Here is a 57,671-nt window from a genome sequence, read left to right on the forward strand (position 1 = left end):
CCGGGGCGCGGGCGCCCCCCCCCCCCCGGGGGGGGGGGGGCCCCCCCCCCCCCCCGGGGGGGGGGCCCCCCCGGGGGGGGGGCCCCCCCCCGCCGGGGGGGGGGCCCCCCCCACGCGGGGGGCGTTCAGCCGGCCAGGAGCCGCTGCTTCTGCGCCGCGAACTCCTCGTTGGTGAGGACTCCCTGGTCCCTCAGCTGCGCCAGCTGCTGCAGCTGCGAGATCTTGTCGTCCATGCTCGCCGCAGGGGGCGCCGGAGGCGCCGCGGGAGCGGCGGGTGCCGCGGCCGGTGGGGGCGGAGCGGGCTCGGCCGCCATGTCCTGCTGGGCCCAACGACCCGCCTGACGGCGGGAGACCCGGTTGGACACGGCGGTCGCCGTTCCGGCGACGACGGCGGTGCGCGCCATACCGCGCAGCAGTCCAGGCATGACTCGTCTCTCCTCTCGGTGGCGTCACTCGGTGGCGGACGGCCGGGTCGCGGGGTCGTCGGACGCGTCCTCGACGTCGTCCAGCTCGTCCAGGGAGCGCAGCAGGTCCGCCATGGGCACCCGGCCGCTGGCGACCACCCGGGCGCCGCCCCGGCGCAGCGCCGTGGCGAACGGAGCGGCCCAGGTGTTCTCGTAGATGAGCACCCCGGCCGAGTTCCCGGGCTCGATGGCCCCGGCGGCCTCGCCCAGGTCGTCGTCGTCGAGCAGCCCCGACCCGGAGCCCTCGAAGACGGCCAGGTCCAGCAGACCGTCACCGTCGAAGTCGGCGATCTCCATCCCGGTGACGGTGCCGTCGCTGTCCTTGCGTACGAACGCGAAGTCCAGGATGCGGATCACACCCCGGTCCACCAGGTCGATCAACAGCGGAAGCCCCTCCCCGGTCATGCGGTTGCCGGGGAACTCGACCACCAGGTAGTCGATGGGCCCGCTCTCGGCCAGGACGTCCTCGGCCATGGCGGTGCTCCTTCCTTCGTGTGGGATCCGGCGCCCGGCCCGCCGGGCCGGTCACTGCTTCGACGCTAGGGGCCGCCACCCCCTCCGCGGATCACCTGTTCCGGGTGAGGGAACGCGGATCCGGCGGAGCCCTCGTCCGGGCGGCCCAGTCCGGCGTGCCGGACGGGGGACCTTGCGGCGTGAATGGTGAACAGCGGCGGTACGGCCGCGTGCCGAACACCGGGAGTGCCGTTGAACGGGCCACTGGAGCCGCATCCTTCCGAGCCCCCTTCGGGTGAGCCCTCGGCGTCCGGGCCCGCTCCGTCCGGGCCCCCGCCGTCCGGGCCCCCGCCGTCCGGGCCCGCTGCGGCGGGTGGTCCTGTGGCGGGCGGTCCTGCGGCGGGTGAGCCGCCCGCGTCCGGGCCGCCGCCCGGCGGGCCGACGAACGGGAGCGGGGGCACGCCCTCGGGGGCCCGGCACCCCTCCAGGGCGGCGAGGATCGCGATGAGCACCGTGTCCGCCGTGCTGATCACGCTGACCTGCATCCTGGTGCCCGTCTCGCTGCTCACCGTCTGGGTGCACGACATCGCGCTGGACACCGACCGGTACGTCTCGACGGTCTCCCCGCTGGCCACCAACCCCGCGATCCAGGACGCCGCGGTCGCCCGGATCACGAAGGCCGTGGACGTGAAGGTGGACGGCCCGGCTGTCGCCTCCGACGTGGGCGACTGGCTGCAGTCGCAGGGCCTGCCGCCCCGGGCCGCCGCGGCGGTCAAGTCGCTCGGCCCCAAGATCGACGACGCGGTGGACCAGGTGGTCACCAAGGCCGCCACCAAGGTCGTGCAGAGCGACGCCTTCGCGACCGTCTGGACGCAGGCCAACCGCGCCGCCCACCAGGCCGTGGTCCAGGCCCTGACCGGCCACGGCCGCGGCGCGGTCGAGGTGGACAACGGCACCGTCACCCTCAACGTCGGGACGGCCGTCGACAAGCTGAAGGACGACCTGGTGTCCGCCGGGCTGACCCCGGCCGAGAAGATCCCGGACGTCAACAAGCAGCTGGTGCTGTTCCAGTCCGACAAGCTGGCCAAGATCCGCGGTTACGCGCACGCCCTCGACGTGATCGGCAACTGGCTGCCGATCATCACCGTGCTGATCGGCGTGATCGGCGTGGTGCTGGCCCGGCGCCGCCGCCGGGCCCTGGTGACCACGGCCCTCTGCGCGGCCTTCGCCTGCCTGCTGGTGGCGATCGCCCTGGTGATCGCCCGCCACTACTACCTGGACCACCTGCCGCCCGCCGTGCAGTCCCCGGCCGCGGCGGCCGCGGTCTTCGACACGCTGCTGCACTTCCTGCGGATCAGTCTGCGGACCGCGATCGTCCTGGGCGTGGTGGTGGCGCTCGGCGCCTACCTCTCCGGTGCGGGCCGCATGCCGCGCGCCGTCCGCGGCGGTGCCGACCACGTCGCCGACTCCGTCGCCGGCTGGAGCGACGCGCACGGCGTGCACACCGGCCGGGTCGGGACCTGGACCGACGCCCACCGCCGGTGGCTCGTCCTCGCGGCGGTGCTGATCGTCGCCCTGGTGTTCGCCCTCTGGAACCACCCGACCGTCCTGACGGTGCTGCTGCTCGTGCTGGTACTGCTCGCGGTGCTCGCCGTCCTGGCGCTGCTCGCCGCCTCCGGACGGGCCGGCGCCGACAGCCGTACCGACGAGGCCGGTGCCGGGAGCCGGACCGGCGAGTGACCCCGTCCGCGCGACGCGGACCTCCCCGACCGTTCCCCGCACACAGCGCAGGTGGCCATGACCAGTCGTCCGAACATCCTGTTGATCGTCACCGACGAGGAGCGGGCCGCGATCCCCCGCCCGCAGGGCTTCACGCTCCCCGCCCGGGAACGACTCGCCGAGCGGGGCACCACCTTCGACCGGTACTACACCGCCTCGGCCATGTGCAGCTCCGCGCGGTCCGTGATCTACACCGGCCGGCACCTGCCGCTGACCGAGATCTACGACAACGACAACATGCCCTACATCCGCCCGCTGGACCCGGCGCTGGGCACCCTCGGCACGATGCTGCGCCAGGCCGGCTACCACTGCACGTACCAGGGCAAGTGGCACCTGTCGAACGCCTACGTCACCCCGCAGAACCCGGGACCGACCACCGACGCCCTGGAGCCCTACGGGTTCAGCGAGTTCAACGACTGGGGCGACATCGACGGCGGCGTCTGGGCCGGGCTCAAGATCGACCCCGTGATCGCCGGCCAGGCCGTCAAGTGGCTGCGCAACCGCGCCCCGGCGGTGGCGGACGACCAGCCCTGGTTCATGGCCGTCAACTTCGTCAACCCGCACGACATCATGAGCTTCGACTACGGCGGGAAGCCCCGGGTGCGGCTGCCCTTCGGCCTCGCGCACGCCGTGCTGGCGCGCGGCCCCGCCGACGTCCCGCTCTACCGCCGCCGCTGGGACTTCGACCTGCCCGCCGGCCTGCACGACGACCTCTCCGGCGCCGCGCCGGCGGTGGCGGAGTTCGCGCGCATGCTCGACACGGTGTTCGGTCCGGTGGCCGACGACCGGCACTGGTACGACGGCCTGAACTTCTACCTCAACGCCATCCGGGACGTCGACCGCAGCATCGACCTCGTGCTCGACGCGCTGCAGGCCTCCGGCCAGGCTGACCGGACGGTGGTCGTGTTCACCTCCGACCACGGCGAGATGGCCGGCTCCCACGGCCTGCGCCAGAAGGGCAACCTGCTCTACGACGAGAACTTCCACGTCCCGTTCGTGCTGTGCCACCCGGACGCGCCCGGCGGCGGCCGCACCGACGCGCTCGCCTCCGCGGTCGACATCGCGCCCACCCTGCTGGAGTTCGCGGGCCTGGACCGGGCGGCCGCCGCCTCCCGCTTCCCCGACCTGCACGGTCACTCCTTGTCACCGGTGCTGGAGGGCGGGGAGGTCCGCGAGGGCGTGCTCACCGCCGTCGAGTCGATCACCGCCCTGGACGCCGGGTTCTGGTTCGAGTTCGCCGACCCGCAGGCCCAGCAGCGCATCCAGTCGGGGGAGCTGCGCCCGGACTGGGACAAGCGCGGCTTCCTGCGCGGCTACCTCGACCGGCGGTACAGCTTCGGGCGCTACTTCTCCCCGCTCCGGCCCAATCGCCCGACCAGCCCCGAGGCGCTGTACGCGCAGAACGACGTGGTGCTCTACGACCGGGAGGAGGACCCCGGCGAGGTGCGCAACCTCGCGGCCGATCCGGCCCACCGCGACCTCGTCGCCCGGTACAGCGCCCGGCTGGAGGACCTCATCACCGCGGAGGTCGGCGCCGACACCCGCGCGTGGGTCACCGAACGCCCCCGGCTGCTCGGCTGGCCCACCTGGCACGGCGACACCGACCGTCCCGTGCCCGCCGGCGCCGCGGCCCGCGGGTGAACCCGTGGCCGACCTCGTGGCCGGACCGGTGGCCGACGTCGTGGCCGACCCCACGGACGCGGCGTCACGGTCCGTGACCTCGTCGCGGTCCGCGCACGACAGGACGGGAGTCCGGCCCTACCGTGAACGTAGGACTTCTGTTCCCTTCCAGGCGGTCGTCATGCGAGCAGCCGGGCCCCACCGCCCGGCTGCCCGCCCCTCCCGTCTCCCGTTGCCCGAGAGGCGGTTGCCACCGAAGGAGTCAATGTCATGACCAGCAGTGTTGCCGGGGCCGGCCCCAGCACCCACGCCCCCGAACCCCGTCCCTTCGCGACCGGGTGGACCATCTTCGCCGGGGTCATGATGATCGCCGGCGGCATCATGGCGGTGTTCCAGGGGATCGCCGCCATCACCAAGGACAGCCTGATCGTCGTCACCCGGCACTACGTCTACTCGATGAACACCGAAGGGTGGGGCTGGATCCACGTCATCGTCGGGGTCGTCCTGGTGCTGGCGGGCGTGGCGCTGTTCAGCGGTGCTCCCTGGGCCCGGGTCGTCGGTGTCGCCGTCGCCGGCCTGAGCATGATCGCCAACTTCCTGTGGCTGCCCTACTACCCGCTCTGGGCCATCGTCCTGATCGCGCTCGACGCCTTCGTCATCTGGGCGCTGTGCGTCGGCACCACGAAGAAGGCGAGCTGACCACCCGACGGGCCGACGGCCCGTAGGAACCCCCGGGCCGGCCACCACCGCGTGGCCGGCCCGATCGCGTCCGGGGGAGGGGAGTGGAGGGCGAGCGGAGGGCGAGTGGAGGGGGAGGCTTGGCGGGCGGCCCGGGGCATCTTGTATCGTTCCTCGCGAATCATCCAGAGGGGTGGAGGGACCGGCCCTACGAAGCCCCGGCAACTCCCCGTTCGACCCGGCGTCCGAAGTACGCGCCGTGCCGTGCGGGGGCAGTGCCAACTCCGGCCTGTCGCCACTGTGGCGCGGGAAAGATGAGGAGACACGGTGCTCTCTGTGCTGTCCTTCGCCCGGGCGCTTCCCGCCCCGGCCCTTCCGCGTACCCGTCTCGTGCCCGGCGCAGGCAATCGGCCGACTTCTCCGGCCCGTCCTCGCTGACCACCCCCCGGCTCCCCGTCCGGGAGCCCCCGTGAGCGAAGCCCACCCGCCGCTCACGGGATTCGAGACGGAGTACCCATCCATGGACAACACGAGCGGCGTCGGCGTGCTCGACAAGGTCACCTCGATCCTCGGCACCCTGGAGGCAGGTCCCGCCACCCTGGCCGGACTCGTCACCGCCACCGGCCTGGCCCGGCCCACCGCCCACCGGCTCGCCGTGGCACTCGAACACCACCGGCTGGTCACCAGGGACATGCAGGGCCGGTTCATCCTCGGCCCCCGGCTCACCGAGCTCTCGGCGGCCGCCGGGGAGGACCGACTGCTGGCCGCAGCCGGCTCCGTCCTCGCCCACCTGCGCGACGTGACCGGCGAGAGCGCCCAGCTCTACCGCCGCCAGGGCGAGATCCGGATCTGCGTGGCCGCCGCCGAGCGCCTCTCCGGCCTGCGCGACACCGTACCGGTGGGGGTCACCCTCCCGATGAAGGTCGGTGCGGCCGCCCAGGTCCTGCTCGCCTGGGAGGAGCCCGAGCGGCTGCACCGCGGGCTGCAGGGCGCCCGCTTCACCGCCACCGCGCTGAGCGGGGTCCGGCGGCGCGGCTGGGCCCAGTCCATCGGCGAGCGTGAACTCGGGGTCGCCTCCGTGTCCGCGCCCGTCCGCGGCCCCTCCAACCGGGTGGTGGCCGCGGTGTCGGTCTCCGGCCCGATCGAGCGGCTCACCCGGCACCCTGGAGCCCAGCTCTCCCAGGCGGTCGTCGAGGCGGCCCACCGGCTCACCGAGGCCCTGCGCCACACCTGACCGGTTCACCGGGCCGCGCCTGCCCGGCTTCGCGCCGTTCGGCTTCGCGCTGCCCGGCTTCGCCCCGTCCGGCCTCGCGCTGCCCGGACGCGCGGTCCTCTGGCGCGGGCCGGGAGGAGGCGGCGGCCGGCGACACCGGGAACGGGGTGAACCGAACACGGCACGCCATCCGTGCAGGGGTCGGGGGCCGCGTTGCACCGCCGTCACCCGCCGCCGCCACGGCGGCCGGCGGCGGTCCGGGCTCGCCGCCTCGCGCGCTCCTCCGATCTCCCCCCGGGGCGCGCGCGAGGCGTTCCCTGCTCCACGAACTCCACAGGAGAGAAGCACAGATGAAGCACGTACGCCGGGCGGCCGTGGTCACCGGGGGTGCGGTCGCCGCCCTCGCACTGGCGGGCACCGGGACCGCCTTCGCCTGGAAGCCGAGCGACGCCTCGCTGGAGGTCGGCTGCCGGGCGGACGCCGGCCACGTCGAGCTCGTCCTCGGCAATCGCTACAAGGCCGCCGGCGACTACACCCTGAGCCTGGTCGGCGGCTCCGAGGAGTACCACGGCCGCATCGACGCCAACGCCACCGTCAAGCTGACCGTCAGCTACTCGGGCAAGGGCGACACCTGGCGCTACACCCTGGCGGACACCCACGTGGACAAGAAGGTCGCGGACGTTCCGCTGTGCCCGTCCGCCACCCCGACGCCGACCGGCACCCCGACCACCACCCCCTCCGTCCCGGCGACCCCGGTCCCGACCCCGACCAAGTCGGTCCCGGCCTCGCCGAGCGCCACGCCGTCGGCCACCACCCCGGCCCCGACCGGCACCCCGACCACCACCCCCTCCGTCCCGGCGACCCCGGTCCCGACCCCGATCAAGTCGGTCCCGGCCTCGCCGAGCGCCACGCCGTCGGCCACCACCCCGGCCCCGACCGGCACCCCGACCACCACCCCGTCGGCCACGCCGTCCGCCATGCCCAGCGCGACCGGCACCGCCCCGGCGCTGGCCCAGACCGGTGGCGGGGACAACACCCCGCTCGCCCTGGCCGGCGGCGCCGTGCTGGCCGCCGGTGCGGGCCTGGTGTTCGCCGCCCGCAAGGTCGCGGCCAAGCGCCGCGCCTGACCGAGCACCGATCGGGGCGATCGCGGCGCCGGGGTCCGGGAACACCGGACCTCGGGGCCCCACGGCATTTGACGGCCTGTGCCGCCGGGCCGTCCACGGAAGGGGAGTGAGATGTTCGTCGATGGATCCTGGCGGATCACGGTGACCGGCAAGGACGCCGACTTCGACCAGCGGGCGGTGGTGATCACCCCGTACGGCACCCTGGTGCTGGCCGGCCGGGTGGGGGAGTCGCTCGTGGTCGACGCGGACACCTGGGAGCTGAGGCTCGAACACCTCCGGCCGGGCGGAGGTTGGCGCCCGGACGTCCAGGTGGTGCCCGGCCCGGTGGCCGAGACCGGCGGCGTGCGCAGCCGGGAGGTCCGCGCCCGGGACTGCCACTGGCCGGGCGTGCCCGGCACCGACCTGCCGCGCAACCTCGTGCTGCGCCTCGACGCGCTCGGCGCCGCGGCCCCGGCCGCGCGGCGGGAGACGACCGGGGCGATCGGACCGGCCTCGGCACCGCTGGTGCGGACCAGTTCGGACCCTGAGCTCGGCGCCCTGCGGCCGACGGAGCGGCGGGGGACGCCGGCCGACCGGACCGCCCCGGGCCAGGCGCCTGCCCCGGCCCCGGCCGTACGGCGGGCCACCACCGGCTGGTGAGGCGGGAGTCGGCGAAGAGGGGCGGCTCTGCGGGCAGCCACCCCTCGGTCGTACCGGGGCCGTCAGCTGTCGATCTTGAACGACTCCCCGTAGACCTTCCAGGCCAGCGGGGCCTTGAGTTCGAGGTTGCCCGCCTTCAGGAACACCAGCTGCTCGGTGTCCACCCGGTCGGTCTCCTCGTGGGCGGCCTCCGTCTTCATCGCGGCCCGGCGGGCGTCGAGGAAGGCGGCCAGGTAGGCCTTCTCGTCGCCGCCCTGAGCCGGGGTCTTCGCCTTCTTCATGGCGGCGGCCCGGATGCCGCCGAAGCTGACCGGCTCGTCGCCGGGGCCGTGCATGACGATGGCGTCGTAGTAGACGAACTGGCCGAGGGCGTGCAGGCCGTCGGTCTGGGCCTGCATCACCGAGGGGTTGAAGTAGACCCGGTCCCGCTCGTCCGTCCGGGCCTGCTTCGCCGGGCCGCCCGGCACAGGCAAGACCACCGTCGCCCGGCTGTACGGGCGGCTGCTGGCCGAACTGGGCGTGCTGCCCGCGGGCCAGCTGGTCGAGACCGCCCGCGCCGACCTGGTCGGCCGGTACGTGGGGCACACCGCGCAGCGGGCGGCTGCAGCTCGGGCCCCGGCTGTACGGCACGGGCGACGTCGGCCGCGACTGCGCCGGGTACGGCACCTTCACGGCCGCCCTGGTGGCCCGCCGCCGCACCGGCGAGGCCGGCCCCTCCGGCCTCGCCCCCGAGGCCCGCGTCCCGGCGATCGTGGTCACCGACGACGCCGGGGCCACCACCCCGGACCTGCTGGGCGGCGGGATCCGCGCCGCCGTCGACAAGGGCGCCCGGGTGATCGCGGTCGAGGTGCCCGTCCCCGGGCCGAGCGACGCGCTCGGCGACGCCGTCGCGTACGCGGCGGCGCACGGCGCGCTGGTCGTCGCCCCGGCGGCCCCGGACGGTCGCAGCAGCAGTTCGCCGGTGTTCCCGGCCTCCTACCCGGGCGTGCTCGCGGTGGCCTCGACCGGGCCGAACGGCCCGTCCGGCGGCGGCCTGGGCGGCCGGGTCGACCTGGCCGCGCCCGGCGAGCTCGTGACGGGTACCGGGCCCGGTGGCGGCCTGTTCACCGCCTCCGGACCGGGCTGCGCCACCGCCTACGTGGCGGCCGCGGCCGCCCTGGTGCTCGCGCTGCGGCCCGAGCTGACCGCGGAACAGCTGACCCGGCGGCTGGAGACGACCGCCTACCACCCCGGCACCCGGCTGCCGGACGCCGCGGTGGGCTTCGGGGTGGTCGACCCGGTCGCCGCCGGCACCGGCTCCTGGCCCGGCGCGGCCCGGGCGGCCGCCCCGGGTGACCCGGTGCGGGCGGACCCGGGGCCGGACCGCTCGAAGGCCTGGCGGGCCCTCGCGGTGGCGGGTGGCAGCGCCGGGGTGGTCCTGCTGGTGGCCTTCGGCGGTCTGACCGCGCGGCTCGGCCGCCGAGGGACCGGGCGCGCCGCCGGCTGACGGCCCGGTCCGGGGCGCGGCGGGGCCCGTCCCGCGCGCCGGCGAGGTTTCCTCCGGCAAAGTGCCGCCCAGGTGAACAATCGCGAGCACGTTTTCCGTTCAACAACACGACAGGCGGGCGAGCGGCTCGCGTCCAGGGCCGGGCAGATGGGTGAGGTGGGCTCCGATGAGGACCAGGGCGGTGGACCGTGATGGTGACAGACTGACGGTCATGACGGGCGGTGGGGACGGTAACGGGCAGGGCGGCACCGGGCGCGGCGGGAGCGGGCCGGACGACGAGGCGACGGCGCGTCGGCTGATCGCCGCCTGGCTGGCCGGTGAGGCCGCCGAACCGGCGCCCGCCCCGGCCGCCGGCGCCGAGCGGCCCGCCGGGGCCGTCCCGACCGGGGCCGTCCCGACCGGGTGGTGCGTCCCCCCGGCCGCCGCCCGGGAGGTCATCGCCGTGGCCCGGCGGATGGCCCTGCACGGACGGCAGGGCCGGGCCTGGCCGGCCCCCGGAGCCGAGCACCTGATGCTGGCCCGCGCCCTGGTGGTCGACGAGCATCCCTCGGCCGCGGCGTGGTCCGAGCGGGAGCGGGTCGAACTGGCCGGCTGGATCGCGGTCCTGGTGCGGCGCTTCGGCGAGGACGGCGTCCAGCAGCTGACCGCCGCACTCGCGGCCCGGTCCTGAGCGTCCGGTCCTGAGCGCCCGGTCCCGGGCACCCGGGCTCCCGGGCCGTCGGGCAACCGCCACCCGGACACCTTCGCACCGGGGCTCATCACACACCGTCCCCGCGGCTGCCCGCCGATGCCGTTGTACCGGAGCGAAGGACGGAGCCGTGGCCGAGGAAGCCGTCGACTCACCCGTGGGCGCCCAGCAGCGCGCCGATCACCCCACCCGGGGCCGTGCAACCGTGGACCAGGACACCCTGGTCGAGCTGTACCGCGCGGGCCGGGTCGGCCCTTCGATTCGCCCCGTTGAACGGAAGCCGTGCGCCGAGGGGTTCAGATCGGATCGGGGCGGATCGAACCCTGGAGGGGGTGCCGTCCGTGCAACCGGTTGAGGCCGGCCGGGAGCGGCCGGGAGCGGCCGGGAGCCGGGAGCCGGTGATCGGCGGCGGCGGTCGACGCGAGGACGGACGAGGAGAGGACAGCGATGGCCTGGTACCAGGGGGCGAGCCGGATCACGGTGACGGCGGTGGAGGGGCGGTTCCCGCAGCGGGTGGTGGTGACCGTCCCGGGTGCCGCGCCGGTGGAGGTCCCCGGCGAGGTCGGCGCCGTCCACCTCGTCGAGGCGGAGCGCTGGCAGCTCGACCTGGAGCACTGCCACGCGGGCGAGTGGTGTCCCAACATCCGTGCGGTGCAGGGTCGTTGGCAGGAGATCCGGGGTGTGCTGACGCAGGCCGTGCACAGCCGCAACCGCGATGCGGCGGGCGACCGCCAGGACCGCAACCTGGTGCTGCGGATCGAGCGGGTCACCCCGGGCGGTGACGAGTCCCCGGCGGTGACCGCGGCCCTCGCCGCCCGCCGCACCACCAGCGCGCACCGGGCCCCGGCGGCCCCGGCCGGCCTGGCCGCGCTGCGCACCTCGACCGGTCCGGCGAGCGGCACCACGGCCCCGGGCGTGCGGACGACCACCGCGGGCTCCGAGCCCGACTTCCTGCGGCCGGCCGCCCCGGCGGGCCGGACCGCCGGTGCGGGAGGCGCCACCCGGACGACCAGCACGACCACTTCGTGGAGCGGCTGACGACTACTCCACGGGGGAGCAGCGGGCCAGCCGGGCCTGCACCAGCTCCACCTGACGGGTCATCCGCCCCTGCTCAGCGGCGAGTTCCAGGGCCCGCTCCCAGTGCCGGCGCGCCTCGGCCGGCAGCCCCCGGTCGTACATCACCTGGCCGATGAAGTCGGCGAAGTCGAACTCCGCGTGGGCCTGGTTGCCCTGGGCCCGGCCGAGTTCCAGCACCCGGTGGATCTGCGCCACGGCCTCGTCGGTGCGGCCCAGGGCGCGCAGGATCTGGGCGTGGGTCTTGGCGGAGATCACCAGGTACGGGCCCGACTCGCGCCCGGCCAGCAGCTCCAGCGACTCCTCGATCGGCGCGAGCGCCTCCTCGGAGCGCTCCGCCCGGAACAGCGTGTGCGCCAGGTTGTTGAGTGCCTGGGAGAGCAGCCGGGGGTCGCCCTGCTCCCGCGCGTGGGCGACCGTCTCGGCGAAGCCCGCCAGGGCCCTGCCGGGCTCGCCGTAGTCGTCGGCGAAGCTGGTTCACATGCTGAGGTAGCGGTGTCGCAGGACGGGGAGGCTCTCCGGGTCGGCGACGGCGACGGCGCGCTCGGACTGCTCCAGGGCCTCCCGCCGCCTGCCCAGCCTGCCCAGCCAGCCCAGCGAGAGGCTGTGGTCGTACAGGTGCGGCCAGTCGGCGGCGGTGCCGGCGGTCTCGGCGGCCGTCAGGGCCTGCCGGGCCGCCTCCTCCCAGGCGCGGAACAGGCCCGCGTCGAGGTAGAGGTAGCCGGCGTTCTCGACCATCCGGCAGGCGTGCCGGTGGGCGCCCCACTGGCAGGCCAGGGCGATCAGGGCGCGGACGGTCGGTTCCTCGGCCCGGAACCAGGCCAGGGCGTCGGAGGACGTGGCGAACTCCGGGGTGCCGCCGGTCGGCGGGTGGGCCGGGCGGTGGTGGCGGGCCTCCGGCCGGGCGAGGACGAGCCCGGCGGCGGTCGCGGCCAGGTGGTGGTCGAACAGCCGCTCCAGGGCCGCGTGCCGGGTGGCGGCCGGCAGCTCCTCGGCCGCGTGCCGGGCGTGCAGCCGTAGCAGGTCGTGCCGCTCGAAGCGGCCCGGCGCGCTCTCCTCGACCAGGTGCGCCAGGTGCAGCAGTTCCAGCGCGGCGGCGGCCGTGCGCCGGTCGGTGCCGGCCAGGGTGGCCGTCGCGGCGGTGTCGACCTGCTGGCCCGGGGGCGCGGGTCTCCAGGCGCAGGCCGTCGCCGAGCAGGGCGCGCAGCCTGGCGACGTGGCCCTGCAGTGCGGCCCGCGCGGTGGGCGGCGGGGTGTGGTCCCAGGCGAGGTCGAGCAGCCGCTCGACCGGCACGATGCGGTTGGCGTCCAGGGCGAGCGCGGCCAGCACGGCCCGGCGCCGGGCGCCTCCGATGTGGACGGAGACCGGACTTCATGGACACCTGTCCAGGTATGGTGGACACCTGTCCATGAAGTTCGGATCGAGCTCCGGAGTCGAAGATGCGCGTGACCGCCGATGTCCTGGTCGCCCTGGTGGCCCTCCTGCACGGGTACATCCTGGTGCTGGAGATGTTCCTGTGGGAGCGGGGGCCGGGGCGCAGGCTGTCCGGCTTCGACGCCGCGCTCGCCCGCACCACCGCACCGCTCGCCGCCAACCAGGGGCTCTACAACGGCTTCCTCGCCGCCGGGCTGGTGTGGGGCCTGGTCGCCGGCGGCGAGGTCGGCCGTCAGGCGCAGCTCTTCTTCCTGGTCTGCGTGGTCGTGGCCGGCCTGTACGGCGGTGCCACCGCGAACCGCCGCATCCTGGTGGCGCAGGCGCTGCCCGGGGCGGTCGCACTCGGCGCCGTGCTGCTCGCCGGATGAGCGCCGCCCAGGACCCCCGGGCGGAGCGCACCCGGGCCAGGCTGCGCCGGGCGCTGCTGGAGGAGTGCGCCGAACGTCCGCTGGCGGAGGTCAACGTGGCCGCGCTGGTGCGCCGGGCCGGGGTCGGCCGGGCCACCTTCTACGTCCACTACGCCGACCTCGACGCGCTCGCGGTGGACGCCTGTGCCGACGTGGTCCGGGCGGCCGTGGACGCCCTGCACGCCTGGCGCGGTGTGCCGGACCCGGCCGCCCCGCCGCCCGCGCTGACCGGGTTCTTCGTCGAACTGGTGCCGCACGCCGCGCTCTACCGGGCGCTGCTGACCCCGGGCGGCGGCGGACCGCTCGGGGTGGTGCTCACCCGTGACCTGCGGGAGCGCAGCCGGGCCGAGCGGGCCCTGGCGGGCGCCCCGGAGCCCGACCTGGTGGCCGCCGCCGTGGCCGGCACCTTCACCGGCGTGCTCGGGGACTGGCTGCACGGCCGGATCGAGGCCGGCCCGGAGCGGGTCGCCCACCAGGTCTGGCGGCTGCTGATCTCCCTGCACCGCACGCCGCAGCTCTGAACGGCCGTCGGCCCGCAGTTGTGGCCTGACGCACAGTTGGGAAACTTTCCTAACGAAAGTCATTGACCCCGGAGCCCGGTGCCCCGATTCTGTGAGACACCCACCGGCGGACCGTCGCCGTCCGCACCGGTGGGCCGCTCCCGCCTCCCTGACCTGCCGTCACCGTTCCCCCGGAATCGACGAAAGTGAGTTGGCATGCGCAAGACCACCGGAGTCCGTCTCACCGCCCCGCTGCTGGCCGTCGCGCTCGGCCCGGCCGCGCTCCTGCTGGCCCCCGTGACCTCCGCCGCGGCCGCCCCCGCCGCGACGGCCGTCCCCGGGATGGCCGCCGCACCGTACGAGTACCTCGGCTGGGGCAACCCGCAGAAGCCGACCGACGTGATGAAGGCCGCCGGGGTGAAGTGGTTCACGCTGGCGTTCGTCCTCTCCGACGGCGGGTGCAACCCGAAGTGGGACGGCAGCCGGGCGCTCACCGGGGGCACCGACCAGGCCGCGATCGACTCGATCCGGGCGGCCGGGGGCGACGTCGTGGTCTCCGTCGGCGGGTGGAGCGGGAACAAGCTCGGCGAGAAGTGCTCCAGCGCGAGCGCCCTGGCCGGCGCGTACCAGAAGGTGATCGACGCCTACCGGCTGAAGGCGCTCGACATCGACATCGAGAACACCGAGTTCGGCAACGCGACGGTCCGGCAGCGGGTGGTCGACGCCCTGAAGATCGTCAAGACCAGGAACCCCGGGATCGTCACCTACGTCACCATGGGCACCACGCCGAGCGGCCCCGACGCCAACGGCAAGGATCTCATCAAGCGGGGCGCGGCCGCGGGACTGGCGAACGACGGCTGGGTGGTGATGCCCTTCGACTTCGGCGGCCACAGCGGCACCATGGGGCAGGCGACGGTCGGTGCGCTCGACGGGCTGAAGGCGGCGGTCAAGAGCGCGTACGGCTACGGCGACGACGCGGCGTACCGGCACATCGGCGTCTCCTCGATGAACGGGAAGACCGACGAGGCGGGGGAGACCGTCACCACCGCCGACTTCCGCACCATCCTCGGCTACGCGAAGCAGCACCACCTCGCCCGCTTCGCCTTCTGGTCCGTCAACCGGGACCGTGCGTGCGGCTCCGGCACGGACGCCGACGCCTGCAGCGGCGTCCCGCAGTCCCCGTACGAGTTCACCAGGATCGTCGTCCAGTACCAGGGCTGAGGCCGCCGCCCCGCCCCGATCCGTCCGCCGGGCTCCCTCCCGTTCCCCGCCCGTCCCGCCCCGGCCCGTCCCCGTCCCGGCCGGTCCTCACCCCCGGCCGGTCCTCACCCCCGGCCGGTCCCACCCCCCGGAGCCATCCGTGTCCTCAGGCTTCACCCGAAGAATCGGCCTCTTCCAGGCCACCGCGATCAACATGAGCCAGATGTGCGGCATCGGGCCGTTCGTGACGATCCCGCTGATGGTCGCCGCCTTCGGCGGCCCGCAGGCCGTGATCGGCTGGGTCGCCGGCGCGCTGCTCGCCCTGGTCGACGGCCTGGTCTGGGCCGAGCTCGGCGCCTCGCTGCCCGGCGCCGGCGGCACCTACGTCTACCTGCGCGAGGCCTTCCAGTACCGCACCGGGCGGCTGATGCCGTTCCTGTTCGTCTGGACGGCCATGCTCTTCATCCCACTGATCATGTCCACCGGCGTGCAGGGCCTGGTGCAGTACCTCGCCTACCTGTGGCCGGACATGACGACGCTCCAGGGGGACGTCGTCGGGGTCGCCGTGCTCGCCCTGGTCCTGGTGGCGCTGTGGCGCACCGTCGAGGACATCAGCGTGATCACGATCGGGATGTGGATCGTGATGATCCTCTCGGTCGGAGCGGTGATCCTGGCCTCCTTCACCGACTTCCACCCCTCGCTGGCCTTCACCTGGCCCGCCCACGCCGTCGAGCTCACCCACGGCGGCTTCTGGACCGGCTTCGCCGCCGGCCTGACCATCGGGATCTACGACTACCTCGGCTACAACACCGCCTCCTACCTGGGCGCCGAGATCCGCAACCCGGGCCGGGTGATGCCCCGCGCGATCATCTACTCGATCACCGCCATCATGGCGGTCTACCTGCTGATGCAGATCGGCGTCCTCGGCGTCGTCGACTGGCGGGACATGCTGGACCCGGACAACGTCGCCGCCAAGTCGGTCGCCTCCGCCGTCCTGGAGCGGACCTGGGGCAGGGGCGCGGCCGACACCGTGACGGTGCTGATCCTCGTCACCGCCTTCGCCTCCGTCCTCGCGGGCCTGCTCGGCGGCTCCCGGGTGCCCCACGACGCGGCCCGGGACGGGATGTTCTTCCGCTCCTTCGCCAGGCTGCACCCCCGGCACGGCTTCCCGGTGGTCGGCCTGGTCGCCATGGTCACGGTCACCGCCGCCGGCTTCCTGTTCGCACGGCACGTCGGCGACACCGCCGCGCACCCGCCGCTGGGCATCCTGATCGCCCTGCTGACCAGCGTCATGGTGATCGTCCAGGCGCTCGCCCAGATCGCCGCCGTGACGGTGCTCCGCCGACGGCAGCCGGACCTCGCCCGCCCCTACCGGATGCTGCTCTACCCGCTGCCGAGCATCGTGGCCGCCGTCGGCTGGCTGGTCATCTACGGCTACGCGGACCGGGCCAACCCGGGTGTGCACCCCGTCGAGTGGTCGCTGGCCTGGGTCGCCCTCGGCGGCGTCGCCTTCCTGGTCTGGTCGAAGGTCGAGGGCGCCTGGCCGTTCGGGCCCAAGGAGATCCGGGAGGAGTATCTGGAGGCCCAGCGCGCCGACCCCCTCACCGCACCGGCCGGGTAGCCGCCGGCGCCGCGGCCCGGCTCCCCCGCGGCGCACCGTGCGCGGGGGAGCCGGGCCGGGCCTCCGGTCGGCGGCCTCCGGTCAGCTGCCGCCGTGGACGAGTTCAGCTGCCGCCGTGGATGAGTTCGACGGAGAAGCCGTGGTCGGTGGACAGCTTCGGCGTCCTGACCGTGGTCACCCCGGTCGCCGCGTCGTGGTACCAGCCCGCGGCGGCCGCGTCGAGCGCCGCGGCCGAGGCCAGCCGGGGGAGCGGGCCGCCCCGGGTGACCACCTGGCGCGGGGCCGACTGGCCGTGCACCGTGAAGCGGTACGCCCGGGAGGCCGGCTTGTCGGAGTAACTCCCGTCGCTGGCACCGACCTTGACGACGGTCACCGGGCCGGCCACGTGCATGTCGACCCGCTGGGTGGCCGAGGCGCCGGCGCTGAACTGCCGGGTGACGCCGTCGTCCTCGTACAGGGTGTAGGAGGAGTCGCCCCGGGCCTCCGGGTAGAGGTCGTAGTCGAGTTCGGAGCGGTCCCGGGTCTGCCAGGACAGCGTGCCCTGCGGCCACATGGGCACGATCGAACCGCCCTTGACGAACAGCGGCAGGGTGTCGAGCGGCGCCGAGTAGCCGTCGATCGTGGTCGGGCCCTGGTAGGTGCGCCCGGTCCAGTAGTCGGTCCAGGTGCCCTCCGGCAGGTAGATGCCGTTGCGCACCGAGGTGTCCGAGTAGACCGGCGCGACCAGGAAGTCCGGCCCGGCCAGGAACTCGTACGTCGCGTTCGGCCCGAGGGCGTTCGGGTCGTGCGGGTACTCCAGGGCGAGCGGGCGCACGGCGCCGATGCCGGTCCGGGTGGCCTCGGCGGACAGGGTGTACATGTACGGCAGCAGCCGCTCCTTGAGCTGCAGGTACTTGCGGTTGATCGAGGTGTAGGGCTCGCCGTCCAGCCAGGGCTGCTGGTCGCGCTGCTCCTTGCCCGTCATGTCCCGGGCCCAGCCGTCCATGGTCATGATCGCCGGCAGGAAGGCCTTCCACTGCAGGTCGCGGGTGTACATCTTGGGGTCGCGCCGGAAGATGGAGCCGACGTCGCCGGTGTCGTAGGCGATCCCGGACATCGTGGCGCCCGCGTACGTGGGGATCTGCCAGCGGATGTAGTCCCAGGACAGGCTCTGGTCGCCGCTCCACAGCACGCCGCAGCGCTGGGCGCCGGCCCAGGAGACGGGCAGCCAGACGAAGCCGCGGGCGTCGCTGTTGTCCTCGATGCCGGCCTTCGCCCGGTCGCAGGCGTTCAGCGCGAAGTCGTAGCCGTTGCCGACCCAGGCCACGTCGAGCTTGCGCACCCGGACCCCGGCCTTGACCTCCTCGGACTGGTTGGGCAGGCCGTTCTGGGTCCACAGGCCCAGCTGGGCGTGGTCCTTGCGCAGGCCCTCGCCGGCCTGCGGCAGGTTCTCGTAGCCGCAGCCGTAGCCGTCGTTGACCAGCATCCAGCCGAGCGGCATCCCGTTCTGCACGTAGCCGTCGGCGACCTTCACCGCGTCCGTGGTGTGGCGCTCGCCGCGGTTGGCGTTGTGCAGGTAGCAGTCGGAGTCGCCGGGCTCCAGGCCGTAGACCGGCGGCATGAAGGGCTTGCCGACCAGCGCGGTGTACTGCCCGATCACCGACTTGACGTCCCCGGTGAAGTAGTAGGCGTCCAGGCGGCGTTCCTGCTGCCCGGTGCGCACCGGCGCGCCGAAGTCGTAGATCCCCGGGGCGAAGGTGTTGCGGAAGACGCCGTAGCCGGCACTGGAGACGTAGAAGGGCTGGGAGTTGTTGTAGCCGCCCTCGTTCCAGTCGGTGCTGTTGGCGACGTGGACGGTCCGGTCGCGATGAGAGAAGCTGCCGTTCTGCTCGCCGCCGCCGAAGAACTGCTCGTCGGCGCCGCGCACCAGGCTCTGCCGCAGGCCGCCGGTGGACCAGCGCAGCGGGGCGTCCTCCTGCCAGACGGCGGTGCGGTCGTCGGCCCGGTAGAGGCCGAACCGCAGGGGGTGCTTGTAGACCCGCAGCACCAGGTCCTTCGAGCGGATGCCGTAGTAGTCGCCGGCGTCGAAGGTGCTGGTGGTGCGCTGGAGTTCGGGCTGCTTGCGGACGATGGTGGCGCCGGCCGGGTCGGTGAGCACGCCGTCCGGGGCGGCGCGCAGGCGCAGCTGGTCGTCGGCGAGGAAGTCGACCTTCGCCTTGAGGGTGCCGGCGGCGATGTCGTAGCTGCCCCGCCCGCCGCCGAAGGAGGTCAGGTCGCCCGCGTCGGTGGTCTGCGGCAGGTAGGCGCGGCCGGTGAAGGAGCCGCCGTGGGTGTCGTAGGGCACGACCAGGACGTGGTAGGTGCCGGAGGGCTTCGGGATCACCGTCGCCTCGGGGTCGGCGGTGCCGGCGCTCTCGGCGACCTCCTGGCCCGCGGCGTCGTAGACGTAGAGGTCGAAGTCCTCGGTGGGGTCCTGCCACTGGATCGAGATCGGGACGCCGCCCTCCGGGTTGTCGTCCCAGTAGCCGGCCGGCACGTCGACGGTCAGGTCGAAGCGGCCGCAGACGGTGCCGCCCGGGTCCTGGGCGGCCGACGGGCAGCTGCCGGCGCCGCCGAGCGTCCCCTTGGCGTACGCCGGGCTCTGCCAGGTGGTGCTCTGGTGGCCCTGGTCGAGGACGGCGGAGGCGGGGGCGGCCGCCCGGGCCGGGAGGGCGGGCCCGGCGACGGCGGCGAGGCTGGTCAGGGCCGCGGCGAGGGCGGCCCTTCGGAGGTGGGGGCGGAGTAGGCGCACGGGGTTCTCCTTCGTCGGCTGGGGCGGGGGAGCGGTGCGGGAGCGCGGCCGGTCCGGGCGGCGGTCAGGTCCGGTGCCGGTCAGGTCCGCTGCCGGTCGCCGAGGACGACCGACCGGGTGAGGTGGCGCGGCCGGTCCGGGTCGACACCGCGCGACCCGGCCACCGCGACGGCCAGCCGCTGCGCCCGGACCAGGTCGGCCAGCGGGTCCGACTCCGTCGCGGCGTCGCCGGACTCGGCGACCAGCAGGGCGCCGGCCCGGGTGATGTCCTCGGCGAGTCCGGCGGGCGCCGGGCCGAACACCCAGGTCACCCGGCCCGGCGCGGCGATGCTGATCGGGCCGTGCCGGTACTCCATCGCGGGGTACGCCTCCGTCCAGGCGCCTGCCGCCTCGCGCATCTTCAGCCCGGCCTCCAGCGCCAGCCCGTACGTCCAGCCGCGCCCGAGGAAGGTGAACTGCTCGGCGCCGCACAGCCCTTCGGGCAGCGGCGCGGTGACGGCGCGTTCGGCGTCCAGGACGGCCCGGGCCAGCGGTCGGACGCCGTCCGGCCGGGCGCCCTCGGCCTCCAGGTGGGCCCGCAGCAGGGCGAGCGCGCTGGTGGCGAAGCGGGTCTGCACCACCGAGCGCTCGTCCGCGAAGTCGAGCACGGCGACGGCGCCGGCGAGCGCCATGACCGGGGTGGCGGGGTCGGCGGTGACGGCGGTGGTGGGCACCCCGGCCGTCCGGGCGTGGCCGAGCAGGTCGAGCACCTCGGTCGTGGTGCCGGAGCGGGAGAGGGCCAGGATCCGGTCGTACGCGCGGCCGGGCAGGAACTCCGAGGCGGCGAAGGCGTCCGTGGTCCCGTGGCCGCCGCCCTCGCGCAGCGCGGCGTAGGCCTGGGCCATGAACCAGGAGGTGCCGCAGCCGACGACGGCGACCCGCTCGCCGCGCCGGGGCAGCGCGTCGGCGTGCCGGGGCAGGGCGTCGGCGGCGCGGCGCCAGCAGTCCGGCTGGGAGGCGATCTCGGCGGCGGTGTGGGAGGGCGTGGCGGCGGCGGTGCCGGCGGGCGTGGCGGAGGTCATGCGGCGGGCTCCTTCGGAGGGACGGGGGCGTTCGACCCGTGGGCGTGGCCGGCTACTTGACCGAGCCGGCGGTCAGTCCGGAGACCACGTGCCGCTCGATCAGGGCGAACAGCACCACGACCGGCACGATCGCGACGACCGATCCGGCGAACAGGTAGTTCCACTCGACGGTGTAGTTGCCGATGAAGCTGTTGATCCCGACGGTGAGCGGCTGGCTCCGCGGCTCGGTGGACAGCGTCAGGCCCATCACGAACTCGTTCCAGGCCGAGATGAAGGTGAAGATCACCGCGGTGACCACGCCGGGCATGGCCAGCGGCAGGACCACCCGGCGCAGCGCGCCGAGCCGGCCGAGGCCGTCGAGCAGCGCGGCCTCCTCCAACTCCACCGGGATGGAGGAGATGTAGGCGGTGAGGATCCAGACCGCGAAGGCCAGGTTGAACGCGGCGTTGCAGAGGATCAGGGTCCAGACCGAGTTGAGCATGCCGAGCCGGTAGAACTCGCGGTAGAGGCCCACCAGCAGCGAGGTCGGCTGGAACATCTGGGTGACCAGGACGAGCAGCAGGAAGAGCCGCCGGCCCCGGTACCGGACCCGGGCGGTGTAGTACGCGGCGGGCAGGGCGACCAGCAGGGCCAGCAGGGTCGCGCCGCCGGCGACCAGCAGGGTGACCCGCAGGTTCCCGCCGAGGGTCGAGTCGCGCCACACGCCGACGAAGTTCGACCAGGCGAAGTGGCGCGGCAGGTAGCCCGCGTCGCGCAGTTCGTCGGCCGGGCGCAGCGCGGTGACGGCCATCTCCAGGTACGGGAGCAGGAAGACGGCCGCCAGCAGCCAGGCGACGGCGGCGAGCACGACGGTGCGCGGCCGGATCCGGCGGCCGCCGCGCCGGGCTCTCAACTCTCCTCCCCGTTCCAGCGGCTGACCTTCAGGAAGACCAGGACCATCAGCACCACCAGCGCGAAGTTGACCACCGACATGGCCGCGGACTCGCCGATGTCGGTGCTCTTCAGCTGGTACGTGAACACCGTGCTGGTGGCGGTGTCGCTGCCCGGGCCGCCCTGGGTCATGCCCCAGATGACGGGGAAGGAGTTGAACACGTTGATCAGGTTGATGACGACGCCGACCAGGAACGCCGGGCGCAGCAGCGGCAGGGTGATCCGCCGGTAGGTCTGCCAGGGCGAGGCGCCGTCCACCCGGGCCGCCTCGTACAGCTCGGCGGGGACGGTCTGCAGGCCGGCGAGCAGGGTGTAGGTGGTGAACGGCAGCGACACGAAGACGGCGACGAACACCATCCAGGGCCAGGCCGTCGAGGGGTCGCCGAGCCAGTCCCGGGGGCCGTCGACCAGTCCGAGGTCGGTCATGGCGGTGTTGAGCACGCCGGCGGTCCGGTCGAGCATCCACTTGAAGCCGATGGAGGTCATCAGCACGGACGCGGCCCAGGGGGCGATCAGGGCCCAGCGGGCGTACCGGCGGCCCGGGAAGCGCTGGTCGAACAGCTGGGCGAGGCCGAGCGAGAGCAGCATGGTCAGGCCGACCACGGCGGCCGTCCAGACCACCGTGGCGAGCAGGACGTGGCCGAGGTCGGCCTCGCCGAACAGCTTGCGGTACTTGTCCGAACCGGCGGAGCCCCGGACGAAGCCGCTGGTGCTGATGCGCAGGAAGGAGGTGCGGACCATCTCGTAGACGGGCCACAGCACGACGGCGAGGATCAGCAGGACGGCCGGGGCGATCCAGGGCAGCGGGCCGAGCCTGCCCGGGCGGGTGCCCCGCGCCGCGGGGCGGGGCGGGCGGGGGCCCGGGGGTGCGGGGCGGCGCGCGGGGGTGGCGTGCGCCGACCGGAAGTCGGTGGTCACGGGGGTGCCTTTCGAGGGCTGCGCGGGTTCGTAGGGGCGCTGGCTCGCGGGCGCGGGCTCACGGTCCTTGCGCGGGGCGCTAGTTGTTCGCCACCGCGTCCTGGGCCTTCTTCTGCAGGTCGCCGAGGACCTTCGCCGGGTCGCCGGAGACGGCGGCGCCGATGCCCTTCTTGAGCTCGGCGGAGACCGCGTCCCAGCTGGTGTCGCCGAGCGGGTAGAAGACGGCGTGCGGCAGCAGGGCGAAGAAGGGTTCGAGGTCCTTGTGCCTGCCGCTCGCGGTCATCTCGCTCAGGGCGCTCTGGGTGACCGGCATCAGGTTGTAGGTCTCGTCGAACTTCAGCAGGTTGTCCTTGGTGTACGCGAAGTCGAGGAACTTCCTGATCTGGTCGCGGTGCCCGTTCTTCTTGAAGGCCATCATCCAGTCCGCCACGCCGAGCGTGGAGGCGAGCGGGCCCGCCTTGCCGGGGACGGGGACGATGCCGTAGTCGACCTTGCCCGCCGTGGCCATCTGGATCAGCGACGGGTGGCCGTTGAGCATGGCGGCCTTGCCCGCCGCGAAGTCGGCGAAGGCGGTCTTGCGGTCGGTGGTGGCCGGGTTGGGGTAGGTGAGCCCGGGGCCGACCAGGTTGGCCTTGAGCCAGCCGAAGGTGTCGATGTCGGCCTGGCTGTTCAGGGTGTAGGCGCCGTCCTTGCCGGTGGGGCCGCCGCCGTTGCCGAGCTCCCAGAGCATGCTCTCGCCCTGTGCCTCCTCCGGGCCGAGCGGCAGCGCGTACGGGGTGACGCCGGGCACCCTGGCCTTGATCTGTTCGGCGTCCTTGCGCAACTCCTCCCAGGTGGTGGGCGGTTGGTCGATGCCCGCCTGCTGGAGGACGGTCTTGTTGTAGAACAGGGCGCGGGAGGAGGAGACGAACGGGATGCCGTACTGCACGCCCTTGACCTCGCCGGCCTTGGCGAAGCTGTCGATGAGGTCGGCCCGGGTGGCGGGCGACAGCACGTCCTCGGCCTTGTAGAGGAGGTCGTCGGCGACCTTGTCGGCGTAGCCGCCGGTCTGCAGGACGTCCGGCACGTTGCCGCTCTGGATCATCGTCTTGACCTGCTTGTCGATGTCGTTCCAGTTCACCACCTGGACGTCGACCTTGATGTCCGGATTGGCCGCGGTGAACGCGGTGGCGACGTCGTTCCAGTAGGTCTTCGAGCTGTTGGACTCCTTGTCGCCGTAGTCGGCGGCGACCAGTTTGAGCGTCACCTTGCCGCCGGCGTCGGCCCCGCCGCCTCCGCCTCCGCCGCTTCCGCAGGCGGTGAGGGCGAGGGCGCCGAGGGCGCACGCCGTGGAGAGGGCCAGCACACGTGTCTTCACCGCAGTTACCGCCTTCGTACGCGCTTGATCTGTTGATCCGAGATGCTTGAAGGAAGCTTTTTTCGAGCAGTTCCGAACGAGCTTGCTGCGTCGAGGAGTCCATGTCAACCGGCCGGACAGCAGAAAGCCCGGCCGGGGCGGCTCCGGCCGGGCTTCGGGTGCACGGGAGTCAGGCGCGCAGCACCCGCACTCCGCAGCCGGTGATCGCCTCCTCCTGATCGGCCGTCACCTCGTCGTCGGTGACCAGGTCGTGGACCTCGGCGAGCGGGCAGATCTTGGCGAAGGTGACCCGGCCGATCTTGGTGCTGTCGGCCAGCACCACCGCCCGCGCGCTGCTGTGCAGGAAGGCGCGGTCGGTCTGGGCCTCCATCTCGTCGTGCGTGGTGCAGCCCTCCTGGGCGGTCAGGCCGTCCACGCCGATGAAGGCGAGGTCGAGGTGGTACTGGGCGAGCATCCGGTCGGCGGCCGGCCCCACCAGTTCGTAGCTGGTGGTGCGGGCGATGCCGCCGACCACCACCAGGCGGACGTCCGGCCGGACGATCAGGTCGGCCGCGATGTTCACGGCGTTGGTGACGATGGTGATCCCGCCGCGCTCGGCGAGCACCCGGGCCAGCTCGCTCGTCGTGGTGCCGCCGGTGAGGCCCACCACCGCGCCGTCCGGCACCAGCCGGTCCGCCGTCAGCGCGATCCGCCGCTTCTCCGCCTGCCGCGTGCCGTGCTTGTGGCGCAGCGGCAGTTCGAGGTTGACGGCGCCGGTGACCGCCCCGCCACGGGTGCGGTGCAGCAGTCCCTGGTCGTGCAGCTCCTGCAGGTCACGGCGGACGGTCGCCGCCGACACCTGCAGGAGCTCGGCCAGCTCGTGCACGTCGGCGCTGCCCGTCTCGGTGAGGTGCGCGAGGATCCGGGAGGTGCGGTCAGCTTTGAGCATGACGGAAGTCTAGTGCCGCCGGCGCGCGGGACGATCTTTGCGCGGAACTGCTCGCTGCGGGAGCCGCGCCGCCTGCGGGAGCCGCAGGCGGCGCGGGCGGGCCGGGTCGGCGCCCGCCGACGGGGCCGGTGCTGGCCCGGACGACCAGCTCGGGGCGCAGCAGCTGGATCGAGTTGGCCGGGCTGCCCGAGCGGGTGAGGGCGCGCAGCAGCAGCTCGACCGCCTCCCGGGCCATCTCCCGCTTGGGGATGGCCACGCTGGTGAGGGCCGGCCGGGCCACCCCGACCTCCGGGTTGTCGTCGTGCCCGACGATCGACAGGTCGTGCGGGACGGAGCGCCCGGCCGCCCGGGCGGCCTCCAGGGCGCCGAGGGCGAGGACGTCGTGGGTGGCGAACAGCGCGGTGGTGCCGGGGTCGGCGGTCAGCGCCGTCGTCGCCGCCGCGAAGCCGCCCGCGGGGGTGGGCTCGGGCGCCGTGTGGACGGCCTCGTCGGGGACGGTCAGGCCGTCGGCGGCGAAGGCGCGCCGGAAGCCGGCCACCCGTGGGCCGTGGTCGGGGCTGGCGAGCACGGCGACGCGTTCGTGTCCGAGCTCGCGCAGGTGGCGCCCGGCGAGGAAGCCGGCCCGCTCGTAGTCGATGGTGACCACCGGGAAGCGGTCGGGGGCGTCGGTCTCCCAGGCGCACAGGGCGACCGGGAAGGACGCCTCGGCGAGGAGCGGCAGGTGGTCGATCAGGTCCCGGTCGCCGGCGATCAGCAGCGCGTCGACCGAGCGGCTGGTCAGCCCGGCCAGGTGCCGCTTGGCGCGCTCGCCGTCGAGCCGGGTGGTGCAGAGCAGCAGGTGGTAGCCGTTCGCGTCGAGGACGTCCTCGACCTCCTCGACGATGGCGGGGTAGAAGGAGCCCGTCACGGTGGGGACGAACAGGCCGACCGTCCGGGTGGCGCCGGTGGCGAGGGAGCGCGCGACCAGGTTGGGGGTGTACCCCAGCTCCTCGATCGCGGCGCGCACCCGGGCCGCGGTCGCCGGGCCCACGGCCCCCCGCCCCCGGATGACGTTGGAGACGGTCTGCTTCGTGACCCCGGCACGCTCGGCCACGTCCTGCATCGTCACCATGGATGGATACCTCGCATTGACCGGTCAACTTTGCTTTCGGTGAAACGTAGGGCACGACTGAAGGACCGTCAATACCGACCCGAACCCTTGTCCCGACCGTGACGTGAGGTTCTGTCGGCAGGGCCCGGCCGGGAGTGCAGCGGGCCGGAAGCCGATTCTGCAAGCACTCTTGATTTACCGGTCAACCCGACCGTATCGTCCCAGCCAACCAGCCGCTCCCCGCCGTCCGTCGGGCCCCGGCTGACGAAACGTCCGCGCAGCAACAAAACGTCCGCGCAGCAACGAAAACGTCCGCGCGGCATCTCGCGCCTCCGAGAGGAACCACCCATGGGGAGAACAACGATGTCCGCTGCCCGCATCGTCGGCGCGGCCACCGCCGCCGCGCTCGTGCTCGGCGTCAGCGCCTGCGGCAGCGGATCGGGGAGCGACGCCAAGGCCTCCGGCGGCTTCACCTACTGGTCGATGTGGCGCGCGGACGAGCCGCAGGCCAAGGTGATCAAGGCCGCGATCGACGACTTCACCGCCACCACCGGCGCCAAGGTGAGCGTCACCTGGGCGGGCCGGGACATCGCCAAGAAGATCGGCCCGGCGATCGCCGCCAACCAGGCGCCGGACCTGTGGGACGAGTCCGACGACAAGGTCTACGGCACCACCGCCGCGGCGGGCCAGGCCCTGGACCTCTCGCCGGTCCTGCAGCTGCCGGTGCCGGGAGAGGACGTCCCGGTCTCCCAGGTCATCCCGGCCAAGTACTTCGACATGCTGCCGAAGGACCCGTCCGGCTCGAACCACTACGTGATCCCGTACGAGGTGGTCACCAACGCGATGTTCTACAACGCGGCCGATCCGGCGGTCGCCGCGGCCATGCCGACCCCGCCCACCGACTGGGCCGGCCTGCTCGGGGTCTGCGACGCCCTGAAGGCGGCCGGCAAGGCCTGCATCGCCTCCGAGGGCGAGGACCCGTGGACCAACGGGCTGTTCCTCGACTACCTGCTCAACGGCGCCGGGGTGAACGTCGCCGAGCTCTCCGCTGACAGGTCCGGCGCGGCCTGGGACAACCCGGCGGTCCTCGCCGCCGCCCAGCAGGTGGAGCAGCTGGTCAGGGGCGGTCACCTGATCGAGGGCTACGACGCCACCAAGTTCCCCGCGCAGGAGACCAACTGGACGGCCGGCAAGGCCGCCTTCTACATGGACGGCAACTACGTCACCTCCGAGGTCGCCCGGCAGGTCCCGGCCGGCTGGAAGATGGCCTCGATCCTGCCGCCCACCGCGAAGACCCCGGACGCCGGCCTGTTCGGCTTCGCGATCCCCAAGCGGGCCAGGAACGCGGCCGCCGCGCAGAAGTTCATCGCCTTCTTCCTGCAGAAGAAGCACCTGTCCGGGATCTCCACCACCGCGCTGAACATCACCCCCCGCAGCGACATCCCCGCCCCGGCCGAACTGGCCGACGTCCAGAAGACCCTGGAGGCCCCGAGCCTGCGCCTGAGCTTCGACGGGGTGGGAGGCAGCTGGCTGCCCAAGGTCCTGAACGAGAACTACCTGGACCTCTGGCACGGCAAGAGCACGGCCGCCCGGTTCGTCGCCACGTGCAGGGCCGACCAGGTCACCTACTGGCAGACCCAGGGCTGACGGTGGCGACGACGATCGAGGACCCGCCCCGGACGGGCGCCGCCCGCGGCCGCTCGGAGCGCGCCGCCCGGGCCGGCGTCGGCCCGCTGGAGCGCCAACGCCGCCGGGTGTTCTGGCCGTTCGCCGCGCCCGCACTGCTCGTGTACGCGGTGCTGTTCGTCGCCCCGGTCGGCTACGCCCTGTGGACCAGCCTGCACCGGTGGGACGGCATGGGCGGGATGGACTGGCGCGGCCTGCAGAACTACACCCTGCTGTTCCGCGACCCGCGGTTCCGCACCTCCCTGTTCAACACCCTCGAACTGATGGTCATCGGCGGCACGATCACCTTCGTGCTGAGCTTCGCGCTGACCCTGGTGCTGCGCGAGATGCGGGCCAGGCTCTTCGCCCGCTCGGTGCTGTTCTTCCCGTCGCTGGTCAACGGCATGGTCTTCGGCATCGCCGCCGGGTTCCTGTTCTCGCCCACCGGCCCGGTGAACCGGGCGCTGGAGCTGTTCGGGGTGACCACGCCGCCCAAGTGGCTGGCGACGGACAACCTGCTCCCGATGGTCCTGGGCACCCTGGTCTGGACGGCGACCGGCTACTACACCTCGATCATCATGGCGGCCGTCGACCAGATCCCCGACCACCTCTACGAGGCGGCCGAACTCGACGGCGCCGGCCCCTTCCAGCGCTTCCGGCACGTCACCCTGCCGTGCGCCTGGGACGTCATCGCGGTCTGCGCGGTGCTCTGGACCGTCAGCTCGGTGAAGATCTTCGAACTGATCCTGCTCTACGGCGGCAGCACCAACGCCTATCCGCCGGTGAGCAGTTGGAACACCGCCGTGTACGTGTACAGCGAGGCCTTCCCGCAGGGCACCGTCCCCCGGCTGGGCACGGCCACCGCCGCCGCGATCGTCAGCCTGGCCATGGTCACGCTGATCACCGTGGTGCTGCGCCGCCTGCTGCGCCGCGAGCCGATCGAGTACTGACCCGCCGCGTCCCGGCCGGTCGCCTCCCGGCCCCCACCCCGCAACCGGAAAGGTCACCACCCGTGCGACGCACCAACCGACCCACCGGACTCGCGAGCAGGATCGGCACGGCCGCCGTCTGGACCGTCGTCGCCGCCGACCTGCTGCTGGTCCTGTGGATCCTCCTGACCTCGCTGCGCAGCGGCCCCGACATCCTGCGCCACGGCTTCGGCCTGCCGACCAGCCCGCAGACCTCGAACTACACCACCGCGCTCGACGAGGGCGGCTTCGCGCGGGCGGCCCTCAACAGCGTGTTCACCGCCGGACTCTCCTCCGTCGTCGCCGTGGCCCTCGCCGCCCCCTGCGCGTACGCCCTCGCCCGGCGCCGCTCGCAGACCGCCTCGGCGCTGACGACGGCCTTCGCGATGGGCCTCGGCGTGCCCGGCCAGGTGCTGGTGGTGCCGCTGTTCGTCGGCCTGTCCCGGGTCGGCCTGACCGACAGCGACCTCGGCCTGGGGCTGGTCTACGTCGGCCTGGCGATGCCGTTCACGGTCTTCCTGCTGACCGGCTTCTTCCGCGGCATCCCCGGCGTGCTGGAGGAGGCCGCCGTCCTGGACGGCGCCGGCCCGCTGCGCACCTTCGTCCTGGTGGTGCTCCCGGTCGCCCGCGGCGGGCTGGTCACCGCCTTCCTGCTGCAGTTCGTCACCGCCTGGAACGAGACCCTGTTCGCCCTGGTCCTGACGAACAGCCAGGGGACGGTCACCCTCCCGGTGGCGCTCTCCTCGTTCGTCGCGGCACAGCAGTTCAACGGCCTGGACTTCGGCACCATGTTCGCCGGGGTCTGCATCATCCTCGCCCCGATGATCGCGCTCTTCTCCTGGATGGGCTCGCGGATCATCCAGGGCATGACAGTTGGGATCGGCAAGTGACCTCGACCCTGCGCACCGACCTGCTCCGCATCGTCGGCACCCCCGATCCGGTCGGCGGCACCCTGCCGATCCTGCACGGCCTGCCCCGCCAGACCGGCGCGGGCGCCGGGGTCGACGACGAGATGCGCCGCAACCTGGCGTACGGGGTGCCGGACACCCTGCTCCCGTACACCCGGCAGGGCGGGTACGACCGCGTCCGCGCCGAGCGCGAACTCCCGTGCGTGGTCCTGGAGAACGAGCACCTCACCGCCACCTTCCTGCCCTCCCTCGGCGGGCGGCTGTGGTCGCTGGTCCACCGGCCGGGCGGACGGGAGCTGCTGCACCGCAACCCGATCCTCCAGCCCGCCAACCTCGCCCTGCGGGACGCCTGGCTGGCCGGCGGCGTGGAGTGGAACCTCGGCACCACCGGGCACTGGCCGCTGACCTGCGAGCCGCTGCACGCCGCCCGGGTGACCGCGCCCGACGGCACCCCCGGCCTGCGGATGTACGCCTTCGAGCGGCTGCGGCGCCTGGTCCTGCGGATGGACGCCTGGCTGCCCGCCGGCTCCCCGGTGCTGTACGTCCGCATCGCCGTGCACAACCCCTCGCCGGCCGAGACACCGGTGTACTGGTGGTCCAACATCGCCGTGCCCGAGGACCGGGACGTCCGCGTCCTCGGCCCGGCCGACCACGCCTTCCACTGCGACTACGTCAGCGACCTGCGCCGGGTGCCCTTCCCGCAGGTCGACGGCGCCGACCGCAGCTACCCCGGCCGGGCCCTGCGCGCCGCCGACTACTTCCTCGACCTCCCCGCCGGCCGCCGCCCCTGGATCGCCGCACTGGACCGCGCCGGCACCGGGCTCGTCCAGACCTCCACCGCCCGGCTGCGCGGCCGCAAGCTGTTCTGCTGGGGCACCGGCACCGGCGGCAGGCACTGGCAGGAGTGGCTCTCCGGCCCGGGCACCGGCTACCTGGAGATCCAGGCGGGCCTCGCCCGCACCCAGCTGGAACACCTGCCGATGCCGGCCGGCGCCACCTGGTCCTGGACCGAGGCGTACGGGCTGCTGCAGGTCGATCCCGTTGCGGTGCACGGGAGTTGGGAAGGCGCCCGGCAGGCCGCCGGCGAGGCGCTGGACCGGCTGGTCCCGCCGCTGGAGCTGGAACGGGCCGACGCGTTCGCCGAACGGTTCGGCGAGCCCGAGGAGGTGCTGTCCCCGGGCGACGGCTGGGCCGCGCTGGAGATCGAGGCCGGCGCCCTGCCCGCCTCGCCCCTCCTGCCCTTCGGCGAGCCGACGGCCGCCCAGGAACCCTGGCGCCGACTCCTCGGGACCGGCACGCTCCCGGTCTGCGACCCGCCGGCCGAGCCGGTCACCGGGGCGCAGTGGCGGCTGCTCCTGGAGGACAGCGCCACCGACTGGCACGCGCTGTACCAGCTCGGGCTGCTGCGCCTGGCGGCCGGGGAGCGGGAGTCCGCCCGCGACGCCTTCGAGCGCTCCGTCGCCGCACAGGCCTCGCCCTGGGCGCTGCGCTCGCTCGCCCTCCTCACCCCGGACCCGCAGGAGGCCGCCGACCTCCTGCACTCGGCCCACCGGCTCCGGCCCGAACTGCGGGAGCTGACGATCGAGACACTGGAGTCGCTGCGGCGCGCCGGGCGCCCCGCCGACGCGCTCGCGCTGATCGCGGACCTCTCCCCGGCCGACCGGGCGCACGGGCGGATCCGGCTGGCCGAGGCGGAGGCCGCGCACGCCTCCGGCGACGACGACCTCGTCCGGCGCCTGCTGGCCGAGGGCATCCGGGTCGACACCATGCGCGAGGGCGAGCTCTCCCTGGACAGCCTCTGGCTCGCCGTCCACCCCGGCACGCCGGTGCCGCCGCAGTACGACTTCCGGATGGCCGACGGCTGATCACCCGCCGATCACCGGCTCACCGACGGCCGATCGACGCCCCCTCGGACCACTCTCCCGTTCCGCACCCCCCACAGCAGGGGCGCAACGGTGCGCCCCACCACGGAAGAGGAGCAGCAGTTGTCACCACGACGTACCGGACGGGCCCGGGCCCTCACCGCCACCGTCCTGGCGGCGCTCGGCGCCGCCACCCTGACCGCCGCCCCCGCGGCCGCCGACAGACCCGCCCCCGGCAAACCGGCCCCCGCCACGTACACCGTCTCGATCGGCCGGACCGGCTCCTACGCCTCCCCCGACGACACGCCCGCCAGTGTCTACACCGACAAGGACGGCACGTTCTACTTCCAGCAGTCCCACGCGCTGTACGGCGCGAAGGACTCCCGGCAGTGGGACTTCTACACCGGCGCGGACTTCGACGGCGCCACCAGGTCGGCCGAGATCAGCGACGCCGTCAACCCCGCCGACCCGACCGACCGGAACGACGACACCACCGCGCGCTGCAACAACAGCCCCACCGGCCTGGAGGCCACCGACGCCCCGCAGGGCTCCCGCTACTCCCAGCGGAACTACTGCGACCTGTCGGGAGTCTGGGTCGACCCGGACACCGGCGACTGGTACGGGCTGGTGCACAACGAGTTCACCCCGCAGCCCTTCGGCGACGGTCTGCACTACGACGCGATCGACTACGCCGTCTCCACCGACCAGGGCCGGACCTGGACCATCAGGGACCACGCGATCACCTCCCCCCACAGCACCGCACGGGGTGACACCGCGGCCTTCCCGCAGCAGACCTTCTCCTACGGCGACGGCGACCAGCGGCTGTTCGTGGACACCGCCTCCGGCTACTTCTACGTCTTCTACGGCTCCCGGATCGTCGACAAGGGCGGCAGCTGGGGCGCCTTCCAGGAACACGTCGCGCGGGCCCCGATCTCCGCCAAGATGGCGCCCGGCAGCTGGCGCAAGTGGTACGACGGCGCGTGGTCCCAGCCCGGCGCGGGCGGCCTGGAGAGCGACATGGTGTCCGCCGACGGCTCCCACCCCACCGGCTACCTGCCGCCCGCCGAGGAGTACGACCCGGCCAATCCCGGCACCGTCAGTCAGCAGATCGCCGCCGGCACGCTCGCCCCGAGCACGCCGCTGTTCGTCCTGAACGTCGCCTACGACGCCTACCTGGGCCTCTACCTCGGCACGCCGCAGGCCGTCGACCAGAGCGGAAACGCCCCGCAGCAGATCTACGCCACCAAGGACCTCACCACCCAGAAGTGGACCCTGCTCGGCGACACCGGCGGCTACCACACCGCCTCCTGGTACCGCTGGTTCCTCGACAGCGCCAGCCTGACCGGCTCCACGATCATCGGCAAGACCTTCCGGTCGTACTGCGCCTTCGCCTGCTCCGCCTCGGACGGCGAGTACGCCGAGATCACCGTCGGTTCCACCCGGCCGGCGCCCGCGCCCTTCGACCTCACCAGGACGTACCGGATCGGCAGCGGCGACGGCCGGGTCCTGGCCCAGCGCCGCGGCAGCCCGGCGACCACCTCGCTGGCCGGCCCCACCGGCTCCGCGCTGGAGTCCTGGTCGTTCGCGAGCACCGGCGACGGCTCCTACCGGATCGTCAACGCCGCGACCGGCGGGGCCCTCGGGGTGGACGCGTCGACCGCCGCCGGCCGGGCCTGGGGCGCCGCGCCGACCGTTGGCAGTGGCACCGGCGTCGGACAGCAGTGGTTCATCGTGCCGGCCGGCACCGGCTACCGCCTGGTCAACCGGTACAGCGGCCTGGTCCTCGGCCTCACCGCCGCCGGCACCCCGGCCGAGACCACGCCCGCCCGGTTCTGGACCGACACCACCGGCTCGGCGGTCGGCGGCGGGCGGACCGCGGCCCGGCAGAGCCTCACACTGACCCCGACCGGCAAGGCGGTCGAGACGGTCGTGCTCACCGCCCCCGGCGACCGCGCCGACACCGTGGGCCAGGCCGTCTCGGTGCAGCTCGACGCCACCGACAGCTTCGGCAAGCCGCTCACCTTCACGGCGACCGGCCTGCCCGCCGGGCTCTCCGTCAGCCCCGCCGGTCTGATCACCGGCACCCCGACCGGCCCCGGGACCTCCGCGGTCACCGTCACCGCCGCCTCCGGCACCGCGAGCGCCTCGGCCGGCTTCACCTGGACGGTCGAGCCGGACCTCGGCGGGAACCACACCCTGACCACGGGAGGCAAGGCGCTCGACGACGCCGACAACAGCACCACCGCCGGCAACGCCCTCATCACCTGGACCGCGTCCGGCGCCGCCAACCAGCTCTGGCAGTTCCGCCGGCAGCCCGACGGCAGCTACGAGCTGGTCAACGGGCGCTCGTCGATGTGTGCCGACGTCGACGGCGGGTCCACCGCCGCCGGGGCCCGGATCATTCAGTGGCCGTGCAGCGGCGGCGCCAACCAGCACTGGAAGGTCGGGCGGACGGCCGACGGCTCGTACACCGTCACCTCGGCCCGCAGCGGACTGCTGCTCACCACCGCCTCTACGGCCGACGGCGCCTCGGTGACCCAGCAACCGGACACCGGCTCACCGCTGCAGCGGTGGTCGCTCGCCTGACCCGGGCGCGTCCGCCGTCCGGACGTACCACGGCCGCCCTCCCCGCAGCGGGGAGGGCGGCCGTCGGCGTTGCCAGGGGGCTCGTTCAGGCGGTCCGGACGGTTCGGAAGCGGTCGGCGCCGCGGGCCCAGTGGCCGTGGCGCATGACGGCGACCAGGTCGAAGCTCTCGGAGTCGACGATGACGAGGTCGGCGAGTTTGCCGGTTTCCAGGGAGCCGGTGCGGTGGTCGAGGCCGAGGAGGCGGGCGGGGGTGGCGGACAGCGATTGAACGGCCTGGTTGAGCGTCAGTTTGCCGATGGTGAGGGCTCTTCGGAAGGCCTGGTCGAGGGTGAGGGTGGAGCCGGCGATGGAGCTGCCGTCGGGGAGCATGGCGATGCCGTTGGTGACGCGGACCTGGAGGGGGCCGAGGGGGTAGAGGCCGTCGCCGGTGCCGGCGGCGGCCATGGCGTCGGTGATGAGGGCGACGCGGTGGGGGCCGGCGGTGCGGTGGGCGAGGTCGAGGACGGAGGGGTGGAGGTGCACGCCGTCGTTGATCAGCTCGACGGTGACGCGTTCGTCCTCCAGCAGGGCGACGATCGGGCCGGGGGCGCGGTGGGCGATGGCGGGCATGGCGTTGAAGAGGTGGGTGGCGACGGTGGCGCCGGCGTCGATGGCCTGCAGGGTGGTGGTGTAGTCGGAGTCGGTGTGGCCGATGGCGGCGATGATGCCGAGGTCGGCGAGCATGCGCACGGAGTCGAGGCCGCCGGGGAGTTCGGGGGCGAGGGTGACCATGGTGGCGTGGCCGCGGGCGGCGTCGACGAGTGTGCGGACGAGGGCCGGGTCGGGTTCGCGCAGCAGGTCGGGGCGGTGGGCGCCGCAGCGGCCCGGCGAGATGAAGGGGCCTTCGAAGTGGATGCCGGCCAGGATGTCGTCCTCGACGAGTTCGGAGAGGACGGCGGCCTGGCGGGTGAGGTCGTCGATCTCGCCGGTGACGGTGGAGGCGACGGTGGTGGTGGTGCCGTGGTGGAGGTGGGTTCGGGCGGCGTGCAGGGCTTCCTCGGCGTTGCCGGAGGCGTAGGAGGCGCCGCCGCCGCCGTGGACGTGCAGGTCGACGAAGCCGGGGACGACGGTGTGGCCGGTCAGGTCGAGGTCGCCGGGTTGGGCGGCGCCGCTGGTGACGGCCGTGATGCGGTCGCCCCGGACGGTCAGGCGGCCGTCCTCGACGACACCGCCGGGCAGGACCAGCCGGGCACCGGCCAGGACAGTACGGTCAACGGCCATGCGGAATCCTCCTGGGTTGCCTGGTCAGTCGGCGGCGCCACGCAGCCGTTCGGCGGCGGTCTCCGGGCTCACGTCGGTGACGAAGGCGTCGAGTCCGGACTCCACGCCCGCCAGGTACTTGAGCTTGCCAGGCGCACGCCGGATGGTGAACAGCTCCAGGTGCAGGGCGAGTTCGTCGCCGCCGCCCTTCGGTGCCTGGTGCCAGGCCGAGATGTACGGCGTCCGGTTCGGGGCGGCGCCGTCGGGCGCGGGGAACAGCCGGTCGAAGCGGCGCAGCAGGTCGAGGTACAGGCCGGGGAACTCGGCACGTTCGGCCTCGTCCAGGGCGGTGAGGTCACGGACCCGGCGGTGGGGGTAGAGGTGGACCTCGTACGGCCAGCGGGCGGCGAACGGGACGAAGGCGGTCCAGTGCTCGCCCTGGAGCACCAGCCGCTCGGGGGTGGCCCGTTCGGCGGCGAGCAGGTCCTCGAAGAGGTTCCGTCCGGTGCGCGCGCGGTGCTCCCCGGCACGGAGGATCATCCGGGTGGTGCGGGAGGGGACGAAGGGGAAGGCGTAGATCTGGCCGTGCGGGTGGGCCAGGGTGACACCGATCTCCGCGCCGCGGTTCTCGAAGCAGTACACCTGCCGGACGTCGGGGAGGGCGGACAGCGCGGCCGTACGGTCGGTCCAGGCGTCCAGGACCAGGCGGGCGTCGGCCTCGTCCAGGTCGGCGAAGGAGGCGTCGTGGTCCGGGGCGAAGCAGACCACCTCGCAGCGGCCGGTGCCCGGTCGGAGGGTGTGCAGCGGGTCGTCGTCGTGGGCCTCGACGTGCGCGGCCGAGGCCGGGGAGAGGGAGGGGAAGCGGTTCTCGAAGACCACGACCTGGTAGTCGGCGGCCGGGACCTCGCTGAGCCGTCCGTCCCGGGAGGGGCAGAGCGGGCACTCGCCGGCCGGCGGGTGGTAGGTCCGCTGCTGGCGGTGGGCGGCGACGGTCACCCACTCGCCGAGCACCGGGTCGAGCCGGATCTCGGAGAGGCTCGTGGCGGGTTCCAGCGGGCGTTCGTCCACGGTGTCGCGGGCGGTGCCGGCCGTCCGGTCGTAGTAGAAGAGTTCACGGCCGTCGGCCAACGTGGTCGCGGTCTTGTGCACCGCCGTACTCCTTATGCGTGGGACGTCGGCCCGCCTGTGCCGATCTTCAACAGAATCAAACATATCCGATCGCCTGTCAACAGGCGTTGCCGGGCAGGCGGAGAAGCCGGTGCCCGGGGTGCGCTCGTCAGTGCGTCAAAGCTGCTGGTGTTGACCGTAGGTGGCAATCATGTTTGATTATGTCGAAATAGGCTCCCGCCTGCCGGTGTACGTGCCCGCGGGAGCCGGTACGACACACGCGCGACGCACGGGAGCCGCACAGATGATCGAGCAGGCCGCCACCGACTTCGAGGCCGTTCACGGCGCCCGGCCGACCGGCGTGTGGGCCGCGCCCGGCCGGGTGAACCTGATCGGCGAGCACACCGACTACAACGACGGCTTCGTCCTGCCGATGGCCCTCCCGCACCGCGTCGAGGTCGCCGCCCGCCGCCGCGACGACGGCCGGGTGCGGCTGTACAGCGCCCAGGACGACGGCACGATCGGCGACCTCGCGCTCGACGGCCTGGCCCCCGGCGTGGTCACCGGCTGGGCCGCCTACCCGGCCGGCGTGTTCTGGGCCCTCGCCGAGGCCGGACACGCCGTCGGCGGCGCCGACCTGTCCTTCGCCGGCACCGTGCCGACCGGAGCGGGGCTCTCCTCCTCCGCCGCCCTGGAGTGCGCCACCGCCGTCGCCCTGAACGACCTGTACGGGCTCGGCCTGTCCGCGCCGCAGCTCGCCCTGCTCGCCCAGCGGGCCGAGAACGCCTTCGTCGGCGTGCCCTGCGGCGTGATGGACCAGATGGCCTCCGCGTGCTGCACGGACGGCGCCGCACTGTTCCTGGACACCCGGACGCTGGAGCAGCGGCACGTCCCGCTCGACCTGGAGGCGGCCGGCTTCCGGCTACTGGTGATCGACACCCGGGTCAAGCACGACCTCGGCGACGGCGCCTACGCCGCCCTGCGGGCCGGCTGCGAGCGCGCCGCCGGGCTGCTCGGCCTGGACGCGCTGCGCGACCTCCCGCCCGCGGGCCTCCCCGCCGCGCTGGAGCGCCTCCCCGACGACCTCGCCCGCCTGGTGCGGCACGTGGTCACCGAGAACCGGCGGGTGACCGAGACGATCGAGCACCTGGACGGCGGCCGGATCGCCGCACTGGGGCCGATCCTGACGGCCGGACACGCCTCGCTGCGCGACGACTTCCGGGTCTCCTGCGACGAGACGGACCTCGCGGTCGAGGCCGCCGTGGCCGCCGGCGCGCTGGGGGCCCGGATGACCGGCGGCGGCTTCGGCGGCTCCGTCATCGCCCTGGTCGGGGCGGACGGTGCGGACCGGGTCGCGGAGGCGGTGCGGTCGGCCTTCCGCTCGGCGGGCCACGCCGATCCGGTGGCCTTCACCGCCGTGCCCTCGCCGGGCGCGCGGCGGGTGGCCTGACGGGCTCGGCGGGTGGCCTGATCCGCGGCCGTGCCCTCACCCCCCGGCCGGCACCACCACGAGCTCCCCGACGGTGTCGGCGAGCGCGTTGCGGGCGGCCGCCGGGAGGGCGTCGTCGGTGATGAAGCAGTCGACCTCAGCCAGGGTGGCGAAGCTGCTCAGACCGACGACGCCCCACTTGGTGTGGTCGGCCACCACGACGGTGCGGCGGGCGGAGGCGATCAGCGCCCGGTTGGTCTGGGCCTCCGCCAGGTTGGGCGTGGTGAGCCCGGCGTGCTCGTCGGCGCCGTGCACCCCGAGGATCAGCAGGTCGACGTGGAGGGTGCGGATCGTCTGGTCCGCGAGGGCCCCGACCAGGGCCGCGGAGCGGGTGGGGGCCCCGCCGGTCACCAGCAGCGACGGGACGCCCTCCCGCCCGTCGCTCTCCGCCGCCCACAGCAGGTCCGCGATCCGCAGGGAGTTGGTCACGACCGTCAGCTGCGGGATCTCCAGCAGCCGGGAGGCGACCGCGTAGGTGGTGGTGCCGGCGGAGAGCGCGACCACGCTGCCGGGCTCCACGAGTTGCGCCGCCGCGTCCGCCAGGGCGGCCTTGGTGCTCTCCTCCAGCTCGGACTTGACGTCGAAGCCGGGTTCGTACGTGCTCGCCGTGCCCACCGCGATGGCACCGCCGTGCACCTTCTGGACGGCGCCCTGGCGCACCAGCGCGTCCAGGTCGCGACGGATCGTCATGTCCGACACGCCGAACTGCTCGACCAGCTCGGCGACGCGCACCGCGCCGGCCTTGCGGATGGCCTCCAGGATCAGCGCCTGGCGCTGCGGGGCGAGCAAACTCTGATCAGCCACGGAGGCCCTTTCGATCGAACGGGTGCCTGGTCGCGCCCGCTTCCTGCCGGTGGGCGACCCTGCCACGGTCGTGGACGAACGCGTGCCACCGCTCCGGGCGGGACGGGGGCCGGAGCGTCCGCGGCGACGACCGGGGCGCGTCCGGTCGCGACGTGATCCAGTATCCCAGCCCGCCGGTGCGCCCCGTGTCCCGGCGGCCGCCCCGTGCGGCGGGGCCCCGGGGCCCCGGGGCCCCGGCGCGCCGGCCCGGAGGCACGGAACCGCCGGTGCCACGGGCAGGGGTGGCACCGGCGGTTCCGGTCGCGGTCCGGCCGACCCTCGACGGCCGGCCGCTCGTTCTGTCGCCGGGCCCGGGGGGGGGGGGGGGGGCCCCCCCCCCGGGGCGGGGGGGGGGGGGGCCGGGCCCCCCCCCCCCCCCGGGGGGGGGGGGGGGGCGGCCCCCGCCCGGGGGGGGGGGGGGGCCCCCCCCCCCCCGGGGCCGGGGATCAGGCGGGCAGGCCGACCGCCCGCTCGCGGTTGCGGCGCTGCTGGATGACGACGGCGGCGACCAGCAGGGTGCCCTGGGCGACGTTCTGCCAGAAGGCGTTGATGCCCTGGACGGTGAGGCCGTTCTGCAGCGCGCCGAGCAGCGCGACGGCGAGCAGGGTGCCGCCGATGCTGCCCTTGCCGCCCTTGAGGGCGCAGCCGCCGAGCGCCGCGGCGGTGATCGACTGCAGTTCCAGGCCCTCGCTGCCGGAGACCGGCTGGCCGCTGCCGGTGCGGGCGGTGAGCAGCACGCCCGCCAGGGCCGCGACGGTGCCGGAGAGGGCGTAGGCGGCGATCAGGTACTTGTTGAGGTTGATGCCGGCGAGGCGGGCGGCGGTGTCGTTGCCGCCGATCGCGTAGATGTTGCGGCCGATGTCGGTGTACGTGAGCAGGGCGTGCACGGCGGCGGCGGTGAGGATCAGCAGCCAGACCATGGTGGGCAGGCCGGCGATCTTTCCCCGGCTGAGGAAGACGAAGACCGGGTCGTTGAGCACGTAACCCTGGGCACGGCCGTCCGAGACCAGCTGGGCGACGCCCTTGTACGCGGCGAGGCCGGCCAGGGTGGCGATGGTCGGGTTGACCCGGCCGTAGATGATGACGACGCCGTTGAACAGGCCGATGCCGGCGCCGATGGCGAGCGCGGCGCCGATGCCCAGGTAGGGGTTGCTGCCGGCGGACGTGAAGACCATGGCGCTGGTGACGGAGGCCAGGCCGGCCTGGGAGCCGACCGAGATGTCCAGGCCGCCGCAGATGATCACGACGGTCTGGACGACGGCCAGCAGGCCGGAGATGGTGGCGGCCTCGGCGATGACCTGGATGTTGTCCCAGCCGACGAAGTTGGGGTTGAGCGAGCCGAAGAGGGCGACGACGGCGACGAGGGCGCCGATCAGGCTGAGGTTCTGGCCGCCGATCGCGGCGAGCAGGGCGCGCGGGCCGCCGGACCGGACGGGCACGGCCCCGGCGTCCGGCGCCGGGGCGGTCGGGGGAGTGGCGGTGGTCATGCGCCCACCTCGCTGCGCTCGGCAGGGGCACTTGCCCACGCGCGCCTTTCGATGGTTCGCTCGCTGCGCTCGTTCACTGGGTCTCTCCGGTCTGGGCTGGGGCGGTGGTGGCGAGGTCGTCGGCCATGGCGAGGGCGAGGATGGCCTCCTCCGTCGCCTGGTCACGGCTCAGTTCGCCGGTGGTGCGGCCGTTCTGCATCACCACGACCCGGTCGGCGAGGCCGAGGACCTCGGGCAGTTCGGAGGAGATGACCAGGACGGCGGTGCCCTCGCGGGCGAGGTCGGCGATGATCTGGTAGATCTCGGCCTTGGCGCCGACGTCGACGCCGCGGGTGGGTTCGTCGAGGATCAGCAGGTCGGGTTTGCGGGCGAGCCAGCGCGCGAGCACGACCTTCTGCTGGTTGCCGCCGGACAGGGTGCGGACCTCGGCCTCGATGGAGGGGGCGCGGACCCGCAGCCGGTCGGCGTACTCCTGGGCGAGCTCCTTCTCCTGACGGCGCTTCACGAAACGCCGACGGCTGAGCCGGCGCAGGCTGACCAGCGAGGTGTTGTCGCGGATCGTGCGCTGCAGGAACAGCGCCTGGGCCTTGCGTTCCTCGGGGGCCAGGCCGATGCCGGCGGCGATGGCGGCGCGCGGGTCCTTCAGCCGCAGGACCTCGCCGTTGAGGGCGACCGTGCCGGAGCGGACGGGGGCGTCACCGGCCAGGGCGAGGGCGAGTTCGGAGCGTCCGGCGCCGATCAGCCCGGCCAGCGCGACGACCTCGCCGGCCCGGACCGTGAGGCTGACGCCGTGCACGTCGTCGGTGGTGAGGTCCCGGACGTCCAGGACGACGCGGTCGGTGGCGACCTGTTGCCGGACGAACAGCGAGGAGAGGTCCCGCCCGACCATCAGCCGGACGAGTTCGCCCTCGTCGGTGGCGGCGGCCTCGACCACCCCGGCGACCCGGCCGTCGCGCAGCACGGCGATGCGGTCGGCGAGCCGGAAGATCTCCTTCATCCGGTGGGAGACGTAGACGACCGCGATGCCCTCGTCGCGCAGCCGTCCGATCAGCGCGAACAGGGCCTCGACCTCGTGCTCGGAGAGCGAGGAGGTGGGCTCGTCGAAGGCGATCGCCCGCGGCGGGACGGCACCGGTAAGGGCCCGCATGATCTCGACCAACTGGCGCTGGGCCGCGGTGAGTTCGGAGCCGAGCAGATCGGGGTCGAGGACCTTGTCGAAGCCCAGGCGGGCGAGGTCCGCGGTGATCCGGCGACGCAGCTCGGCGCGGTCCAGCCGGCGCAGCCGGGTGCGGGGCAGCGAGCCGGCGTAGACGTTCTCGGCGACCGCGACGTGCGGGATGATCTCGGGTTCCTGCGGGATGATCCGGATCCCGGCGCGGCGGGCGTCCTGCGGGGAGTGCAGGTCGACGCTGGCGCCGTCCAGCAGGACGTGCCCCCCGGTGGGGCGGTGGTCGCCGGTGAGGATGCGCAGCAGGGTGGACTTCCCGGCGCCGTTCTCGCCCATCAGGGCGGTGACGCGGCCGGGCGGGAAGGTGAGGGTGACGTCCGACAGCGCCTGGACGGAGCCGAAGCGCTTGGACACGCCCTCGGCGCTCAGGCCGGGGGAGCCGCTCGGCGGCGGGAGGGGGGACGGTGCGGGTGTGGTCATCGGGGCCTCGCTGGCAGTGCGGTGCGTACGGTCTGGGGAGCCGGGCGGGCGGTCTCCGGGCGCGGCGCCTGCGGTCGCGCGTACGAATCTCCGGGAGCGGCGCCGGTGGGGCGGGCCGGTGCCCGTCCGCCGCACCGGCGGCTCGACGCGGCGTCAGCTGCAGGACACGCCCGCGGACTGCCAGGTGGTGGCGTCGACCATCTTGGTCGGGGCGAAGGCCTCCTTCGGGAAGTCCTTGCCGTTCTTGAGCTTGTCGAACATGGTCTGCACCGACAGGGCGCCGACGTCCTTGCCGTTGATGAACAGGGCGGCCTTCATGCCGGAGGGCTTGCCGGACGCCCAGTCCTTGCACGCCAGGTAGGCGCCCAGGCCGACGCCGTCGATGTCGTTCGGGCTGATCCCGGCGTTCTGCAGGGCGGTGACGGCGCCCTGCACGTTCTCGTCGTTGCAGCCCCACGTCACCCAGTGCTTGACGCCCGGGTTGGCGGTGATGGTGGCGGCGACCTTGTCCTGCGCGCCGGTCGGGGTGTTGTCGGTCGCGACGTCGATCAGCTGCACGCCGGGCACGGCCTGGTCGAAGGCGGCCTTCGCGGCCTTCACGCGGTCGCCGCAGACGGTGACGTCCTGCTTCCAGGCGGAGATGATCCGGGTGTCGGCGGCGTTCCATCCGGCCTTGGTGAACTCCTCGGCGGCGCGCTTGCCGACCTCACCGCCCATCTGGGCGCCGCTGAACCCGATCCGGGGGACCAGGTCGCCGGCCGCGCACTGCGCCGGGGCGGGGCCGCTGGCGCAGACCTGGTCGTCGGAGGTGAGCAGTGCGGCCTTGGCGTCCCGGGCGGTCTGGACCACCTGCGGGCCGACCGCCGGGTCCGGCACCACGATGATCAGGCCGTTGCTCTTCTGCGCGATCGCGGCCTGCACCTCGCCGACCGTCTTGTTCGCGTCGTTGCCGAGGTTCACCACCTTCAGGTCGGCCCCCAGTTCGGCGGCCTTGGCCTTGGCGCCGGCGGCCTCGTCCACGAAGTACTGCTGGTCGCCCTGCTTCTGCAGGTAGGTGATCGAGACCTTGCCGGACACCGGCGCGACGGGGGCGTCCGCGCTGTTGGAGGACGTCTGTCCGGTGGAGCAGGCGGTCAGTCCGAGCGAGGTGACGAGGCTCAGTGCGGCGATCGAGGCCAGGCGGCCACGGTGGGAGAGGTGCATGGTGGGGGCTCCTGAGGGTGTGGGACCGACCGGCGAGAAGCAACAGAACCGATCAGAAAGCATCGCAATCAAACGCGATGGATCAAAAGAAAGCGCCTGATCTTGATCTGAGTCAAGCTCGCGTTTCCCGCTCCGAGCTATTGAGACCGTCTCGTTATGCCGTGGTACTGGCGCTGGCGGTCGCCGGCTCCGCCCGGCGGCGCGGATCGACGGTCGGCTTCCTGGCCATGCTGCCCAGGAGCGTTGCATTTCATTCGAAGTTGTTGATTGTTGTTGGAAGCTGGGTCTACTGTCCTCCCCGGCGGCTGGCATGCACCCGCCGAAGACCCCCCCCCCCCCCCGGGGGGGGGGGGGGGGGGGCGGCCCCCCCCCCCCCCCCCCCCCCCCCGCCCCCCCCCCCCCCCCGGGGGGCGGCCGGCCCCCCCCGCCTAACGGGGGTCCCCCCCCCGGCGGCGGGGCCCGCCCCCCCCCACGGACCCCCGCCCCACCCCTCGACCAGGAGACGCCCATGGGCCGTCAACACCTGTCATCGGCCTGGCGCACCGCCCTCGGCGCGGCGCTGGTCCTCGCCGCCGCGCTGGGCGGCCCGACCGCGCCGGCGGGCGCCCGGGCCGCCGAGCCGCAGGCCGCCACCGCCGCCCCCACTTCCATCACCATCGACGGCTCCTCGCCGGGCCTCACCTTCGACGGGGTCGGCGCGATCTCCGGCGGCGGCGGCAACTCCCGCCTGCTGGTGGACTACCCGGAGCCCCAGCGCAGCCGGCTGCTCGACTACCTGTTCAAGCCCGGCTACGGTGCCTCGCTGCAGGTGCTGAAGCTGGAGATCGGCGGCGACACCAACTCCACCGACGGCGCCGAGCCGAGCATCGAGCACACCCGTGGCACGGTCGACTGCAACCAGGGCTACGAGTGGTGGCTGGCCGAGCAGGCCAAGGCCCGCAACCCCGACATCAGGTTCTACGGTCTGTCCTGGGGCGCCCCCGGCTGGATCGGCGACACCGGCAGCGGCGGCGACTTCTGGTCCCAGGACAGCGTCGACTACCTGATGGACTGGATGGGCTGCGCCGCCCAGCACCACCTGACCGTCTCCTACCTCGGCGGGTGGAACGAGCGCGGCTTCGACAAGGCCTGGTACGAGAACCTCAGGAGCACGCTCACGGCCCGCGGTTACGGCGCCACCGAGGTCGTCGCCGCCGACGACACCTGGGCCGTGGCCGACGCGATGGCCGCCGACCCGGCGTTCGGGAAGGCCGTCGACGTCGTCGGCGTGCACTACCCCTGCGGGTACCTGAGCGCCTTCACCGAGTGCCCCAGCCCGCCGGCCGCCCGGGCGCTCGGCAAGCCGCTGTGGGCGAGCGAGAACGGCTCCGAGGACGCCGACGCGGGCGCACCGGCGGTGGCGCGCGGGATCAACCGCGGCTACCTCGACGGAAGGATGACCTCGTACATCAACTGGCCGGTCATCGCCGCGCTCTACCCCGACCTGTTCTTCTCCACCGACGGCATGTCGATCGCCGACCAGCCGTGGTCCGGCACCTACAGCATCGGCAGGACGACCTGGGTCACCGCGCACACCACCCAGTTCGCCAAGCCCGGCTGGCACTACGTCGACTCCGCCGGCGGGTACCTCGGCGGCGTCCGCACCAACGGCAGCCACGTCACGCTGAAGAGCACGAACAACCGCGACTACAGCACCGTGATCGAGACGATGGACGCCACCGCCGCCCGGACCGCGAGCTTCACCGTCACCGGCGGCCTGTCCACCGGCACGGTCCACGTGTGGTCCACCGACCTCAGGTCGACCGATCCGGCGGACTGGTTCGTCCACCAGCAGGACGTCACCCCGGCCCACGGCTCGTACACCCTCACCCTGCAGCCCGGCCGGGTCTACACCGTGACCACCACCACCGGCCAGGGCAAGGGCACCGCCACCCCGCCGCCCGCCGCGCCGATGAAGCTGCCCTACGCCGACGGCTTCGAGACGCCGGCCACGACCACCTCGCCGAAGTACTTCGCGGACATGAACGGCGCCTTCCGGACCGTCGCCTGCGGCGGTGGCCGCACCGGCACCTGCCTGCGCCAGATGGCCCCGACCACGCCGATCCGCTGGACGGACGAGTCCTACGACGCGCCGTACACGATGATGGGCGACGGGGGCTGGTCCAACTACACCGTCACCGCCGACACGATGTTCGAGCAGTCGAGCACGGTCGAACTCCTCGGCCGGGTCAACCAGCAGGGCCGCAACAACAACGGCCTGAACGCCTACCACCTGCGGGTGAGCGACACCGGCGCGTGGTCCATCGACAAGAGCGACACCGGCTGGCACTTCACCACCCTCGCGAGCGGCACCACCACGGCCCTCGGCACCGGCCGCTGGCACACCGTCGCGCTGACCCTGGACGACGCGACCCTCACCGCGAGCATCGACGGCACCGCCGTGGGCAGCGCGAACGACGCGAGCTACACCAACGGCCGGGCCGGACTCGGCGTGACGGGCTACCAGACCGACCAGTTCGACGACTTCGCCCTCACCCCCGGCACCCCGACCACCCACACCGGGCCGCTCGCCTCCGCCCTCCCGGGCACCTGCGCCCGCCCCACCGGCGGCACCAGCGGCGCCGCCGTGCAGCTCTGGGCCTGCGACGGCAGCGCCGAGCAGGTGTGGACCCGTACGAACGGCACCCTCACCCACGACGGCAAGTGCCTCGACGTGACCGGCGCCGCCACTGCCAACGGCAGCGCGGTCGAGCTGTGGGACTGCCACGGCGGCGCCAACCAGCAGTGGTCGCCGCAGCCGGACGGCACCCTGAGGAGCGCCCAGTCCGGCCGCTGCCTCGACGATCCGGCGGCGGCCACCGCGGACGGCACCCCGCTGGAGATCTGGGACTGCAACGGCGGAGCCAACCAGCGCTGGACCCTGCCGTAGCCTCCGGCCCGCCCCACTCCGGACGCCTGCCGGCCCCGCGCGGAAACCCCGCCGGGGCCGGGCAGTTCGACTGCGCCGGTGACCGCGGCGCCGAGGGCGTGGGTGACCGCGCTCAAAGTTGTCTGGTCAAGTTTGGTAGGCGTTCTTCCAGTGGACAGCGCCGGCCGGTACTTATGTCCCGCTCATGGCGAACAGCCATGGCACCCACCCTCACCAACGGGACGAGGTACCCCCCATGAGACTGCGCTTGAGCTCCCTCGGCGGGCTGCTCGCCGCCCTCCCCCTGGTCGGCGCACTGGTCGTCGTCACCCCCGCCACCGCCGGGGCCACGGGCGGCAGCGGCAACCTGATCGTCAACGGCGACGCGGAGGCCGGCGGCTACTGCACCGGCGACTGGAGCGCGGCCGCCACCGTCCCCGGCTGGACCGTCCAGGCCGGCGGCCTCGACGTCATGTGCCACTCGGTCGCGTCCTTCGGCCTGCCGAACGACGGCCGGACGCCCGGCAAGGCCTTCTTCGGGCCGGGCAACTTCGGCGACGGCTCGATGTCGCAGACCGTCGACGTCTCCTCGGCCGCCACGGCGATCGACGGCGGCGGCGTGCACTTCAACCTCGCCGGCTGGCTGGGCGGTTGGACCGTCAACAGCGGCTACGTCGCCGTCAGCCTGCACTTCCAGGACGCCGCCGGCCGCCCGCTCGGCGCCACCGCCAAGCTGCCGACCGTCTCCGCGACCGACCGCGGCCTGAGCACCCAGTTCCTCTCCCGCAGCGCCACCGGAGCGGTCCCGGCCGGCACCCGGTCGATCCAGGTCGAGGCGCAGTTCCTCTCCACCTCCAGCGAGAGCGGCTACCTGGACAACCTCTCGCTCACCCTCGACACCCCGGTCACCCCGCCCGCGCCGCTCGGCCCGCCCGCGTCCGCCGTACCGGGCTACGACCACGTGTTCGTCGTCATGATGGAGAACACCGACTACACCCAGGTCATGAACGACCCGGCGGACACGCCGTTCATGCACACCCTGATGTCCCAGGGCGCCACCCTCACCGACTCCCACGGCGTCTACCACCCCAGCGACGAGAACTACCTGGCCATCGCGGGCGGCGACACCTACGCCAAGGGCGCCACCTACTTCCCCAACATCAACTCCCCCCAGCGCAACCTCGGCGACACCATCGAGGAGGCCGGCAAGACCTGGAAGGCCTACGAGCAGGGCATGGGCACCCCCTGCAACACCGGCAAGAGCAGCGACAGCTACTACGAGCCCGACGACGCGCCGTTCATCAACTACACCGACATCAGCGGCAACCCGGCCCGCTGCGCGGCGCACCTCTTCGACACCACGCAGCTCACCACCGACCTGCAGTCCACGGCCACCACGCCGAACTTCTCCTGGATCGCCGCCGACGACTACTACGACGGCGAGGCCTCCGGCAACGGCAGCGCCACCAGCCTGAAGGTGCAGGACGGCTGGCTGCAGCAGACCCTCGCCCCGGTGCTGTCCTCCCCGGCCTGGACCCAGCAGCGCTCGCTGCTGCTGCTCACCTGGGACGAGAGCCACGCCGAGGCGTACAACCACCTCGTCACCGTCGCCGTCGGCTCGCAGGGCACCGTCCCGGCCGGGACCAGCAGCCCGCTGCACTACGACCACTACAGCGTCGGCCGCACCATCGACCAGGCCCTCGGCCTGCCGGGCCTGACGGCCAACGACACCTACGCGACGCCGCTCAACGCCGCCTTCGCGCCGTCCCGGGCGACCGCGCCGACGCTGACCGGCGACCTGAACGCGGTGGCCGGCGGCGGCAACGTCACCCTGCGCTACGCGCTGCCGAACGCCTCCCAGGCCGGTGCGAAGAACTGGGTCGGCTTCTACCCGGCGGGCGTGACCCCGGGCTCGCGGTCCTCGCTGACCTGGTCCTACGCGCCGAACCAGAGCGGCGCGGTCACCTTCGCCACGGGCAAGCTGGGCGGTGCCGGCGCGTACGACGCGTACTTCCTGGCCAACGACGGCTACTCGGTGCTGGCCGGCCCCTTCCGGGTGACCGTCGGCTGACGCCGCGCCCGGTGCGGCGGGTCGGGGCGACCCCGCCGCACCGGGCATCCGGCCGCGTCCCCGGCGGGCGCGCAGGTCCCGGTGACCGCGGCCGTCGTCCGGGTGCTCAGGCGGCGGCGAGGCCGAACCTGGCGCGGTGCGAGGCGGGGACCAGGTCGGTGTACTCCGGGTGCTTGGTGATCCAGCCGCGGATGAACGGGCAGTAGGGCAGGACGGAGAGCTTCTGCTCGCGTGCCGCGTCCAGGGCGGCGCGCGCCAGCGTGCCGCCCAGCCCCCGGCCCCCGAACCGGGGGTCGATCTCGGTGTGGATGAAGGCGATCTCGTCGCCGGAGCGGTGGTACTCGGCGAAGCCCGCGAGGTCACCGTCGTCGTGGATCTCGAACCGCGACATCTCGGCGTTGTCGACGACGGACTGCTCCATGGTTCCTCCTCCTGGGTGCGGCCCGATCGGGCCGACGAGAAGTACTGTAGTTGAAGAATCAACATTCGTCGACGGGGGTCACCGACCCGGGTGCGGCCGGATGCTCCGACGGGTGTCAGAAGGCGACGATGCCCTCGCCGCCGACGCCGCGGGGGACGACCTGGGAGCCGATCGGCGTGAGGGACCCGTCGTCGCCGATCGCGAACTCGTCGAGGATGCCGTCGACGCCGGTCTGGACGTAGAGGAAGTGCCCGTTCGAGGAGACCGCGGCGTCGACGGTGCCGGGATCGGTGGGCGTGTTGCCCAGCGCGGTCAGCCGGCGGCCGTGGTCGGCGGTGCGGAAGCCGCTGAGGGTCGAGCTGCCCGCGTTGGAGGCGTAGAGCAGGTCGCGGACGGCGACGATCCAGCAGGTGGCGGACTGGTTCGTGGGTGCGAACGCCTCCTGCGTCGCGGTGCCGTCGCGATGGACCGTGAAGGTGGCGACGGCGTTGGTCCCGGCCTCGGCCAGGAACAGGCCGTGCCCGCCGTTCGGGACGAAGGCGAAGGGCACCGCCCCGGGCAGGGTCGTCGTGACGGGCGTGTCGGCGGGGGTGCCGGAGCGGTCGAGGTTGAAGACCAGCAGGCTGCTGCCGTTCGCCTTGGTGGTGACCACGAGCTGGGAGCCCTCGCCGGTGAAGCCCACCTGCCCCGGGGTGTTGGTGAACTGCGGAGTGGCGTTCGGGTCGAGCCCCAGCGGACGGTTCCGGTCGGCCCGCGCCTCCAGTCGGCGGTCGTGGACGGTGTAGCCCTGGATCGAGCCGCCGTCCAGGGCGTTGAGGACGTAGACGGCGTCGTCGTGCACCGCGACGCTCACCGGGAACCGGCCGCCGGAGCCGACGACCTGGCGCAGGGCGAGGCGGTCGCCGTCCACCGAGAACACCGAGACGGTGTCGCTGCCGGCGTTCACCGCGTACAGCAGGGCGTGGCCCGGGTCGTAGGTGAGGGAGCCCTGCGAGGCCAGGTGGTCGGCGACCGAGCCGTCCAGCACCCCGCCGAGGCCGTGGGTGTCGTAGGTCCCGGCCGGGGTGAGCTGCCCGTCCTCCGCCCGCCGGTAGGCGACGACCTGATTGCCCGCCGGGTCGTCGGTCTGGACGAACACGGCGTGGTTCCCGCCGCGCGGGTGTCCGGCGCCGCCGTGCGTCGCGGCGGCCGCGGACGGGGCGCAGACGGCTGCCGCCGCGAGCGCGGTCGCGAGGGCGACGGCGAGCCGAGTGGTCTTCTGCATGGGGTTCTGCCTTCCAGGGGTCCGTAATCGATCCCGGCCCGGGGCTGGGTGCCCGGCCGGAGTCGGGGCGACGGGGGCGAGGGTCGTGGCGGGTGCCTGCGAGGGGCCCGTCACATCGCCCCGCGATACGGTATGTGACGTTTTGTCCGAAACCGCCGAGGCCGACGGTGTCGGTCCCGGCCGCCCCGGCGCGGCCGGGGATGCGGAGCGAAGCGGCGTACGTGTCGCTCGGGGGCGCGTGCGCCGGGGTGCAGCACAGTGGGGGGACGACGGCGCCGAGGGACAGCGAGCAGCGATGGGAATCCGGGTCGGATGCGGCGGAAGCACGCGGTGTCATGAGTGACACCGCCTGGACCGGCGCGGCGGTGGCCGGTGTCGTGGCCGTCTACGCGCTCGGGTCGGCGCGGCTGGCTCGGTCGCCGGTGTCCGCCGCGATGGTGTTCGTCGGCTGCGGGATCCTGATCGGACCGGTCGGCCTCGACCTGGTGAGCCTGGCGCACGACGCCGGGCCGCTGCTCGCGCTCCTGGAGGCCGCCCTCACCCTGGTGCTGTTCACCGACGCCACGTCGGTGCGCCTCGGGGACCTGCGCACCGGCGGAGCGCTGCCGGGCCGGCTCCTCGGGATCGGCCTGCTGCTCAGCATCGGGGCGGGCTGGCTGCTGGCCTGGCCGCTCCTACCGGGGCTGACGGCCTGGGAGCTGGCGCTCGTCGGTGCGATCCTCGCCCCCACCGACGCCGCGCTCGGCGCGAGCGCCATCTCCGACCCGCGGGTGCCGCGACTGGTCCGTCAGACGCTGAACGTGGAGAGCGGACTGAACGACGGCATGGTGCTGCCCTTCTTCGTCCTCTTCCTGGCCGGCGTCCCGGGCACCTCCTACGCGGAGGAGGGCGTGGGCGGGACGTTCTGGCGCGCGCTCCTGCTCAGCACCGCGTTCGGCCTGGCCCTCGGCTGGGGCGGCGGTCGGCTCCTGCGGTGGGCGGCGGCGCGCGGCTGGGTCACGGGCGAGTGGCGCCAGATCTACGTCCTCGCGGTGGCCTTCGCCCCGTACTCGCTCTCCGTGGTCACGCACGGGAGCGGTTTCATCGCCGCGTGGGTGGCCGGTTTCGCGTTCGCGCAGGGGCTGGGGACGGGCCGGCCCGCCGGGGCCGAAGCACCTGCCGCCGGGCCCGCCGTGGACGACGGGCACACGACCGACCTGGCGGAGTACCTGGGCGGCCTGCTGGCCGTGCTGAGCCTGCTGTTCTTCGGCGCGGTGCTGCTCGGCCCGGCGTTGGAGCACCTCAGCTGGCGGATCGTCGGCTACGCCGTGCTCAGCCTCACCGTGGTGCGGATGGTGCCGGTGGCCCTCGCCCTCCTCGGCAGCGGGCTGCGGCCGCCCACGGTGCTCTACATCGGCTGGTTCGGGCCGCGCGGCCTCGCCTCGATCGTGCTCGGGCTCCTCGTCGCCGAGGAGCACATCACCGCGGTGGCGACGATCGGGCGGGTGGTCGCGGTCACCGTCGGCCTGAGTGTGCTGCTCCACGGCGTGTCCGCGGTGTGGGCCGCGGGCCGGTACGGCGGGTGGTACCGGCGGGCCGCCGGCGCACTGCCGGGGTTGCGGGAGAGCGCGAGCGTACCGGCCGTGCGACGGCGTCGCAGGATCACCCTGGTCCACCGGCCGGACAACTGAGCGCCACCTTTCCACGGCGTCACCATGCTCACGACGAGCTGACCCGGAGTGCTCCCGTCATCACAGGTCACAGGGCACGTCCTGGTGGTCGGGACGTCCGCGGTCGGTTGCCGCCCGGCCGATGCAGCTCCGAAGCCTCAGCACAAGATGCACACATCCCCTTCTTCGGGCGGCCCTGATGCTCTAGATTGACCGTGCTTCGCGAGTTTGGGCACGAGTGGACAAATGGTGATCTACGGGTCCGGCCCTGCGGACGGCCAGCCGCCGTGCCCCGGCGCCGGACGTGGGGGTGATCGATTCTTGGAGCCCGTGAGGGCGCTTGGCGTGCCGGGAGCAACCGTCGACGGGTCCCCGCGCGCATCGAGAGGCGGGCGGGACGTACGGGTCCGCTGCCGCCGGGGTGGGATGTTCACGTAGCGCTGCAACAACCGGTTTTGCCATGTCGCGGGGAGGCGGGGGCGTCCTTGCGGAAGGAACAGCGCGGCGCGGGAGGCGGTGCCTCCCGGGGGAGGAACAGTGCGGGAGGCGCATGCGCCTCCCGGGGGGAGGAACCGTGTGGAGCGAACACGTCGAACCCACTGGTGACCTGGAAAACGCTGTGGAGGAGGGGGAGTTAGCCGACTCGTTCCGGTCGGCCCGGGGGCGCCCGGGGAACGGGGCGATCAAGCGGCCCGCGCGGCACTGGGAGCAGCGGTACCGCCGGACCGTGATCGTCAGTGACACCGTGGCCACCGCCTTCGTCGTGGCGGCGATCGGGGGCTTCTTCGGGGTCCGCGACGCGGCCAACTGGCACGAGAAGTGGGGGATCCTGGCCTTCGGCACCGAGCTGCTGGTGCTGGGCGCGCTGACGGTGACCCGCTCCTGGGCGCCGGCCGTGCTCGGCCAGGGTGCCGAGGAGTTCCGCCGGCTCGGACGCTCGCTGTTCACGGCGGCCGTCGTCCTGGCCCTCGGCGGGATCGCCCTCAGCTCGCACAACATCAGGCTCTGGATCTTCGTCGCCATCCCGGCGATCACGCTCGTCACCATGACCGAGCGGTACCTGCTGCGCCTTCGGCTGCACAAGCAGCGCAACGAGGGACTGTGCCTGCGCCCGGTGCTCGCCGCCGGGAGCGTGGCCACCGTGCGCGACCTGATCGCCCGGACCCGCAAGTTCCCGCACCTCGGCTGGCGGGTGGAGGCGGTGTGCACGCCGGACGGCCTCGGGCCCGACGGTGACCGGCTGGACGGCGTGCCGGTCGTCGGGCGGCTGACGGACGTCGCCAACCACGTCCGCCGCGACGGCTACCGGGTCGTCGCGATCACACCGGACCCGCACTGGTCGCCGGAACGGCTGCAGCGGCTGGCCTGGAACCTCGAAGGCAGCGACGCCGAGATGGTCGTGGCGCCGGTGCTGATGGAGGTGGCCGGCCCGCGGCTGCACGTCGACGCGGTGCTCGGGATCCCGATGCTGCGGGTCAGCATGCCGGCCTTCACCGGGGGGCACCGGGTGGTCAAGGAGGTCGTCGACCGGCTGGGCGCCGCCGTCCTGCTGGTCCTGCTGGCGCCGCTGATGCTGTTCGTCGGGCTGCTGGTGCTCGCGGACAGCCGGGGCGGGGCGTTCTACCGCCAGCACCGGGTCGGCAAGGACGGCCGCGAGTTCACCATCGTCAAGTTCCGCACCATGGTCGTCGGCGCCGACCGGGCGCGGGCCGGGCTGGTCGACCGCAACGAGGGCGCCGGCCTGCTGTTCAAGCTCCGCCGGGACCCTCGGGTGACCAGGGTCGGAGGAGTGCTGCGCCGGTACTCGCTCGACGAGCTCCCGCAGCTCGTCAACGTGCTCACCGGCTCGATGTCGCTCGTCGGCCCGCGGCCGCCGCTGCCGGAGGAGTCCGCGGCGTACGGCCCGGAGATCCGGCGGCGGCTGCTCGTCAAGCCCGGGCTCACCGGCCTGTGGCAGATCAGCGGACGCAGCGACCTGCCGTGGGAGGAGGCGGTGCGGCTGGACCTGCGGTACGTGGAGGACTGGTCGCTCGCCCTGGACACGGTGATCTTGTGGAAGACGCTGCGGGCCGTGCTCCAGGGGCAGGGGGCCTACTGATGGGTGGGGGGCGCCGTCCGGACGGCGCACGGACGGCAGGCCGCAGGGGCCTGCCCGAGGGGAGGAACGGGTCATGAGGGTGAGCGTCCTGGGGCTCGGCTACGTGGGCTGCGTGTCGGCCGCGTGCCTGGCCAGCCTGGGGCACGAGGTCATTGGGGTGGACGTGAACCAGGTGAAGGTCGACCTGGTCAACGAGGGCAAGGCCCCGGTGGTCGAGGAGCGGATCGGCGAGCTCATCGCCGAGGTCGTGCGGACCGGGGCGCTGCGCGCGACCGCCGACGTCCGCGAGGCGATCATGGGCAGCGACGTGTCGCTGGTCTGCGTGGGAACGCCGTCGGAGCCCAACGGCAGCCTGTGCACCACCTACCTGGAGCGGGTCACCGAGCAGATCGGTGCCGCGGTGGCCGAGCGGGGCGGGCGGCAGACCGTCGTGTTCCGCAGCACCATGCTCCCGGGCACCTGCCTGAACCTGCTGGTCCCGATCCTGGAGAAGTACGCCGGCGGCACCGCCGGGGTGGACTTCGGAGTCGCCGTCAACCCGGAGTTCCTGCGCGAGGGCACGAGCGTGCGGGACTTCTTCGACCCGCCGAAGACCGTCATCGGCGAGCTCGACCCGGCCAGCGGCGACGTGGTCGCGGCGCTGTACGAGGGCCTGCCCGGCGAGGTGTTCCGGGTGCCGGTCCCGACGGCCGAGGCGATCAAGTACGCGGACAACGCCTTCCACGGCCTCAAGATCGGCTTCGCGAACGAGCTGGGCGCGGTGTGCCGGGCGCTCGGGGTGGACTCGCACCAGGTGATCGACGTCTTCCTGGCGGACCGCAAGCTGAACGTCAGCCCCGCCTACCTGCGGCCCGGCTTCGCCTTCGGCGGCTCCTGCCTGCCCAAGGACCTGCGCAGCCTGGTCCACGCGGCGCAGCGGGCCGACGTCGCGGTGCCCATCCTCGCCCACGTGCTGCCCTCCAACGCCGAACACCTGCAGCGCGCGGTGGAGTTGGTCGAGCGCACCGGCAAGCGCCGGGTGGGCCTGTTCGGCCTCTCCTTCAAGCCCGGCACCGACGACCTGCGCGAGAGCCCGCTCGTCGAGCTGGCGGAGCGGCTCTTCGGCAAGGGCTACGACCTGCGGATCTACGACCCCAACGTGAACCTCTCCCGGCTGCTCGGCGCGAACCGCGAGTACATCGAGACCCGGCTGCCGCACCTCGCGCAGCTGCTCGCGGAGTCCGTCGACGAGGTGCTCGAACACGCCGAGGTGTGCGTGGTCGGGACCAGGGAGCCGGCCGTCCTGTCGGCGCTGCCCCATGCCGGCGGCCCGGAGATCATCGACCTCATCCGCCTTCCCGACGCCGACGTGCGCCGGACCGAACCGGGGTACACGGGCCTTGCTTGGTGACGCGTCGTTCAGCGGGCCGGGCGGTGACGGCGCGGGCCGCCGCGCGCTGGTCCTGGTGGAGAACCTGTCGGTGCCCTTCGACCGGCGGGTGTGGCAGGAGTGCACGACACTGCGCGACGCGGGCTGGGAGGTGCACGTCGTCTGCCCGCGGGGCACCAAGCGGGACACCGAGCCGGAAGCGGTGATCGACGGCGTGCGGATCCACCGCTACCCGTTGCGCGCGGCCACCGGCGGGCCGGCCGGCTACCTGCAGGAGTACGGATCGGCGCTGTGGCACACCGCCCGGCTGGCCCGCAGGGTCGGCCCGGTCGACGTGGTCCACATCTGCAACCCGCCGGACCTGCTGTTCCTGCCGGCCCTGTTGCTGAAGCGGCGCGGGGCGCGGATCGTCTTCGACCAGCACGACCTGGTGCCCGAGCTCTACCTCTCCCGGTTCGACCGCGGCGCGGACCTGCTCCACCGCGCCGTGTGCGCGCTGGAACGGTGGACCTACCGGTCCGCGGACGTCGTGCTGGCCACGAACGAGAGCTACCGGGACGTCGCGCTGCGCCGCGGCGGCCGGCGGCCGGAGGACGTCTTCGTGGTGCGCAGCGCGCCCGACACCGACCGGTTCCAACCCGTGCCGCCCGAGCCGGAGTTGAAGCGCGGCAAGCCCCATCTGCTGTGCTACCTCGGTGTGATGGGCCCGCAGGACGGCGTCGACTACGCCTTGCGGGCCCTCGCGAAGCTGCGCGACGAGCAGGGGCGGACCGACTGGCACGCGGTGTTCGTGGGCGGCGGCGACACCTTCGACGCGATGGTGGAGCTGTCCCGGCGGCTCGGGCTCTCGGAGCAGGTGGAGTTCACCGGGCGGGTACCGGACGCCGACCTGGTGCGCTACCTGTCCAGCGCCGACGTCTGCCTCTCGCCCGACCCGCGCAACCCGCTCAACGACGTGTCGACCATGAACAAGGTCCTGGAGTACATGGTGATGGGGCGGCCGATCGTCTCCTTCGACCTCCGGGAGGCGCGGGTCTCCGCCGGTGACGCCGCCGTCTACGCGCCCGCGAACGACGAGGCCGAGTTCGCCGCGCTCATCGCGCGGCTGCTGGACGATCCGGAGGAGCGCGGCCGGATGGGCAAGCTCGGCCAGGAGCGGATCAACGGGCCGCTCGCCTGGCGGAACTCCCAGCGATCGCTGCTCGCCGCGTACGCCGCCGCCTGCCGTGGTCGGGCGCCGGTGTCGGCGGGCGGCCCGAACCGGGCAGGGAGAAGGCCCCGCCGTTGAGCGATGAAACGATACGTCTGGTCACGATCGGTCGGATCCTGCGCCGGCGCTGGCGGCTCCTCGCCGTCCTCGCCGTGCTGGGTGCGCTCGTCGGCTACGGCACGTCCTTCCTGTTCCCGCCGCGCTTCACGGCGTCGGCGTCCGTCCTGCTGCCCGGGGCGTGGCAGGAGCGCGAGCTGCTGACCCAGGCGGAGATCGCGAGCAGTTCGGTGGTGGTCGACCGCGCGGCCGCCGCGCTCGGCTGGAGCGGCGTCACCGGCACCGCGCTGCAGGACCGGGTGAGCGCCACGGCCGCCGACGGGAACATCATCAAGATCTCGGGCACGGCCGAGACCCCGGAGCGCGCCCAGCAGCTCTCCGACCAGGTCGCCCAGCAGTTCGTCACCTTCGCCGCGCGGATCGCCGGCGACAGCACCGACCCCGCGGCGTCCCAGCCCGAGGCGCTGCGGCAGATGGTGGTGCAGGCCAGCCGGCGCATCACCGACCTGGCCGACGCGGCCGATCCGGGGCAGACCGTGGAGAGCGTGCAGACCCGCACCGAACTCGCCAAGCTGCGCACCGCGCTGCAGGACGCCGTCAAGAAGCTGGACCAGGTCGACCCGGCCGCGAACCGGGCCAACATGGTCGTCATGGGGCCGGCCGCCCGGCCGACCGGCGAGGCACCGCCGACGCGGATGCAGCTCGTCGTCGCCGGGGCGCTGCTGTTCCTCGTCCTCGCCGTCATCGGCCACCTCACCGCCGCACGGATGAGCCGCCGCCCGCGTACCGAGCCCGAGATCGCCGCGGCGCTGGGCTCGGTCGTTCTCGGCACCGTCGACGTCCCCGGTGAACGGCCCGTCCACCGGCCGCAGGGCCGGGGCCCGGGGGCCCGGCTCCGCCGGCTGCTGGGCGTCGACACCCGGTGGGACGTCCCGGCCCCGCAGGCCTCCGGCGACGAGGCCGGACGGCAGGTCCGCTACCGGCGGGTGTGCGCCCGCCTCCGGGACCGGCTGCCCGCCGCCCGGCGGCTGCTGGTCCTCGTCCCGGACGGCGACGAGACGGCCCGCCTGGCCGCCGGGCAGCTCGTCACCGAGGCCGGCGGCGATCCGCTGCTGCGGGTGGTGGGGGTGTCGGTGTCCCGGCCGCTGGTGCCGGACCGTGACGACGAGTCCGGTGTCCTGGTCGTGCTCAGCGCGGGCAGCTGGACCGCGGGGGAGCTCACCGGCATCGCCGAGGCGTGCGCGGACGCCCGGCACAAGGTCGTCGGCGCGGTCGTCGCCGGCGCGGTCCGGGCACCGGCGCGGACGGCCGGCCGTCCGCCGGAGGGCGCCGAGCCCGAGACCGCGGCTGCGCCCGAGCCGGAGACCGTACCCGAGCCCGGGACCGAGATCCCGGCCGCCGTCGGCGACGAGGCGAGGAGAGGTTCGGGGTGACGACGAGTACGACGTCGGAGTCGCCGGCCGCCACGCCGCTGCTGGACCTGCAGGCGCTGGTGGTCGCGGTGCGCAGGCGCCGCCGCCTCTGGTGTGCCATGGCGCTGCTCGGGCTGCTGCTCGGCTCGGCGGCGGCGGTGCTGATGCCGGCGCCGCCGAGTGCGGTGGCCAAGGTGCTGGTCGCGCACGAGGCGGACCAGCCGAACGACCCCGGGACCCTCATCCGCACCGACGTCGCCCTGCTGCAGACCACGGGGATCGCCGGCAAGGCCCTGCAGGCCCTCGGCTCCCCGGACAAGCCGGAGGACTTCATGCAGGACTACGGGGGCATCGGCCTGACCAACAACCTGCTGCAGATCACCGTGAAGGGCCGCAGCGACGCGGAGGCGGTGGCCCGGGCCAAGGCGCTGGCCGACGCGTTCGTCGCCGACCACGTCCGGCGGATCCAGGAGGCCGCGGCCGCCGAGGCCAAGAGCCTGCTCGACCAGCGCGACCGGCTGCAGGAGCAACTCGCCCAGGTCAACAAGGCGATCGGCGACGCGACGCCGCAGAGCGGTCCGAAGGCCTCGGCGAACATGGAGTCGCTCTTCGCCAGCCGGGCCGAACTCACCTCGCGGATCACCGACTTCGGCCAGCGGGCCGCCGAGGCGAGCGTCGGCACGCCCCGGCTCGTCGCCGGCACCCAGATCGTGGACACCCCGCGCGCCGAGCGGCACTCCCTGGCCAGGACCGCCGCCACCGACGCCG

45 protein-coding genes, 4 pseudogenes and 1 riboswitch (1 of these 50 cut by a window edge) are annotated in these 57,671 nt (G+C 73.7%); of the genes and pseudogenes, 28 read left to right on the top strand and 21 right to left on the bottom strand.

The window, feature by feature from the left end:
- Nucleotides 1-125: 125 nt before the first annotated feature.
- Nucleotides 126-425: an SHOCT domain-containing protein gene (locus tag ACIRST_RS03565; protein ID WP_350526030.1), complete on the bottom strand. Its 300-nt coding sequence runs from the start codon at nt 423-425 to the stop codon at nt 126-128.
- A gap of 24 nt (nt 426-449) precedes the next feature.
- On the bottom strand, nt 450-938 hold the full coding sequence (locus tag ACIRST_RS03570; protein WP_350526029.1) for a DUF6325 family protein: 489 nt from the start codon (nt 936-938) through the stop codon (nt 450-452).
- A 483-nt stretch (nt 939-1,421) separates the two neighbouring features.
- On the opposite strand from ACIRST_RS03570, the gene ACIRST_RS03575 reads away from it, so the two are divergent.
- From ACIRST_RS03575 to ACIRST_RS03600, 6 genes are all read left to right on the top strand, one after another.
- A complete protein-coding gene (locus tag ACIRST_RS03575) occupies nt 1,422-2,657 on the top strand; it encodes a hypothetical protein (RefSeq protein WP_350526028.1) in 1,236 nt (411 codons plus the stop codon).
- 57 nt (nt 2,658-2,714) lie between these two features.
- Nucleotides 2,715-4,337 (top strand): sulfatase-like hydrolase/transferase, encoded by a 1,623-nt coding sequence (locus ACIRST_RS03580; protein ID WP_402799671.1) that lies wholly within the window; start codon nt 2,715-2,717, stop codon nt 4,335-4,337.
- A 249-nt stretch (nt 4,338-4,586) separates the two neighbouring features.
- Nucleotides 4,587-5,015, top strand: coding sequence for a hypothetical protein (locus ACIRST_RS03585; RefSeq protein ID WP_350526026.1), 429 nt, complete (start codon nt 4,587-4,589; stop codon nt 5,013-5,015).
- A 157-nt stretch (nt 5,016-5,172) separates the two neighbouring features.
- Nucleotides 5,173-5,315, top strand: a riboswitch (SAM riboswitch).
- A gap of 199 nt (nt 5,316-5,514) precedes the next feature.
- On the top strand, nt 5,515-6,228 hold the full coding sequence (locus ACIRST_RS03590) for an IclR family transcriptional regulator (protein WP_402799673.1): 714 nt from the start codon (nt 5,515-5,517) through the stop codon (nt 6,226-6,228).
- Between the two features lie 329 nt (nt 6,229-6,557).
- Nucleotides 6,558-7,334: an LPXTG cell wall anchor domain-containing protein gene (locus ACIRST_RS03595; RefSeq protein ID WP_350526024.1), complete on the top strand. Its 777-nt coding sequence runs from the start codon at nt 6,558-6,560 to the stop codon at nt 7,332-7,334.
- Nucleotides 7,335-7,445: 111 nt separating this feature from the next.
- Complete coding sequence (locus ACIRST_RS03600) at nt 7,446-7,973, top strand: hypothetical protein (protein ID WP_402799675.1); 528 nt, start codon at nt 7,446-7,448, stop codon at nt 7,971-7,973.
- A 62-nt stretch (nt 7,974-8,035) separates the two neighbouring features.
- Here the strand turns inward: ACIRST_RS03600 and ACIRST_RS03605 are convergent.
- Nucleotides 8,036-8,422, bottom strand: a pseudogene (locus ACIRST_RS03605) (chitosanase); the annotation flags it as partial.
- Between ACIRST_RS03605 and ACIRST_RS03610 the strand changes: the two are divergent.
- The 4 genes and pseudogenes from ACIRST_RS03610 to ACIRST_RS03625 all read left to right on the top strand — a co-directional run.
- Nucleotides 8,421-8,567, top strand: a pseudogene (locus tag ACIRST_RS03610) (AAA family ATPase); the annotation flags it as partial. The pseudogenes ACIRST_RS03605 and ACIRST_RS03610 overlap by 2 nt on opposite strands.
- 25 nt (nt 8,568-8,592) lie before the next feature.
- Nucleotides 8,593-9,459, top strand: a complete 867-nt coding sequence (locus ACIRST_RS03615) for a S8 family serine peptidase (protein ID WP_402800121.1) — start codon at nt 8,593-8,595, stop codon at nt 9,457-9,459.
- Nucleotides 9,460-9,670: 211 nt separating this feature from the next.
- Nucleotides 9,671-10,129 carry a hypothetical protein gene (locus tag ACIRST_RS03620; RefSeq protein WP_402799677.1) on the top strand — a complete coding sequence of 153 codons (459 nt, stop codon included), beginning with the start codon at nt 9,671-9,673 and terminating at the stop codon, nt 10,127-10,129.
- 465 nt (nt 10,130-10,594) lie between these two features.
- The gene (locus tag ACIRST_RS03625; protein WP_402799678.1) at nt 10,595-11,185 is read left to right on the top strand and encodes a hypothetical protein; all 591 of its coding nucleotides are present in this window, start codon (nt 10,595-10,597) and stop codon (nt 11,183-11,185) included.
- A 3-nt stretch (nt 11,186-11,188) separates the two neighbouring features.
- Here ACIRST_RS03625 and ACIRST_RS03630 read toward each other — a convergent pair whose 3' ends face one another.
- The 3 genes and pseudogenes from ACIRST_RS03630 to ACIRST_RS03640 all read right to left on the bottom strand — a co-directional run.
- Complete coding sequence (locus ACIRST_RS03630) at nt 11,189-11,479, bottom strand: hypothetical protein (RefSeq protein WP_402799680.1); 291 nt, start codon at nt 11,477-11,479, stop codon at nt 11,189-11,191.
- A 42-nt stretch (nt 11,480-11,521) separates the two neighbouring features.
- Nucleotides 11,522-11,659 (bottom strand): annotated as a pseudogene (locus ACIRST_RS03635) (hypothetical protein); the annotation flags it as partial.
- A gap of 808 nt (nt 11,660-12,467) precedes the next feature.
- Nucleotides 12,468-12,551, bottom strand: a pseudogene (locus ACIRST_RS03640) (hypothetical protein); the annotation flags it as partial.
- A gap of 110 nt (nt 12,552-12,661) precedes the next feature.
- Between ACIRST_RS03640 and ACIRST_RS03645 the strand changes: the two are divergent.
- From ACIRST_RS03645 to ACIRST_RS03660, 4 genes are all read left to right on the top strand, one after another.
- Complete coding sequence (locus ACIRST_RS03645) at nt 12,662-13,024, top strand: DUF1304 domain-containing protein (RefSeq protein WP_350526018.1); 363 nt, start codon at nt 12,662-12,664, stop codon at nt 13,022-13,024.
- A complete protein-coding gene (locus ACIRST_RS03650) occupies nt 13,021-13,584 on the top strand; it encodes a TetR family transcriptional regulator (protein WP_402799682.1) in 564 nt (187 codons plus the stop codon). The genes ACIRST_RS03645 and ACIRST_RS03650 overlap by 4 nt, the downstream gene beginning before the upstream one ends.
- Nucleotides 13,585-13,779: 195 nt before the next feature.
- Nucleotides 13,780-14,784: a chitinase gene (locus ACIRST_RS03655; protein WP_402799684.1), complete on the top strand. Its 1,005-nt coding sequence runs from the start codon at nt 13,780-13,782 to the stop codon at nt 14,782-14,784.
- A 139-nt stretch (nt 14,785-14,923) separates the two neighbouring features.
- Nucleotides 14,924-16,384, top strand: a complete 1,461-nt coding sequence (locus ACIRST_RS03660) for an APC family permease (protein ID WP_350526015.1) — start codon at nt 14,924-14,926, stop codon at nt 16,382-16,384.
- A 103-nt stretch (nt 16,385-16,487) separates the two neighbouring features.
- Here the strand turns inward: ACIRST_RS03660 and ACIRST_RS03665 are convergent, their stop codons facing one another.
- The 7 genes from ACIRST_RS03665 to ACIRST_RS03695 all read right to left on the bottom strand — a co-directional run bounded on the left by ACIRST_RS03665 (nt 16,488) and on the right by ACIRST_RS03695 (nt 25,459).
- A complete protein-coding gene (locus ACIRST_RS03665; RefSeq protein WP_402800123.1) occupies nt 16,488-18,707 on the bottom strand; it encodes a TIM-barrel domain-containing protein in 2,220 nt (739 codons plus the stop codon).
- Nucleotides 18,708-19,234: 527 nt separating this feature from the next.
- Nucleotides 19,235-20,215, bottom strand: coding sequence for an SIS domain-containing protein (locus tag ACIRST_RS03670; RefSeq protein ID WP_402799686.1), 981 nt, complete (start codon nt 20,213-20,215; stop codon nt 19,235-19,237).
- A gap of 52 nt (nt 20,216-20,267) precedes the next feature.
- Nucleotides 20,268-21,107, bottom strand: coding sequence for a carbohydrate ABC transporter permease (locus tag ACIRST_RS03675; RefSeq protein ID WP_350526012.1), 840 nt, complete (start codon nt 21,105-21,107; stop codon nt 20,268-20,270).
- Complete coding sequence (locus ACIRST_RS03680) at nt 21,104-22,063, bottom strand: carbohydrate ABC transporter permease (protein ID WP_402799688.1); 960 nt, start codon at nt 22,061-22,063, stop codon at nt 21,104-21,106. The genes ACIRST_RS03675 and ACIRST_RS03680 overlap by 4 nt, the downstream gene beginning before the upstream one ends.
- A gap of 79 nt (nt 22,064-22,142) precedes the next feature.
- Nucleotides 22,143-23,420 carry an extracellular solute-binding protein gene (locus ACIRST_RS03685; RefSeq protein WP_350526010.1) on the bottom strand — a complete coding sequence of 426 codons (1,278 nt, stop codon included), beginning with the start codon at nt 23,418-23,420 and terminating at the stop codon, nt 22,143-22,145.
- 169 nt (nt 23,421-23,589) lie between these two features.
- Nucleotides 23,590-24,348 (bottom strand): DeoR/GlpR family DNA-binding transcription regulator, encoded by a 759-nt coding sequence (locus tag ACIRST_RS03690; protein WP_350526009.1) that lies wholly within the window; start codon nt 24,346-24,348, stop codon nt 23,590-23,592.
- Nucleotides 24,335-25,459, bottom strand: coding sequence for a LacI family DNA-binding transcriptional regulator (locus ACIRST_RS03695; protein ID WP_350526008.1), 1,125 nt, complete (start codon nt 25,457-25,459; stop codon nt 24,335-24,337). The genes ACIRST_RS03690 and ACIRST_RS03695 overlap by 14 nt, the downstream gene beginning before the upstream one ends.
- 342 nt (nt 25,460-25,801) lie before the next feature.
- On the opposite strand from ACIRST_RS03695, the gene ACIRST_RS03700 reads away from it, so the two are divergent.
- The 5 genes from ACIRST_RS03700 (at nt 25,802) to ACIRST_RS03720 (ending at nt 33,427) form a co-directional block, all read left to right on the top strand.
- Nucleotides 25,802-27,085: an ABC transporter substrate-binding protein gene (locus tag ACIRST_RS03700; protein WP_402799692.1), complete on the top strand. Its 1,284-nt coding sequence runs from the start codon at nt 25,802-25,804 to the stop codon at nt 27,083-27,085.
- Nucleotides 27,086-27,087: 2 nt separating this feature from the next.
- Entirely contained in the window at nt 27,088-28,053 is a 966-nt protein-coding gene (locus ACIRST_RS03705; RefSeq protein WP_402799695.1) for a carbohydrate ABC transporter permease, read from the top strand.
- Nucleotides 28,054-28,115: 62 nt separating this feature from the next.
- A complete protein-coding gene (locus ACIRST_RS03710; RefSeq protein ID WP_402799698.1) occupies nt 28,116-28,961 on the top strand; it encodes a carbohydrate ABC transporter permease in 846 nt (281 codons plus the stop codon).
- Nucleotides 28,958-30,844, top strand: a complete 1,887-nt coding sequence (locus ACIRST_RS03715) for a DUF5107 domain-containing protein (RefSeq protein ID WP_402799701.1) — start codon at nt 28,958-28,960, stop codon at nt 30,842-30,844. Before ACIRST_RS03710 ends, ACIRST_RS03715 begins: the two co-directional genes overlap by 4 nt.
- Before the next feature lie 120 nt (nt 30,845-30,964).
- Nucleotides 30,965-33,427, top strand: a complete 2,463-nt coding sequence (locus ACIRST_RS03720) for an RICIN domain-containing protein (RefSeq protein ID WP_402799703.1) — start codon at nt 30,965-30,967, stop codon at nt 33,425-33,427.
- Nucleotides 33,428-33,512: 85 nt separating this feature from the next.
- Here ACIRST_RS03720 and nagA read toward each other — a convergent pair whose 3' ends face one another.
- Nucleotides 33,513-34,688 (bottom strand): N-acetylglucosamine-6-phosphate deacetylase, encoded by a 1,176-nt coding sequence (nagA, locus tag ACIRST_RS03725; protein ID WP_402799705.1) that lies wholly within the window; start codon nt 34,686-34,688, stop codon nt 33,513-33,515.
- A 24-nt stretch (nt 34,689-34,712) separates the two neighbouring features.
- Nucleotides 34,713-35,816 (bottom strand): galactose-1-phosphate uridylyltransferase, encoded by a 1,104-nt coding sequence (galT, locus tag ACIRST_RS03730; RefSeq protein ID WP_402799708.1) that lies wholly within the window; start codon nt 35,814-35,816, stop codon nt 34,713-34,715.
- Between the two features lie 262 nt (nt 35,817-36,078).
- Here galT and galK point away from each other — a divergent pair, with 262 nt between their 5' ends.
- Nucleotides 36,079-37,224 (top strand): galactokinase, encoded by a 1,146-nt coding sequence (gene galK / locus ACIRST_RS03735; RefSeq protein WP_402799711.1) that lies wholly within the window; start codon nt 36,079-36,081, stop codon nt 37,222-37,224.
- 36 nt (nt 37,225-37,260) lie between these two features.
- Here the strand turns inward: galK and ACIRST_RS03740 are convergent, their stop codons facing one another.
- The 4 genes from ACIRST_RS03740 to ACIRST_RS03755 all read right to left on the bottom strand — a co-directional run bounded on the left by ACIRST_RS03740 (nt 37,261) and on the right by ACIRST_RS03755 (nt 42,444).
- Nucleotides 37,261-38,067 (bottom strand): DeoR/GlpR family DNA-binding transcription regulator, encoded by an 807-nt coding sequence (locus ACIRST_RS03740; protein WP_350526807.1) that lies wholly within the window; start codon nt 38,065-38,067, stop codon nt 37,261-37,263.
- A gap of 485 nt (nt 38,068-38,552) precedes the next feature.
- Nucleotides 38,553-39,593 (bottom strand): ABC transporter permease, encoded by a 1,041-nt coding sequence (locus ACIRST_RS03745; protein WP_350526808.1) that lies wholly within the window; start codon nt 39,591-39,593, stop codon nt 38,553-38,555.
- A gap of 73 nt (nt 39,594-39,666) precedes the next feature.
- Entirely contained in the window at nt 39,667-41,241 is a 1,575-nt protein-coding gene (locus tag ACIRST_RS03750) for a sugar ABC transporter ATP-binding protein (protein ID WP_402799715.1), read from the bottom strand.
- Nucleotides 41,242-41,394: 153 nt separating this feature from the next.
- Complete coding sequence (locus tag ACIRST_RS03755; RefSeq protein WP_350526810.1) at nt 41,395-42,444, bottom strand: substrate-binding domain-containing protein; 1,050 nt, start codon at nt 42,442-42,444, stop codon at nt 41,395-41,397.
- 508 nt (nt 42,445-42,952) lie between these two features.
- Between ACIRST_RS03755 and ACIRST_RS03760 the strand changes: the two genes are divergently transcribed.
- Together ACIRST_RS03760 and ACIRST_RS03765 are read left to right on the top strand one after the other, a co-directional pair.
- The gene (locus tag ACIRST_RS03760; protein WP_402799717.1) at nt 42,953-45,373 is read left to right on the top strand and encodes a ricin-type beta-trefoil lectin domain protein; all 2,421 of its coding nucleotides are present in this window, start codon (nt 42,953-42,955) and stop codon (nt 45,371-45,373) included.
- Nucleotides 45,374-45,608: 235 nt separating this feature from the next.
- Nucleotides 45,609-47,423: an alkaline phosphatase family protein gene (locus ACIRST_RS03765; protein WP_402799720.1), complete on the top strand. Its 1,815-nt coding sequence runs from the start codon at nt 45,609-45,611 to the stop codon at nt 47,421-47,423.
- Nucleotides 47,424-47,529: 106 nt separating this feature from the next.
- Here the strand turns inward: ACIRST_RS03765 and ACIRST_RS03770 are convergent, their stop codons facing one another.
- Nucleotides 47,530-47,844: a GNAT family N-acetyltransferase gene (locus ACIRST_RS03770; RefSeq protein ID WP_402799722.1), complete on the bottom strand. Its 315-nt coding sequence runs from the start codon at nt 47,842-47,844 to the stop codon at nt 47,530-47,532.
- A gap of 115 nt (nt 47,845-47,959) precedes the next feature.
- Nucleotides 47,960-49,108, bottom strand: a complete 1,149-nt coding sequence (locus ACIRST_RS03775; RefSeq protein WP_402799725.1) for a lactonase family protein — start codon at nt 49,106-49,108, stop codon at nt 47,960-47,962.
- 335 nt (nt 49,109-49,443) lie between these two features.
- Between ACIRST_RS03775 and ACIRST_RS03780 the strand changes: the two genes are divergently transcribed.
- The 6 genes from ACIRST_RS03780 to ACIRST_RS03805 all read left to right on the top strand — a co-directional run.
- Nucleotides 49,444-50,778 (top strand): cation:proton antiporter, encoded by a 1,335-nt coding sequence (locus tag ACIRST_RS03780; RefSeq protein ID WP_402799727.1) that lies wholly within the window; start codon nt 49,444-49,446, stop codon nt 50,776-50,778.
- Nucleotides 50,779-51,376: 598 nt separating this feature from the next.
- A complete protein-coding gene (locus ACIRST_RS03785; protein WP_402799729.1) occupies nt 51,377-52,855 on the top strand; it encodes a sugar transferase in 1,479 nt (492 codons plus the stop codon).
- Between the two features lie 73 nt (nt 52,856-52,928).
- Nucleotides 52,929-54,245: a nucleotide sugar dehydrogenase gene (locus tag ACIRST_RS03790; protein WP_402799732.1), complete on the top strand. Its 1,317-nt coding sequence runs from the start codon at nt 52,929-52,931 to the stop codon at nt 54,243-54,245.
- Nucleotides 54,235-55,512, top strand: coding sequence for a glycosyltransferase family 4 protein (locus tag ACIRST_RS03795; RefSeq protein WP_402799734.1), 1,278 nt, complete (start codon nt 54,235-54,237; stop codon nt 55,510-55,512). Before ACIRST_RS03790 ends, ACIRST_RS03795 begins: the two co-directional genes overlap by 11 nt.
- Complete coding sequence (locus tag ACIRST_RS03800) at nt 55,509-56,924, top strand: Wzz/FepE/Etk N-terminal domain-containing protein (protein ID WP_402799737.1); 1,416 nt, start codon at nt 55,509-55,511, stop codon at nt 56,922-56,924. The genes ACIRST_RS03795 and ACIRST_RS03800 overlap by 4 nt, the downstream gene beginning before the upstream one ends.
- A protein-coding gene (locus ACIRST_RS03805) for a Wzz/FepE/Etk N-terminal domain-containing protein (RefSeq protein ID WP_402799740.1) crosses the window boundary here: on the top strand, nt 56,921-57,671 show its 5' end (the start). 779 nt of this gene lie beyond the right edge of the window; the window shows 751 of its 1,530 coding nt (coding positions 1-751); the start codon lies at nt 56,921-56,923; the stop codon falls past the right edge of the window. The genes ACIRST_RS03800 and ACIRST_RS03805 overlap by 4 nt, the downstream gene beginning before the upstream one ends.

The organism is Kitasatospora sp. NPDC101447, from assembly GCF_044767225.1.
Taxonomy (GTDB): Bacteria; Actinomycetota; Actinomycetes; order Streptomycetales; family Streptomycetaceae; genus Kitasatospora.

Bases quoted from the DNA above. Each gene is read 5' to 3' on its own strand.
- ACIRST_RS03775 (WP_402799725.1), bottom strand. From the start codon at position 49,108: ATGCAGAAGACCACTCGGCTCGCCGTCGCCCTCGCGACCGCGCTCGCG.
- ACIRST_RS03600 (WP_402799675.1), top strand. From the start codon at position 7,446: ATGTTCGTCGATGGATCCTGGCGGATCACGGTGACCGGCAAGGACGCC.
- ACIRST_RS03570 (WP_350526029.1), bottom strand. From the start codon at position 938: ATGGCCGAGGACGTCCTGGCCGAGAGCGGGCCCATCGACTACCTGGTG.
- ACIRST_RS03620 (WP_402799677.1), top strand. From the start codon at position 9,671: ATGACGGGCGGTGGGGACGGTAACGGGCAGGGCGGCACCGGGCGCGGC.
- ACIRST_RS03690 (WP_350526009.1), bottom strand. From the start codon at position 24,348: ATGCTCAAAGCTGACCGCACCTCCCGGATCCTCGCGCACCTCACCGAG.
- ACIRST_RS03645 (WP_350526018.1), top strand. From the start codon at position 12,662: ATGCGCGTGACCGCCGATGTCCTGGTCGCCCTGGTGGCCCTCCTGCAC.
- ACIRST_RS03745 (WP_350526808.1), bottom strand. From the start codon at position 39,593: ATGACCACCGCCACTCCCCCGACCGCCCCGGCGCCGGACGCCGGGGCC.
- ACIRST_RS03790 (WP_402799732.1), top strand. From the start codon at position 52,929: ATGAGGGTGAGCGTCCTGGGGCTCGGCTACGTGGGCTGCGTGTCGGCC.
- ACIRST_RS03760 (WP_402799717.1), top strand. From the start codon at position 42,953: ATGGGCCGTCAACACCTGTCATCGGCCTGGCGCACCGCCCTCGGCGCG.
- nagA (WP_402799705.1), bottom strand. From the start codon at position 34,688: ATGGCCGTTGACCGTACTGTCCTGGCCGGTGCCCGGCTGGTCCTGCCC.
- ACIRST_RS03770 (WP_402799722.1), bottom strand. From the start codon at position 47,844: ATGGAGCAGTCCGTCGTCGACAACGCCGAGATGTCGCGGTTCGAGATC.
- ACIRST_RS03590 (WP_402799673.1), top strand. From the start codon at position 5,515: ATGGACAACACGAGCGGCGTCGGCGTGCTCGACAAGGTCACCTCGATC.
- ACIRST_RS03565 (WP_350526030.1), bottom strand. From the start codon at position 425: ATGCCTGGACTGCTGCGCGGTATGGCGCGCACCGCCGTCGTCGCCGGA.
- ACIRST_RS03755 (WP_350526810.1), bottom strand. From the start codon at position 42,444: ATGCACCTCTCCCACCGTGGCCGCCTGGCCTCGATCGCCGCACTGAGC.
- galK (WP_402799711.1), top strand. From the start codon at position 36,079: ATGATCGAGCAGGCCGCCACCGACTTCGAGGCCGTTCACGGCGCCCGG.
- ACIRST_RS03585 (WP_350526026.1), top strand. From the start codon at position 4,587: ATGACCAGCAGTGTTGCCGGGGCCGGCCCCAGCACCCACGCCCCCGAA.
- ACIRST_RS03750 (WP_402799715.1), bottom strand. From the start codon at position 41,241: ATGACCACACCCGCACCGTCCCCCCTCCCGCCGCCGAGCGGCTCCCCC.
- ACIRST_RS03655 (WP_402799684.1), top strand. From the start codon at position 13,780: ATGCGCAAGACCACCGGAGTCCGTCTCACCGCCCCGCTGCTGGCCGTC.
- ACIRST_RS03575 (WP_350526028.1), top strand. From the start codon at position 1,422: ATGAGCACCGTGTCCGCCGTGCTGATCACGCTGACCTGCATCCTGGTG.
- ACIRST_RS03650 (WP_402799682.1), top strand. From the start codon at position 13,021: ATGAGCGCCGCCCAGGACCCCCGGGCGGAGCGCACCCGGGCCAGGCTG.
- ACIRST_RS03765 (WP_402799720.1), top strand. From the start codon at position 45,609: ATGAGACTGCGCTTGAGCTCCCTCGGCGGGCTGCTCGCCGCCCTCCCC.
- ACIRST_RS03780 (WP_402799727.1), top strand. From the start codon at position 49,444: ATGAGTGACACCGCCTGGACCGGCGCGGCGGTGGCCGGTGTCGTGGCC.
- ACIRST_RS03670 (WP_402799686.1), bottom strand. From the start codon at position 20,215: ATGACCTCCGCCACGCCCGCCGGCACCGCCGCCGCCACGCCCTCCCAC.
- ACIRST_RS03595 (WP_350526024.1), top strand. From the start codon at position 6,558: ATGAAGCACGTACGCCGGGCGGCCGTGGTCACCGGGGGTGCGGTCGCC.
- ACIRST_RS03700 (WP_402799692.1), top strand. From the start codon at position 25,802: ATGTCCGCTGCCCGCATCGTCGGCGCGGCCACCGCCGCCGCGCTCGTG.
- ACIRST_RS03695 (WP_350526008.1), bottom strand. From the start codon at position 25,459: ATGGTGACGATGCAGGACGTGGCCGAGCGTGCCGGGGTCACGAAGCAG.
- ACIRST_RS03580 (WP_402799671.1), top strand. From the start codon at position 2,715: ATGACCAGTCGTCCGAACATCCTGTTGATCGTCACCGACGAGGAGCGG.
- ACIRST_RS03625 (WP_402799678.1), top strand. From the start codon at position 10,595: ATGGCCTGGTACCAGGGGGCGAGCCGGATCACGGTGACGGCGGTGGAG.